This is a genomic window from Rhodococcoides fascians A44A (genome assembly GCF_000760735.1).
Lineage (GTDB): Bacteria > Actinomycetota > Actinomycetes > Mycobacteriales > Mycobacteriaceae > Rhodococcoides > Rhodococcoides fascians_E.
Genome location: NZ_JMEX01000008.1, coordinates 1,155,154 through 1,212,824, shown reverse-complemented (window position 1 = coordinate 1,212,824; position 57,671 = coordinate 1,155,154). Strand labels below are relative to the sequence as shown.

The following is a 57,671-nucleotide window of genomic DNA, read 5'->3' as shown; positions in this document are numbered from 1 at the left end:
TTTCACGTTCACCGAGCAACAGCAGGACTTTCGATCCGCACTGCGAAAGTTCGTCGACAAGGAAATCATCCCGGTTGCAAGCGAATACGAGCGCAGCGGCCGATACCCGACGGAAATCGTCGAACATCTCAAAGCGATGGGCCTGTTCGGAATCACCACTCCCGAGGAGTTCGGCGGACTGGACCTGGACAAGGTGTCCTTCACGCTGGTCTACGAGGAACTCGCACGTGGGTGGATGGGTGTGGCGGGCATCCTCGGCAGTCACAACCTGTCCTGCTGGATGATCGCCAAGCACGGTACCCAGGAGCAGAAGGAACAGTTGCTTCCCAAACTCGCGGCAGGTGTGTATCGCACCGGCGTCGGCCTCACCGAGCCCGGTGCCGGTACCGACCTGCAGGGAATTCGGACGACCGCCAAGCGCGACGGTGACCACTACATCGTCAACGGGACCAAGACGTGGATCACCAACGCCCGCTACGCCAACGTCCTGCCGACGCTGGTGAAAACCGACAACACCGCCGATCCAGCGCACAAAGGCATGAGTCTGTTGCTGATCGACACGGAGACCGAGGGATTCGAAGTACAGCGCGATCTCGGCAAGCTCGGTTACAAGGGCACCGAGTCGTGCGAAATCCACCTCCAGGACGTCCGCGTTCCAGCGTCCGCCCTCCTCGGTGGTGTCGAGGGTCGCGGGTTGCAGCAGGCGCTGTCCGGGCTGGAGATCGGGCGACTCAACATCGCGGGCCGCAGCGTCGGAATCGCCCAGGCTGCCTACGATGCCGCACTGAAGTACGCGAAGGAACGCACCGCATTCGGCCAATCCATCGCGGACTTCCAGGCCATCCAACTGAAGATCGCCGACATCGCGACACGGTTGCAAGCCGCGCGGCTGATGACGTACTGGGCTGCATCGCAGGCCGATTCGGGAAAACGCGTCGACATGGAAGCCGGGATGGCCAAGTACTTCGCCTCCGAAACCGCGATCGAAGCCAGTCTGGAATCGATGCGCATCCACGGCGGCTACGGATACTCCACGGAATTCGTGGTCGAGCGGTTGTACCGAGATGCCCCACTGATGGCGATCGGTGAAGGAACCAACGACATCATGCGCACCGTCATCGCCAAGGCACTCGTGGCAGGCCACGGAGTGATCGGATGACCGCACTGACGTTCCTGTACGTCCCGGGCGACGTACCTGCTCGGTTCGACAAGGCGTCGAGATCCGGAGCCGATGCCGTGGTCCTGGACCTGGAAGACGCAGTCGTCGCGTCGAACAAGGACGAGGCGCGCAGTACCGTCGCCGCGTGGTTGGCCGCCTGCGAACCGGGGCAGGTCGAGATCTGGGTGCGGGTGAATCCGGGTGCTCTGCAGGATGCAGACATCCGTGCGGTTGCAGGCCCGAACCTCACCGGCATCTGGCTACCCAAGGTCGAATCGCTCGAGGAGATCGAAGCAGCCGCGCGCATTCTGGATACGGTCGCACCGCACGCGGAACTCTCGGCGCTGATCGAGACGGGAAAGGGGCTACTCGCCCTACCGGCGATCGCGACGGGCCCGAGGCTGCGGTTCCTGCAGATCGGCGAGGTCGACCTCGCCGCCGACCTGTCCATCGAGCCCGGCGACGACGGTCGCGCGTTGCTGTTCGCACGCAGTCAGGTCGTTGTCGCGAGCGCGGCAGCGGGGCTCGAGCCGCCCCTCGCCGCGGTCTCGGTCGAGTTCCGCGACACCGACGCGTTCGCTGCCGACACCGTGGAACTGCGCAGGCTGGGGTTCCGCGGCCGAGCGTGCATCCACCCGGCCCAGGTGGCCCCGGCACGGGACGCCTTCGTACCGACGTCGGAGGCGGTGCAGGAGGCCGAGGAGATCCTGGAGGCCCTTGCGCAGGCGACATCCGGCGTCGGCGTCGACAAGAACGGACGTCTGATCGACGAGGCCGTCGCACGATCGGCACGCCGAGTTGTCCAGTACGCCCAGAGCCGAACCTAGCGTCGGCGTCAGATCGTCGGCTTGGCGTCGCCTGCCCAGGCGATGCGTTTGGGGTCGCCGTGGCATTCGACGATGGCAGCGTGGTCGCTGTCGAAATAGTCCCACGCCCAGGACAGGAAAGCGTCGACCTTGCTGTGCGCGCCGCTGAGCAGGGCGGCGTGCACACCCAACCAGGCCGCGAACGCGAGGGGACCCTCCACCTGGTGACGGTGCGCTCCCACCTCGGCGACGGCGGCGCCGCGTCCGATCATCGCCATGATTCCCTTGTCCTTGTAGGCGAACGGCTTTCGAGGTTCACCCGCGATGGACAACAGAATGTTGCGGGCGGTCCACGCTCCTGCCTGCTGCGCAACGGATCCCAACTGAGGCAATGTCTTTCCGTCGGAACCGGGGATGTTGGCCACGTCGCCGACGGCGTACACGTCGTCGAACGTCGGTACCGTCAGATCGGCGAGTACGTCGATGCGGCCGCCGTGGCCGGGCGTCACCGACGCCGTGGACGCGATGGGTGACGCGGACTCCCCGCCTGCCCAGACGACAGTGCGGGAGGCCAGGCGAGAGCCGTCGGACAGCTGCACACCGTCGGTGTCGACAGACGCCACACCGACGCCGAGCCGCACCTTCGCGCCGTGCTGAACGAGCTTGTCGTGGGCGTACTCGTGGGAGCGTTCGCTGTACGGCGCGAGCAGCGCGGGCCCGTGGTTGATCAACCACGCCTCGCCGCGGCCGCCCGGGTGGTTCATCTTGCGCAGCGCCGTGAACAGCTCGGCGAACGCGCCCGCGGTTTCGACTCCGGTAGGACCGCCTCCGACGATCACCACGTCCAGCGGGTCGTGTTCGCCCCCGAGGAGGTCGCTGACGTGGTGACGCAGCTTCTCGGCGTCGGCGACGGAGTAGAGCGGAAACGAGTGTTCTTCGGCGCCCGGGGTGCCGAAGAAGTTGGCCGTCGCACCCGCAGCCACCACCAGGTAGTCGCCGGACACCCGCTCGCCACCCGCTACGAGGGAGCGTTCGGAGAAGTTCAGATCGGTGATCTCGGCCTGGACGACGCGCACCGACTTCATCGACTCGAAGATCGACGCCAACGGCCGGGCGATGTCCTCGGCGGGCAGCTGCGACGTCGCCACCTGGTACAGCAGGGGCTGGAACTGGTGATAGTCGTTGCGGTCGACGAGGGTGACGTCGACGCCCTTTCGGCCTAGATCGTGCGCACATGCAATTCCGGCAAGACCGGCACCTGCTACCACCACGTGAGTCATGGGATCCACAGTAGTTCCGCCGCGTGCCGCCCGGCGGGTTTACGCTCTGTCGCATGGTGCGTCTGCGCTCGTGGTTCCTCGGTGAGGTGACCGAGAACCCATCCGGGCATCTGGGTCCGTACCGCAAGCCCACCGAAACCGAACACACCCACCCGTGGTGGAAAGTGATGTGCCTGACGGGCGTCGACTACTTCTCGACGCTCGGGTATCAGCCGGGAATCGCGGCCCTCGCCGCGGGCACTCTTGCACCGCTCGCCACCGTCGTGCTGATCGTGTTGACGCTGTTCGGGGCTCTCCCGGTCTATCGGCGCGTCGCCCGAGAGAGCCCGACGGGTGAAGGTTCCATCGCGATGCTCGAGAAGCTGCTGCCGAAGTGGGGCGGCAAGGTGTTGGTGCTCGTTCTGTTGGGCTTCGCGGCTACCGACTTTCTGATCACCATGACGCTGTCCGCGGCCGACGCATCGGCGCACGTGATCGAAAACCCATTCGCGCCAGCAGGTCTGGACAGCGCACAGGTGATCGTCACCCTCGTGCTGCTTGCGTTGCTCACCGCGGTCTTCCTGAAAGGGTTCACCGAGGCGATCGGAATAGCCGTCGTTCTCGTCGGGACGTTCCTCGCGCTGAACCTCGTCGTCGTCTTCGTCGGATTCTGGGAGATCGCGAAGAATCCGTCGCTGCTGTCCGACTGGCAGCACGCCATGACCGCGCAGCACGGAAACCCGCTCATGATGATCGCCGTCGCCCTCATCGTCTTTCCCAAACTGGCACTGGGCCTGTCCGGTTTCGAAACCGGCGTCGCCGTCATGCCGCAGATCGCCGCCGACGGTGACGACGCGCTTCCCAACCGGATTCGCGACGCCAGAAGGCTCATCACCACGGCCGCTCTCATCATGAGTGGCTTCCTGCTGACGTCGAGCATCATCACCACGGTCCTCATTCCGCAGAACGAGTTCCAGAGCGGCGGCGGAGCCAACGGACGCGCGTTGTCCTATCTCTCGCACGAATACCTCGGCGAAGTGTTCGGCACCGTCTACGACGTCAGCACCATCGCAATTCTGTGGTTCGCCGGGGCGTCGGCGATGGCGGGACTGCTCAACCTGGTTCCTCGCTACCTGCCGAAGTACGGCATGGCGCCGGAGTGGGCTCGCGCGGTTCGACCACTGGTGCTTGTGTTCTCGTTGATCGCGGTCGCCGTCACGCTCTACTTCGACGCGAGTGTCGACGCGCAGAGTTCTGCCTATGCGACGGGTGTTCTGGTACTCATCACCTCCGCGTCGGCTGCGGTCGCGATCTCCGCCGCGCGGAACCGTCAGCGTGTGCAGATGTGGGTCTTCTCGGTCATCGCCGTCGTCTTCGTCTACACCACCGTCACCAACATCTTCGAGCGTCCCGACGGCGTCAAGGTGGCGTCGTTCTTCATTCTGGTGATCATGGCCGTGTCGTTCTGGTCGAGGGTCACGAGGTCCTTCGAACTGCGCACCGATTCGGTCGAATTCGACGAGGAGTCGCTGCAGTACATCGAAGAAGCAGCCGCTCGCGGACGGATACGCATCGTCTGCCACGACGCCCGGCATCTGGACCCCGCGGAGTACGCCGCGAAGGAAGAGCAGCAGCGCCGCGACAGCAACATTCCCGCGGACGAGCCGATCCTGTTCCTGGAGGCCAATATCCGGGATGCCTCGGACTTCAGCTCGGACCTCCTCGTCCACGGAGAGCAGAAGGGCGACTATCGGGTGCTGTGGGTCGACGCCTCGGCCGTACCCAATTCCATTGCCGCAGTGCTGCTGCAGATCAGGAACGTCACCGATGTACGCCCCGATGTCTACTTCGAATGGTCCGAGGGCAATCCGCTGGTGAACCTACTGCGTTTCCTGTTCATCGGCGTCGGCGAAGTCGCTCCGGTGACCCGAGAAGTGTTGCGCCGGGCGGAACCCGACCGAGACCGAAGGCCGAACGTGCACGTCGGGTAGGTCTAGAAGAACTGCCCGACGACGAAGCCGGCAACCAGTACCCCGGTCCCTCCGATTTCGGCGACGGCAAGGGTCCACATGAAGGCGTGGGTGCCGTGGACTGGGTTCTCGAATTGGTTGTCCGTGTCTCGCAACAGCCCGTGGACCATGTAGCTCGCGATGGCTGCGACGAAGAAGACGGTGACGACCAGTCCGGCGATCAGATTCACGGCCGTCGGGAAACCGGAGAACTCTGCCAGGGCTGCGAGGATCAGGGTCGCGAAGGAGTACATCAGAGCAGCGCGGTGTGCGATGTCGACGTAAGGGTGGGCCAGAGCCGTCGGCGACGTCGCCATCTGGCGGTACTTCCACACGCCGAGGCCCAGTGCCCACAGCAGGATCAGCCCGGCGAGCAGCAGCAGTATCTTGGTGTCGATCCCCAGCATCGTGTCGTACCCCCCGTTCGTGGACGTTGCGTCAGGCGATGTCGCCTATGCAGTACCCGTTGGCCCCGATGGCCAGTGTGAACACTTGGTTCTGTTCGAATCCCGACACGTTGGTCACGTCGGCGTACACCGTCTTGTAGTCCCCGTTGGTGAAGGCCACGTAGACGCTCGCCGGGTTGTAGGACGCCGACCCCGTGAGCCTGCCCGGGTTGTTCGCCAGCGGCGCGGGCGTGGGAACGCCTGTTCCCTGCGGATCCCACGTCGGGCGGGTGTCGCAGACGAGGGGGTAGTCGCCTTCGAGGTCGGCGGGGTCGACCGGCGCTCCCGTGAATCGCCCGAGGTATCGCTCGACGGTGTACGTCGCGTCGAGGTCGGTGAACACCGGTGCGGTGCCGGTCGGGTAGACGCTCGGGCAGGCATAACCGGAGGCGATCTCGCTGCGCTTGATCGACACCGTCGACACCGGGCCGGTCCACGTCACCGCGTACTGACCGTCGACGCCCGGCTGACCGGCCGCGTCGACGATCGAGGCGACGTCGGAGTATCGCACCGGAATGTCCGTCGGCGGCACGGTCCAACACGTCGGCGTCACAGCCGGCGGCCCTCCGGCTTCCAGGTCGGCCAGGAACGCCCCCAGTGCGGACGCGGCCTGCGGATTGCCCGGAACGTCGCCGACGGCGGGTCCTGGAGGCGGTCCGGGAGTGGTCGTCGTCGCTGACGTCGTCGGGGTCGTCGCTGTGGTCGTCTCTTCCGTCGTGGGTGCCGACGGTGGATCGGTGGGGATGCCCTGCTGGCCGTCACCCTCGCACGCGGTGAGTACCAGGACTGCCCCCAGCAGCCCTGCACCGGCACGAGCGATTCTGCTAAGCGAACTCATGTTCAGCTGACCTTCCCCGTTCACGGCTTCTCCCCAGAGCGTTCTTCTCGCGACCGCCCGATACGACTACGCTAGCCGACTGTGGAACCCGTCTACCGAACTGTCATCGGCATCGCCCGCGTCGTCTTCGCGTCCCAAGGCCTGAAGTTCGAGGTGGAGGGCGAGGAGAACATCCCTGCCAGTGGCGGCGCGGTCATCGCCGTCAACCACACCGGTTACCTGGACTTCACCTATGCCGGGCTGCCGCCTCGGCGGGTGAAGCGCTACATCCGCTTCATGGCCAAGAAGGAAGTGTTCGACAACAAGATTTCCGGTCCCATCATGCGGTCGCTCAAGCACATTCCCGTCGATCGCGGCGCGGGCGCGGAGTCCTACAAGGCCGCGGTCGCGGATCTACGCAGAGGCGAGCTGGTCGGGGTGTACCCGGAAGCGACCATCAGCCGCAGCTTCGAGATCAAGGAATTCAAATCGGGTGCGGCACGCATGGCCATCGAAGCAGGTGTTCCCATCATCCCGACGGTCATCTGGGGTGCGCAGCGCGTCTGGACCAAGGGATTCCCCAAGAGGCTGGGCCGCACCAACACTCCCATCCGCATTGCCGTCGGCGCGCCGTTGGAGCCCGTCGGACCGGCGAACGAGCTGACCGAGAAGCTGCATTCCACGATGAAAGAGATGCTGCTGAAACTGCAGGACGGATATCCGCACGAGCAGGGTGCGTACTGGGTGCCGGCACGCCTCGGCGGCAGCGCTCCGACCCTCGAGGAAGCGGACAAGCTCGACGCCGCGGACGCGGCAGCGAGAAAGGCAAAAAGGGAGGGCTGACGCCATGTCGCGCGAACCGGTGTATGCCGCGTTGACCGGGTTGGTTCGTGCGATCACCGCCGTGCAAGGCCTACGCATCACCTATCGGGGAACCGAGAACATTCCGCGCCGCGGCGGCGTCGTACTCGCCGTGAACCACACCGGGTATCTCGACTTCATGCAGGTCGGACTCGTTGCGCGCCAGGGCAAGCGGCGGGTTCGCTACATGATGAAGAAAGAACTCGAGCGCAATCCCGTCGTCGGGTTCCTGATGCGACACTGCAAGGCCATCGGCGTGGACCGCGCAGCCGGAGCCGAGTCGTATGCCGCTGCTGTGCAGGCGCTTCGGGACGGTGAACTGGTCTGTGTGTATCCGGAGGCCACCATCAGCAGAAGCTTCGAGCTGAAGGCGTTCAAATCCGGTGCCGCACGGATGGCACTGGAAGCGGGCGTTCCGATCGTTCCGGTCGCCATCTGGGGTCGCAGCGAATCATGACCAAGGACATGCCGAAAGCATTGGGTAGACACAACTTTCCCGTGCACATCGCCGTCGGACAAGCAATTCCTCCGCACGGAACCCCCGACGAACTCACCACAGCTCTACGCAGTGGATTGGAAAGCGCCCTCGGCGTGGCGCAGCAAGGTTACGAACACCCGGCAGGCGCCCGGTGGGTACCGGCACGATTGGGCGGCAGCGCACCCACCCTCGACGAAGCAGCAGTCATCGAAGCGGACGAGAAAGCCCGGAGGGCAAAGGGATAGTCGGCTGTCCCTCGACTGCTCAGCTGGTCGAGGCGTGCCAGACCAGTGCGGCGGCGAGGGCGCCGAGGCCGTTGAGGGACCAGTGCAAAGCGATGGGAGCGATGAGGCTGCCGCTTCGGTTGCGAAGCCAGGTGAACACGAATCCCGCCGCGGCCGTCGCGATGACTGCGCCGACGATGCCCACGACCTGGCCGAACAGTCCGCCGCCCAGGAAGTTGCTGAATCCGGTGTTGTTGGCGGTGAGGCCGAGCGACGAAGCGATGTGCCAGAGGCCGAACAGCAGGGAGCCGGCCGCGAACACTCCGCGCGCCCCGTAGATCCGACCCAGGGTGCCGTGCAGGACGCCGCGGAACGCGAGTTCCTCCGGGATGACGGTCTGCAGCGGGATGACGATCATCGACGCGACCAGCGCCGCCGAGATGGTTGCGTATCGATCGGCCATGAAGAACGGCCGAGTGATCGGCAGCAGTGCGCCGATCGCGATGACCGCGAGGACCAGCCCCACGGCTGCGAGAGCATAGATCGAACCGGTCTTCCACTGCTTGGGTGACAAACCGAGCTCGGACCAGCCCAGACCCCGGCGTCGGGTCAAGGCGACGAGAACGACGGCAGCGATGGGGACCGTCGCGATGCTGGCCCACACCGTCGTGAAATGCGCGATGAGGTTCGTTGCGATCAACACGAGCACGACGACGGCCACGTCGAGGTAGGCGTGGAAGCCGCGCCAGCGAGCGGCCCGCGCAGCATCTTGCGTCATGAGCATCCCGCCGAGTGTACGGATCGATGCTGAGAAACTCAGCCGTTCTCGGGCTGGGACTGGGTCGTCGTGGTCGCGGGAGCGTTCGGCGTGGTCGTGGTGGGTTCGGTCGTCGTGACGGGTGGATCGGTGGTCGTCACCGGTGGGGCAGTCGTCGTCGGCACGACGGCGGCGGTGGTGGTGACGGGTGCCGGTGCGGGAGGTACGACGGCGGGAGCAGGCGATTCCGGGACCACCGTGGCGACCTCGGCGGTGGAGGTCGTCGGCGCCGCGGGCGACGGGGACGGCGGTTCGGTCGTCGTGGTGGGCATGGTCCTCGGGACGGGGCCGGGTGCGACGTCGACCTGCGCCGGCGCCGTCGGGCGGCTCGCGGGCTCTGCCACCAGGAATCCGATACCCGCGGCGATCAGCAGAGCAACGCCGGCGACTGCCGCCCACACGACCTTCCCGGAGGCCGGACCGTGCGTCGGGAAGCCGAGTCGGTCGGTCCGATCGAGAGTGGTGGTGTTCACGACGACCCCCATCTCGGAGTCGGTCAGAATCTTCTCCCGCAGCCCGAACGGCGCGGTTGCCAGCGGAAACAGCCGAAGAATCGCGGCAGCTCCGGCGACACGCTCCTGCCCGGCTCCGGCCGAACGCTCGAGCTCCTCTCGCGCCCGGGAGATCAGCGTCGACGCCCGACGTGTACCGATCCCCAGCACCGCGGCGACGTCGGCGTCGGCGAGTCCGTGTCGAATACTCAGGTCGAGAACCTCACGGTGCTCGGCGCTCGAGGCAGTTGCCGCCGTCGCGACGAACTCCTGAACGGACCGTTCCTCGTCGCTGGCATCTGGAGCGATCGTCGATGTGAAGTCGCACCGGTCGCGGCGTGGGCGGGGCAGGCACTCGGCCCGAGCGATCGCGTACAGCCAGGCCCGGAATCGTTCCGGATCGCGAAGCACAGCACTCCGCCGTGCGGCGATGAGCATCGTGTCGTGGACGACGTCGGCAGCGGCGTCCTCGTCGGCCAGCATTGCCTTCGCGTAGCTGAACAGGTGGCCGGAATGCCTGTCGTACGCGTCGCCGAGGCCCGAAAGTTGGCCTGCGACCAGCGCGGCAACGATCCGGGCGTCGGGCGAATCCTCGGACACCCCGGGCATCGTCGGCTCCCTCCCTCGTCGGTTCGCAAGTCTAAGGGACCCAGCGGCGGGCACTGCCGGAGCCACCTCAGGCACAATGACCTCGATGCCTACCACCAGCCGCGCACCCCGCCTCGTCGCCAGTGATGTCGACGGAACGCTCCTCGACCACCGCGAGAAGGTCACCGAGCGCACCCGACGCGCTGTACTGGCGATGGTCGGCGACGGCACACCGTTCGTGCTGTCGACGGGTCGTCCGCCGCGCTGGATTTCCCCTGTCGTCGACCAGCTGGGCTTCGCGCCCATGTGCGTCTGCGCCAACGGCGCCGTCATCTACGACGCCGGCACCGACCGGATCCTCGACGCCGAGGTTCTGACCGGGGAGACGCTGCACTGGCTCGCCGACCTCGCATACCAAGCCCTGCCGGGCTGCGGGCTGGCCGCGGAACGCGTCGGCGAAACAGCGCACGACGCCGCCACACCGCAGTTCGTCAGCTCGCCCGGCTACGAACACGCATGGCTCAACCCCGACAACACCGAAGTGTCGTTGGCCGAGGTCATCGACGTCCCCGCCGTGAAATTGTTGATCCGGCTCTCCAGCGCGTCCAGCGGAGACATGGTGGCCGCCCTGGCACCCCTCGTCGACGGCCGGGCCGACATCACCTTCTCCACCGACAACGGACTGATCGAACTCTCCGCACCCGGCGTGACCAAAGCATCGGGCCTCGCCCTCGTCGCCGAACGCCTCAACGTCCAGGCCGCCGACATCGCAGCATTCGGCGACATGCCCAACGACGTCCCCATGCTGCACATGGCAGGCCTCGGCGTCGCAATGGGCAACGCACACCCCGCAGCAGTCGCCGCAGCCGACGAAATCACCACAACCAACGCCGACGACGGCGTGGCCAGAGTCCTCGAACGCTGGTGGTGAGCTCCGTCTCCGGACCGAACGTGCCGTTCAGTCACTTGAAGTGACCGAACGGCACATTCGCTCACTCACCCGGTCCCCTTTGGCGGCGCCGGTCGGTGCGACTGGGTGGGACGGAGTGCCCGATACTTTCGAAATCGGCGGACTTCCGCTGTTCGTCGAAGTATCGGGCAATCCATTGCATCGGGCGTGCACGAATGCGGGTTTCGCCCCCCCTGACGGAAGCGAACGTGACGTTCGGTCACTCCAAGTGACCGAACGGTTCATTCGGTCGCCCTCGCCTTGACGGTTGGCTGGTGCGCGGACGGAGCGGAACGCGGCGCATCAGGAGGTCACAAGCCGAGGTCGGACAGGCTCGGATGCTCCGCCGGTCGCGGTGCATTCCGGTCCCAGAAGAACTTGCGCTCGCTTTCGTCGATCGGCACGTCGTTGATGCTTGCGTGGCGGTGCGTCATCAGGCCGTCCTCGTCGAAGAGCCAATTCTCGTTGCCGTAGGCTCGAAACCATTGACGCGAATCATCCTGATACTCATAGGCGAAGCGGACGGCAATACGGTCGTCACTGTGCGCCCACAGTTCCTTGATGAGGCGGTACTCGTGCTCGTGGTTCCATTTACCGCTCAGGAATTCGACGATCTGCGCACGGCCGGTCACGAAAACGGACCGATTCCGCCAGACGCTGTCGATCGAGTAGGCCAGCGCAACCACCTCGGGATCACGGCTGTTCCAGGCATTTTCGGCCAGCCTGACTTTCTGTACCGCTGATTCGTCGCTGAACGGCGGAACCGGTGGCTTCGTGGTGGTTTCCACATTTGCAGTCATTGATCGTCCTTCGCTTCGAGGGTTGGTCGAGGTGCTCTGCCCATGTAGACAATGCTGTCTACATGGCAAGAACGTACGCCATGTAGACAGACTTGTCCACATGCATGTGGCGCCGGTGGACAGATTTGTCTACTCTTGCGACGTGAGCATCTCCCAGACTCTTGATCCGCAGGTCGACGTGTCGGCCCTCCCCGCTCGGGAGCGGATACTGGCCACCGCGTATCGGCTGTTCTACCGCGAAGGAATTCGAGCAACCGGTGTGGACAAAGTGATCGCGGAGGCAGGCGTCACAAAGGTGACCTTCTATCGCCACTTCCCAAGCAAAGACACGCTGATCCTGGCGTTCCTGGACCTACGGCATCGGCGTTGGATGGAGTGGTTCGTCGACGCGTTGGACCGCTACGCTGCGGGCAACCGTCGCAGGCCCGTGGTGGTCTCGGCAGTCGAGGAGTGGCTGACCTCGGATACCTTCCGAGGATGCGCCTTCATCAACAGTGTCAACGAGATCGGGGCTGAACTGCCGGAGGTGTACGAGATCGCCACTCGCCACAAGGCCGATATGGTCGGGGCTATCAAAGCGACACTTCCGCCGGGCCCCAACCGAACCCGCGCGGCACAAGCGCTCGCAGTGGCGATCGATGGCGCTGTTGTACAAGCTCAGTGCCAGCTCGACGCCACATCGGCAGTCAAGGCTCTGACGACGATCGCGTCGATGCTGCTGCCGGTAGGCAGGTAGCTGAGCGGCGCCGGTACATGCGCAGTGAGATGAATTGCCCGATACTTTCGAAATCGGCGGACTTTCGCTGATCGTCGAAGTATCGGGCAATCCATTGCATCGGGCGCGTACGCATGCGGGTTTCGCCCCCCCGACCGGAGCGAACGTGGCGTTCGGTCACTCCAAGTGACCGAACGGTTCATTCGGTCATCGGTGGGGTCGGTCATCGGTGGGGTCGGTGGGGGAGGGAGCGGAGATGGGTCGAGCGGCGATTCGGTGGATTCGAATCGCCGCTCGACTGAGGGTGGTGATTTACGGTGCCGGTGCGGGCTCCGGGGCCGGGGCCGGCTCGATCGGGGCTGCGACGGGGTTCTGCATCTGCTGCTCGTAGGTGTCGTTGTAGGTCTTGATGACCGTGGTGACGATGCCGGTGAGCTCGTTGAAGATCAGTGAACCGTTTTCGAAGTCGGTGCGCAGACCCTCGGGGACGCGGTATTCGTCGGTGGTCGGCAAGCCGAGTTCGCCGTTCTCTCCGCCGAGTGCCATGAACTGTTCGAAGATTTTTCCGATCACGGCAACGGCTTGGCCGGCAAGGGAAGTGAAGATGGAGCCGTTGGCGAACTGTGCGGCTTCGCCTCCGCCCTTGACCTGGACGAGGCCGCTGACGGGGGTGCCGAGAGTGCCGGTTTCGCCGCCGGAGGCCAGCCACTTCTGGGCGATGGGGTTGGAACTGGCGAGGCGAACCAACTCGTCGACGAGTCCTGGAATGTTTTCTCCCAGAGTGCTGCTCGCGTCGGAGGTCGGCAGGGACGAATCCGTGGTTGTGTCGGATTCCGTGTCGGACGGTGCCGGAGCGGTGTCGACGCTTCCTCCGCCGCCGAGGTTCGCGGCGGCGATGTCGCGAATTTCGTCCATCTTGGCGTAGGCGCCGTCACCGGGGCATGCGGTGTTGCCGACGTCGCGGTGCGCGAAGATGACCGGCAGGTCGACGCTCTGGCCCTTGCCGACGAAGGTGAAGTTGGTGCCTTCGCTCGTCATCGTCGTCTCACCGTGTGGGTCGAGACCTGCTTTGCCCAAACGCCATCCGAGGAACTTGCCCACCGAGTCGAGGGTTTCGGTCGACGGCGCTTCGCTGGAGTAGTCGCCCATCATTGCGATGCCCATGGTGTTCTCGTTGAAGCCACCGGCGTGTGCGCCCTGGACGGGACGGTCGAGTCCGCCTGCGCGGCCTTCGAAGATCTGACCGTACTTGTCGACGAGCACGTTGTAGCCGATGTCGCACCAGCCGAGCGTCTGTGCGTGGTAGGCGTAGATCGCCCGCACGATCTCGGCCGATTCGTTCTTGGAGTACTCGTTGCTGCCGGCGGTGTGGTGCACCGTCGCACCGCCGAGGAAGTCGTCGTACGTCGGTGTGGCGCAACGGATCGACTCGTCGGCGCCCCACTGCGACCGCGAGATGACCTTCGGTCCTGCGTTGCCCGCGACCGGAGTCGCGATGTCGGCGAGCGCTGAATCGGCGGGGGAGCTGCCTGGCTGGATCAACACTGCGCTGATGTCGGCCAGTGCGTCCGCCACCGGGGTGTCCTGCTGACGCAGCGGCTTCGAAACCGATGCCGGGGTGTATCCCAGCTCCTGTTCCGGTGCTGGTGCCGCCGCGGGTGCGGGGGCAGGTGCAGCGTCGGGTGCCGGCGCAGCGGGAGTGGCAGGCGGTGTCAGAAGAAGCTGAACGGCTTTCGTGGCTCCGACGAAGATGGGCTCGGTGCCCTTCTTGTCCGGCTCGGCCGCGACGTCGCTGGCTGCGGTGTCGATCGGCTCGGTTGCGATCCACGGACCCCAGGACCCGTCGTCGAGCTGGCGACGAACCTGCGCGACGGCACCGTCCACGGCGGTCGACGTCAACGCGACCATGCTGAACGGATCGTCCTGACGCAGTTCCTTCACGACCGCTCCGAGCGGGGCGCCCGGGTCGTCGCCGGCCGGGAGTTCAGCAGGCGGGGCGATCGGGGCCGCGACGTCGTTGCGGCCCGGCACCGGCGCCTGGGCCGACGGGCTCGTCGGGGACGGCACGGTGATGCCGGGGATTTCGGGAATCTGGATCGGCGGGATGGTGATGTTGTCCGGAAGCGGCAGGTACTTCAGATCGGACAGGCGCAGGTCGGGCAACGGCAGACCCGTCAGTTCCTGCAGAGGAACGACGATGTCCGGTGCCGCAGTCAGTGCTGTTTCGACGATCTTGGTCGGCACGGTCACAGGGGTGGTCTCGTTTGCCGATCGAACATCGGTGGACGCGGAGTCGCCGGAAATGCTGTAGACCGCCACGGGACTCGCGACGGCCAGCAAGGCGACAGCGCCGAGAACGATCGACGGCTTCGTTCGACGGTGCAAGGCGGTACTCCCTGGTTGTTGGTGCGTGCCTGTCCGACACGATTCGAACAGGCTTGCGAATTGCTTCGAGGTTGACTACTCTTCTGTCACAGGAGTCACATCAACCTCATCCGACACAAGGCTAAACCTTAGCTTGAGAGTTAGCCACCTCATGGATTGACCGGCCCACGGCGCGTCGGCATAGGTTTGTTCCGTGACTGTTCACTTCATCGGCGCAGGACCGGGCGCGGCAGATCTGCTGACGCTGCGAGCCGTCGAGCATCTACGCACCAGCCCGGTATGCGTTTATGCAGGTACCTACGTAGACGACGCGATTCTGGACCACTGCCCTCCGGGCGCGCGGAAAGTCGATACCGCGAAGCTCGACCTGGACCGGATCACCGCGGAACTCGTCGGTGCGCACGAGCGCGGCCAAGACGTCGCACGGCTGTGCTCGGGTGATCCATCTCTCTACTCGGCGCTCGCCGAGCAGTCCGCGCGTCTCGACGAAGCGGGTGTTCCGTGGGACGTCACGCCTGGCGTGCCCGCGTACGCGGCTGCTGCGGCCGAGTTGCGCGTCGAGCTCACGGTCCCGGAAGTAGCCCAGTCGGTGGTGTTGACGCGAGCTCATGCCCGTTCGACGGCGATGCCCGACGGCGAGAAGCTGGCCGCGTTCGCCGCGACCGGGTCGACGCTCGTGCTGCATCTGGGGATCACTCGCACGAGGCAGCTCGCCGACGAGTTGACGGGGTACTACGGTGCCGACTGCCCGGCCGTCGTCGTCTTCCACGCCAGCAAGCCGGACCAGCTGACGTTGACGGGCACCCTCGCGGACATCGCGGATCAGGTCGACGCAGCCGGATTGAGACAAGCAGCGGTGATTCTGGTCGGCCCGGCCCTCGGCCGCACGCCCGGACGGGAACGACCCGAAAGGCCAGGAGTGGAGCCTGCGGAACGACCCGAGAGGCTTGCTGTGGAGTCTCATTTGTACGACGCGAATCGAGCCAGGACATGAAGGCCCATCTCGTCGGTGTCGGTGGAGGGCATCCGAATCAGGTGACGGTGCAGGCGATCGAGAAGCTCCAGCAGGTGGATGTCTTTCTCGTTGCCGACAAGGGCGACGGCGTCGGCGATCTGGCCGAGGCGCGGACGGAGATTCTGCGGCGCCATGTGACGGGGGACTACCGCGTCGTTCAGGTGCCGGACCCGGCGCGGGATCGGAAGCCGAGTGACTACGGCACGGCGGTGACCGACTGGCACGAGGCCCGGGCGCGCGCGTACCGGGAGGTCCTGGACGGCCTGCCGTCGGACACTGTCGTGGGTTTTCTGGTGTGGGGTGACCCGTCGCTCTACGACAGCACCATTCGTGTCGCCGAGCAGTTGGGCGTGGAGTTCGACGTCACGCCGGGTGTGAGCAGTGTGTCGATGCTGGCGGCGTCGCATCGGATCGTGCTGAACCGCATCGGTGGACCGATCGTGATCACCACGGGCCGGGCTTTGCAGAAGGACGTCGCGGCGGGTGCGGACAATCTCGTCGTGATGCTCGACGGCGGCTTGGCCTGCCGGGAGTTGGTCGGATCGCGGCCATGGGACATCTACTGGGGTGCCAACCTGGGAACGGAAGATGAAAAGTTGGTGGCGGGCGTTCTCGACGACGTCATCGACGAGATCGCGTCGATCCGGGCCGAGCTGAAGGCTAGACACGGCTGGGTGATGGATATCTACGTACTGCGTGCTCGGCGCTGACGAGTACCTGCGGAGCCTGCAGGAGTGACCATGGGGGGCCGGGAGCGGAGCCTGCAGGAGTGACCATGGGAGGCCGGGAGCGGAGCCTGCAGGAGTGACCATGGGAAGTCGGGAGCGGAGCCTGCAGGAGTGACCATGGGAAGTGAATGCTCGGCTGTCGGATACCCTGGTTGCCCGTGACTGCTGTAAGCCCTGAGCCCACCTCATCCGATGCATCCGTGACCGGCCGATTCGACCTGATCGTCGTCGGATCGGGGTTCTTCGGCCTGACCGTGGCGGAGCGTGCAGCGTCCCAGTTGGGCAAGCGCGTGCTCGTGTTGGATCGTCGCCACCACCTGGGCGGTAATGCCTATTCGGAGGCGGAGCCGGAGACGGGTATCGAGATCCACAAGTACGGTGCCCACTTGTTCCACACGTCGAACAAGCGTGTGTGGGAGTACGTGAACGAATTCACGGAGTTCACGAGCTATCAGCACCGTGTGTTCGCGATGCACAAGGGCCAGTCGTACCAGTTCCCGATGGGGCTGGGCCTTATTTCTCAGTTCTTCGGCAAGTACTACTCGCCGGCGGAGGCTCGCGCTCTCATCGAGGAGCAGTCCAGCGAGTTCGACGCGAAGGATGCGCAGAACCTCGAGGAGAAGGCGATCTCGCTGATCGGTCGCCCCCTGTACGAGGCGTTCATCCGCGATTACACGGCCAAGCAGTGGCAGACCGACCCGAAGAATTTGCCGGCAGGCAACATCACGCGTTTGCCGGTGCGCTACAACTTCGACAATCGCTACTTCAACGACACCTACGAGGGTCTTCCCGTCGACGGTTACACCGCGTGGCTCGAGAACATGGCGGCCAGTGACCTCATCGAGGTTCGCTTGAACACCGATTGGTTCGATGTCCGCGAGGAACTGACGAAGGAAAGCCCGGACGCGCCGATCGTCTACACCGGCCCGCTGGATGCGTACTTCGACTACTCCGAAGGTGAACTCGGCTGGCGCACACTCGATTTCGAGACCGAGGTGCTGCCGACGGGTGACTTCCAGGGAACGCCGGTGATGAACTACAACGACGGCGACGTCGGCTACACCCGTATCCACGAGTTCCGTCACTTCCACCCCGAGCGGGAGTACCCGGCCGACAAGACGGTCATCATGCGCGAGTTCTCTCGGTTCGCCGAGAGCGGCGACGAGCCGTACTACCCCATCAACACCCCCGACGACCGGCAAAAGCTCGAGGCGTACCGGAACCGCGCCAAGGCGGAAACCGCGTCGAACAAGGTGCTGTTCGGTGGCCGGCTCGGCACCTACCAGTACCTGGACATGCACATGGCCATCGCCAGTGCGCTGAACCTGTACGACAACACGCTCGCACCGCATTTCGAGACCGGTGCGTCGCTGGCGGGGGACAAATGACGGCCAAACATCTGCTCGACGACGGAATCGCCGACGTAGCACCTGTTCTCGGCAAATCACTGCTGCAGCGGATTCTGCTGCCGCGGTCCGGGGAGCCGCTCGACGTACGCACCCTGTACCTCGAAGAAGCCAAAACCAATGCCCGACGGGCACACTCGGTCTCGCGTACGTCCGTCGCCATCGGTGCGGAGTCCGAGGTGTCCTTCGCGACGTACTTCAACGCGTTCCCGGCGAGCTACTGGCGTCGCTACAGCATCCTGAAGTCCGTCGTGCTGCGTGTCGAGGTTTCCGGGCACTGCCGAGTCGACGTCTACCGGTCCAAAGCCGATGCGTCTCGCATTCACGTCGAAGGTCGCGAAGTGACCCCGAGTGATGCGGCGCAGGAATTCGAGATCGACCTCGGTCCGTTCGAGGACGGTGGCTGGATCTGGTTCGACATCACCTCCGACTCCGAGGTCGTTCTCGAGAGCGCCGGCTGGTACGCGCCGATCGACGCACCGGGTGAGGCGAGCGTCGCCGTCGGCATCCCGACGTTCAACCGTCCCACCGACGCCGTGAAAGCCCTTGTCGCGCTTGGCTCGGACCCGCTGGTTCTCGACGTCGTCGAGGCCGTCATCATGCCGGATCAGGGCACCCGCAAGGCCAAGGACGAGCCCGGGTTCGACGAGGCCGCAGCCGGTCTCGGCGGCAAGTTGGCGGTCCACGATCAAGCGAACCTCGGTGGCTCCGGCGGATACAGCCGCATCATGTACGAGGCGTTGAAGAACACGTCGGCGCAGCACATCCTGTTCATGGACGACGACATCGAGATCGAGCCGGACTCGATTCTGCGTGCGCTCGCGATGTCGCGGTTCGCCAAGGTCCCCACCCTGGTCGGCGGTCAGATGCTGAACCTGCAGGCGCGCAGTCACCTGCACGTCATGGGTGAAGTGATCAACCGCGGCAACTTCATGTGGACCGGCGCTCAGAACGTGGAGTACGACCACGATTTCTCCGAGGACCCGCTGCGCTCGTCGAAGCTGCTGCATCGCCGCATCGACGTCGACTACAACGGCTGGTGGATGTGCATGATCCCCCGCGTCGTCGCCGAGGAGATCGGCCAGCCGCTGCCGCTGTTCATCAAGTGGGACGACGCTGAATACGGTTTGCGCGCACGGGAAGCCGGATATCCGACGGTCACCTTGCCGGGTGCCGCGATCTGGCACATGGCGTGGAGCGACAAGGACGACGCCATCGACTGGCAGGCGTACTTCCACCTCCGCAACCGCCTGGTGGTCGCCGCGCTGCACGCTCCGGGCAACGGACGCGGCATCGTGGTCGACACCGTCAAGGCGACCGTCAAGCACCTGCTGTGCCTGGAGTACTCCACCGTCGCGATCCAGAACAAGGCGATCCGCGACTTCCTCGCCGGACCCGAGCACATCCTCGACATCCTCCCCACGTCGCTCGGCGAGGTGCACGCACTGCGCAAGACCTATCCCGACGCCGTCGTCGTCGGATCCTCGACGGAACTGCCGCACGCATCCGGTGAGGAAGTCGGAGCCGTCGGCGAGCCGAAGAACCCGCTCGCGAAGGTCAAGCGCCTCGCGTCGGGACTGCTGCACAATGTCCGGCCCGCACACGAGCGGCACCACGAGCGCCCGCAGCTCAATGTCCCGACACTCGACGCTCGCTGGTTCCTGCTGTCGCAGGTGGACGGCGTCACCGTCACCACCGCCGACGGGCGAGGGGTCGTCTACCGCCAGCGCGACCGAGACAAGGCAGCAGCGCTGCTGAAGGAAGCGATGTCGCTGCGAGCCGAACTGTCGCGCCGGTTCCCCGAACTGAAGGGTCGCTACCGCGACGCCGTCCCTCACCTCACCAGTAAGGAAACCTGGGAACGTGTCTTTCGTTACGAGGCGTAAGAACCAGACCGAATCCGCCGCCGAGGTACGCATCCTGTCGGCGATCCAGTCGACGATCGGTGCACAGCCCGGCGTGGTGTCGGTCGCGAGGGGCATGTCCCACTTCGGCGAGCACGCCCTCGGCTGGGTGGCTGTTGCCGGCATCGGTGCCGTCGCCGACCCGGGCCGGCGCAGGCAGTGGGCCGGAGTGGCCGTCGGAGCAGTCGGCGCGCACGCCGCGTCGATAGTCGTCAAGCGTGTCATCAGGCGCCCTCGTCCCAACGATCCGTCGGTGAAGATCAACGTGTCGACACCGAGCAAGCTCAGCTTCCCGTCCTCGCACGCCACGTCGACCACAGCAGCCGCCGTGTTGCTCGGTCGGTTGACGGGGCTACCCTTGCCTGCGGTCCTGGTACCGCCGATGTTGCTGTCGCGGCTGGTGCTCGGCGTGCATTACCCCACAGATGTTCTTGCAGGATCTGCGCTCGGCGCTTTGTCTGCAGCCGCAGTGTGCAAGTTCGAAGGAGACAAATGAGCGAGGAAGCCACCGCCGTCGGAGCGCCACCGAAGAATCTGCTCGACGGTGTGATCAAGGCGCTTCGTCCACGTCAGTGGGTCAAGAACGTTCTCGTTCTCGCGGCGCCGCTCGCCGCTGGTTCGGTGACGCAGGCCGACGTGCTGCTGCCGGTCGCGCTGGCGTTCGTCGTGTTCTGCCTCGCGGCGTCGGGTGTCTACCTCGTCAACGATGCGATGGACGTCGAGGCCGACCGGGCCCACCCCACCAAGCGTTTCCGTCCGATCGCCGCGGGTGTCCTTCCGGTCAACCTCGCGTACGCGATGGCTGTGGTGTGCCTGGGCGGTGCGATCGGCCTGTCGTTCATCGCCAACTGGAAGCTCGCGCTGGTCATCGGCGTCTACATCGCGATCCAGCTGGCGTACTGCTTCGGCCTCAAGCATCAGGCCGTGCTGGACATCTGCATCGTGTCGTCCGGCTTCCTGCTGCGCGCGATCGCCGGTGGCGTCGCCGCGTCGATTCCGCTGTCGCAGTGGTTCCTGTTGATCATGGCGTTCGGTTCGCTGTTCATGGCGGCAGGCAAGCGCTACGCCGAGCTTCAGCTCGCCGAGAGCACCGGCGCGAAGATCCGCAAATCCCTCGAGAACTACACCACCACCTACCTTCGCTTCGTCTGGACGCTCTCCGCCACGGCAGTCGTGATTTGCTATGGATTGTGGGCCTTCGAACAAGACGCCGAGACGAACTCGAACTGGTTCGCCATCTCGATGATTCCGTTCACGATCGCGATCCTGCGCTACGCCGTGGACGTCGACGGTGGGCAGGCCGGTGAGCCCGAAGAGATCGCGCTCGGCGACAGGGTGCTGCAGGTGCTGGCTCTTGCGTGGATCGGAGTAGTCGGTGTCGCTGTATACGTCGCCGGCTGAGGTAGATCAGCAGGCTTCACGCGGGGGCCTGACGAGCAAGGCGATTTTCGCCGTCGGCGTCGTCGTGACGTCGGTGCTCTTCTTCATCGGTGCCTGGGAACGGCGCTGGATCGCCGACGACGGGTTGATCGTCCTCCGCACGGTGCGCAACCTGTTGGCGGGCAACGGGCCTGTGTTCAACGCAGGCGAACGCGTCGAGACGAACACGAGCACCATCTGGACCTACCTGGTGTACGCGGGCAGTTGGCTCAGCGAGGTGCGCCTCGAGTACGTCGTGCTCACGATCGCACTCGTCCTGTCGACTGCCGCCGTCGCGGTGGCCATGATCGGAACGTTCACGCTGCATCGCGCCGGTCGGTGGACCGCCGGCATCACCGCGTTCCTTCCGGCCGGGGTGCTCGTCTACATCGCGGTTCCTCCGGCACGCGATTTCGCGACGTCCGGGCTCGAGACCTGCCTGGTGATCTTCTGGATCGCCGTGCTGTGGTTGCTGATGGTGCGCTGGGCGACCAGGGACACGAGCACCGTGGGCGTGCTGTTCCTGGCGTTCTGGGCCGGCCTCGGCCCGCTGGTGCGTCCGGAGCTGGTGATCCTGTCCGGTCTGTCGCTCGTCATGATCTTCCTGGCTCGACAGAGCTGGCCGAGTCGCATCCTCGTCTTCGCCGTCGCGGGTGCGACGCCTGTGCTGTACCAGATCTGGCGGATGGGCTACTACGGTCTGCCGTATCCCAACACCGCGGTGTCCAAGGATGCAGGCGGAGCCAAGTGGGCGCAGGGGTTCGACTACCTGTGGAACCTGCTCGGCCCGTACATGCTGTGGCTCCCACTGATCCTTCTCCTGCTCGCGGGTGTGGTGTCCTCGTCGCGCCCGACGGTTCCGCGCACCATCCGTGACGCGCAGGGTTGGCTCCGCAGCCCGACGGCCGTCGTCGTGTTCGTTCTGGTGGGTGGCGTGCTGTCGCTGGTCTACGCGGTGCGCGTCGGCGGCGACTTCATGCACGGACGGACCCTGTTGCCCGCCCTCTTCACCCTTCTGCTGCCGGTGGCGGTCGTACCGCTCCGAGTCCCGACGAGCATGTCCGACGTCCGTCAGGTGGTCGTCTTCGCCGTCGGAGGTCTCGTGTGGGTCACGACGGTCGTGTGGGCGTTCTTCGCGGCGAACACGACGGGTATGCCCGAGGGCTCGATCGTCGGAAGATCCGGCATCGTCGACGAGCGTGCGTTCTACGCGCTCAACACCGGTCATGCGCATCCGATCCTGGCGTCGGACTACCTGGACTATCCGCGCATGCGCGCCATGGTGGAAGCCATCGACAACACCCCGGACGGTGGCCTGCTGCTGCCGAGCGCCCAATTCACCTACTGGGACGTCGTGCCGCCACCGCTGCCGATTCCTCCCGGCGGCGCCGGCCATACGGTGTTCTTCCTCAACCTGGGCATGACCAGCATGAACGTCGGCCTCGACGTGCGCGTGATCGATCAGATGGGTCTTGCATACCCGCTGGCGTCGCACACCGAAAGGTTGGAGAACGGCCGCATCGGCCACGACAAGAACTTGTACCCGGATTGGGTCGTCGCGGATCTCGGGATGGTCGGCGAGCACCCTTACCTGCCGTGGTACATGGACGAGGACTGGGTGACGCAGGCGCGAGTCGCACTGTCCTGCGCGGATACGCAGGAGCTGATCGCGTCGTACCGGGCCCCGCTGACGAAGGAATTGTTCGTTCGTAACATCAAGCGGTCGCTGTTCTACGCCGGATATCGGTTCGATCGCGTTCCCGAGTACGAAATACAACGATGTGGTTTGGAGCCTCCGATTCTGGAAGGTCACAATTAGTCGATCGGGTCGCGTCGCAATCCGTTCGTCGCCAAGATGGGATATCTCATTTCGGTAACGGACAGCGCCTCACGGACGATGTATGCGAAAGATGTGTGTGACTGCCCCTGGTCTGTCGGCCGGGTCGGCGCTCTCGATGAGCGTCGAAGGAGGGGCATGACCGCCGAAACGGGTGTTGCGTGCAGAGACTGCACGGTTCACCGACACTGCTGAGAGGTCGAATTGCATGCTGGGTAGAACGAAGAAGGGTGCCGGGGGGCGCCTCCGCCGGATAGCTACATCTCTGGTGATGGCTGTTGCACTGCCGCTCGGTCTGGCCGTGGTCGGAACAGGTGCGACCGCCAGTGCCGCGTTCGATCCCGGTGCCCAGGATTTCTGGACCGATTCGAGCATGGGCCCGATCAAGAGCAGGATCTGGCGTGCGGCCGACGGCAACACCGACCGCGTCGTCTACTTGCTGGACGGACTCCGCGCCACCAGCGACATCTCCGGTTGGGAGCACGAGACCGACGCAGGTGCCTACCTTGCGTCGTGGAACATCAACGTCGTTCAGCCTGTCGGTGGACAGTCCAGCTTCTACTCGGACTGGTACGCGCCGTCGAACTTCAACGGTCAGAAGTCCACGTACAAGTGGGAGACCTTCCTGACGCAGAACCTGCGCAACAACCTGCGGGACCGTCTCGGGTTCAATCCCAACCGCAACGGCGTCGTCGGCATCTCCATGGGCGGAAGCGCGGCGTTGACGCTGGCGGCGTACCACCCGGATCAGTTCTCCTACGCGGGTTCGCTGTCCGGTTACCTGAACATCTCGGCACCCGGAATGCGCGAGGCCATGCGAGTGGCGCTGCTGGATTCCGGTCGCTACAACATCGACGCCATGTGGGGACCTCCGTGGGATCCGGCGTGGCTGCGCAACGACCCGTTCGTCTTCGCTCCGCGTCTGCGTGACAACGGCACCCGAGTGTGGGTCTTCGCAGGTAGTGGTCTGCCCGGTGGTCTCGACCGCCCGCGCAGCTTCATCGACTACTACAACACCGGCAATGCAATGGGCCTCGAGGCGATCGCACTGGCGAACAGCCGCGCGTTCCAGATTCGCATGGCGAGCATCGGTGCGAACAATGTCACATATGCGTTCCCTGCCGTCGGCACCCACCAGTGGGGCTACTGGCAGGAGCAGGCGCACATCATGGCACCGGATCTCAGCGCGAACATCGGCTGATTCAGCCCGCTCGACACCCGCAGGCCACCTTGTTTTGTGAGAAATCACTGGTTTGACAGGGTGGCCTGCGGCGGTCGCGCGGGATAGTGTCACAGTCTGATACCGCCCTCGAAGCAAGCACGAGATGCAGATCACAGTTTTGCTTCGGGGCGAAGGAGTGGAATAACCTCCCTTCGGTGCGTATGTCCACTGGACGTGTGCGCTTCACAACTTCATACCCAGTACTACGGCCCGACGGGGCCGAAGACAGCCCTGTTGGAATGCCGGGGGCCGCAGATCGCGGAGACCGCAGCAGAACGAGAGAGAGCACGATCCATGCGATTTTCCGGCCCCTCGAACAAACCGAGTGTGACCAAACGATGGCGGCAGCGACTGCTCGGACTCGGCGCAGCAGCGCTGGTCCTTCCCCTCGCAGCCGGTGTCGTCGGTGGAGCAGCAGCAGTTGCAGCGCCCACCGCGGTCGTGCACAAGGCTCCTGCCGGTGGACGTGAAGATCTCTGGGTACCGTCCGAAATGGGCCCGATCAAGGTCCAGGTCCAGTGGGCCGCTCGCGGTGGCAACGCCGCCCTCTACTTGCTCGACGGCCTCCGCGCCCGCGACGATCGCAACGCGTGGACCTTCGAGACCAACGCCCAGGATCAGTTCGCAGGCGACGACGTCACCCTCGTCATGCCGGTCGGTGGCCAGGCCAGCTTCTACAGCGACTGGTACGCGGCGTCGAACCTCAACGGCCAGGAAGTCACCTACAAGTGGGAGACGTTCCTGACGCAGGATCTGCCTGCCTTCCTCGAGGGCTACGGAGTTTCGCGCTCCAACAACGCCGTTCTGGGAATCTCCATGGGCGGCTCGGCTGCACTGACGCTGGCCGCGTACCACCGCGATCAGTTCAAGTTCGCCGGCTCGTTCTCCGGTTACCTCAACATCTCCGCTCCCGGCATGCGTGAAGCCATTCGTGTCGCGATGCTGAGCCAGTCCTGGTTCAACGTCGACTCCATGTGGGGACCTCCGTGGAGCCCGGCATGGCTGCGCAACGATCCGTTCGTGTTCGCTCCCGAGCTTCGTGGACTGTCGCTGTACGTCTCCGCCGCATCGGGTCTGCCCGGTGAGTTCGACAAGCCGCGCGCCCCGATCGACTTCTACAACACCGCGAACGGCATGGCCCTGGAAGCTCTCGCACTGGCCAACAGCCGCGCATTCCAGGTCCGCCTGGCAACGCTCGGAATCCCGGCTACCTTCAGCTTCCCGAGCAACGGCATTCACAGCTGGCCCTACTGGTCCGCCGAGCTGTTCAAGGCTCGTGGCCAGATCCTCGAGGCTCTGAACGCCTGACCTGTGCTTCTCTCGCCGATGCCGTCCTGCCGTGCGCAGGGCGGCATCGGTGCGTTTCCGGCCTCGATCAGCAGTGTCGTCGGGATCTCGACGATTCCTGATTCACAATTGCACCATCAGTCACAGCGAGCCTCGGCCTGACCGACGCACTTCGCGTGTAGAAAGACTTGAGAACTACAAGTCTGCGACTCATGCGTTCGGTGCGGACTTGATCAGGTAAGAGAAAGAGAGTCACCACCATGCGTACTGGGTCCAACAGGTTCGGCCGGGGTCGAACGGCCGGAACGGCGGCCTGGCAAGCAAAATCCACGAAAGCAGGAGCTCGCCGGATGGCGACGGCTGCAGTCGTCGCTGCTGCGCTGATCTCCCCGTTCGGAGCCGCAGGCATCGCTCAGGCCGCGCCGACGGCCCTGACCGCGCCGTCGCAGACTCAGGCCCCGTCCGGTGCGAGCGTCACGGCCGTCGACTGGCTGTCCGACCGCCGCGTGGCCCTCTGGATCGACTCCCCGTCGATGGGAACGCCCATCCAGGTTCAGCTCCTGCTCGCTCGTGACTGGAACATCAACCCCCAGGCGACGTTCCCGTCGGTGTGGATGCTCGACGGTCTGCGTGCCACCGACATGGAGAACGGCTGGACCGCCGAGACCGACGCGGAGTCCTACTTCGCGGACAAGAATGTCAACGTCGTCCTGCCGGTCGGTGGGCAGTCGAGTTTCTACTCGGACTGGGTGGACCAGGACAACGGCAAGAACTACCAGTGGGAGACGTTCCTGACCAAGGAACTCCCGCCGATTCTCGAAAGCAGCTGGCGCACCAACCAGACCCGCGGCGTCGTGGGCCTGTCGATGGGCGGCACCGCTGCGATGTTCCTCGCTGCTCGTAACGAAGGCTTCTTCAAGTTCGCCGGGTCGCTCTCCGGAATGCTGACGACCACGACCCTCGGAATGCCGCAGGCAATCCAGTACGCGATGGCGGACGCCGGTGGTTTCGACTCCAAGGCGATGTGGGGCGCACCGTCGAACGACCTGTGGGCACAACATGATCCGTACCTTCTCGCGGAGAAGCTGAAGGGCGTGAGCCTGTACGTCTCGAGCGGCAACGGCGTTGCCGGACCGTACGATCCGCCGTCGGGCATCCCCGGCGTCAGCTCCAACTACGCCGGCATGGGCCTCGAGATCCTGTCCCGCCTGACGTCGCAGACGTTCGCGACCAAGCTCAACAAACTCGGCATCCCCGCTCAGGTGGTCTACCGCCCGTCGGGACTGCACACCTGGGAGTACTGGGAGTTCGAGCTCAAGCAACTGTGGCCGCAGCTCGCGAGCGCGCTCGACGTCGAGGCGGACAAGCCGTCGTGCAGCGTCGCCGGAGCAATCGGAAACGCCGCGGGAGCGAACTCCTGGCTGGGCGACTGCCTGACGGCGGAGTACAACGTCGCGGGTGGCCGTGCACAGGACTTCCGGTTCGGTCGCGTGTTCTTCAGCCAGGACACCGGCGCTCAGGTCGTTGCCGGAGCAATCGGCGGTAACTACCAGGGTTCGGGTGGGCCTGCGGGTCCCCTCGGCTTCCCGAAGACCGGTGAGTTCGGAACCCCCGACGGCCGCGGACGAGCCAATGCTTTCCAGAACGGCATGGTCTACTTCACGCCGCAGACCGGCGCGCACGCCGTACGAGGAGCCATCCTCGACGAATGGGCGCGCCAGGGCTACGAGGCCGGGCCGCTCGGCTACCCGGTGCTCGACGAGGTCGCCACACCGTCGAAGCCCGGCGCGGTCCAGGGATTCGAGATCGGTGCGATGTACTGGAACCCTGATCTCGGTACGCATTCCGTGCAGGGCATGATCCTCGGAAAGTACGGTCAGATCGGGTGGGAGAACGGGCCACTCGGCTTCCCGAAGACCAGCGAGCTCGGCCCGATCAGGGACGGCGGCAGGTTCAACGAGTTCGAGGGCGGCAACATCTACTGGAGCCCCCTGACCGGCGCCTGGGCGATCCGCAACGGCGAGATTTTCGACGCGTGGAAGAGCGTCGGCTACGAAGCCGGCCGGCTGGGCTACGTCACGAGCGATCAGTTCGAGATGGACGGCGGCGGAATCCAGCAGAACTTCCAGTTCGGCATCATCACCGTCAAGGACGGCAAGGTGACCATCGCGCCGTGACGTCGCGGCACGTCGGCTCCTGCAGGGTCCCTCAGAGTTCTCTCAGTGGCCGTCGGTAGCGTCTCGGTTTGTCGTCGTCCGTCCGGCCGCCCGGTCGTGAACCCATCGACCTCCGGGTCATGGTCCCAACGAAACGTCGAAGGACTCTCCATCATGCGCACTTCTCTTTCCCGGACACTGTCCCTGGCGGTACTGAGCGTCGCCGCGGGCGGCCTGCTCGTCGCCTGCGGTAGCGACGACTCCACCGCGACCGGGTCACCGTCCACGTCGTCGACCACCACGGCGGCGGAGACGACCAGCGCGGAGGCAACCTCGTCGCAGGAGACGTCGAGTGCGGCTCCGACGACCAGCCCCGGCGATGCGGCGACCGCACCGCCGGAGCAGCCGCAGCCGGTGCCCGAGGGATTCCCCGGGCCGACGGAGGCACCCGTCGACGCGCGGGGCCAGGCGTTCCTCGACGAGCTCGAGAAGCAGGGCGTCACAGTTGCGGGCAACGGTGAGATCGCCATCTCGACGGCGTCGTACATCTGCTCCGCCCAGTCCCAGGGCGTGCCCGCCGACGAGATCGCGACGTTCGTGACCGCCAACGTCGGTGTGGAGGCGAGTGCCGCCGGCACCCAGGTGTCCGCGGAGCAGGCAGGTGAGACCGCGCAGGTCTACATCGCGTCCGCTCAGAACACCATCTGCAAGGCCTGACGGACACGTCGATGGCCAATCGAACGAAGCGCAAGAGAAGGCTGCTGCCGAAGCTGCTCGCAGGGGTGGTCGTTCTCGGGCTGATCGTCGTAGCCCTGTGGTACCTGCTGGCCGGACGTCTCCCGAAGGAGATCCCGTCGCCTCTGCCGGGGCCAGGGCCCGATCAGCCGCAGTCGCAGCCCGCCGATTGCGCCGACGTCGCGGTCATCGCGATTCCGGGAACGTGGGAGTCGGCCGTCGGCGACGATCCGTACAACCCGACGGCCAACCCGGCGTCGCTGATGCTGAACGTGACCCGCCCGCTGCAGGAACAGTTCGATCCGTCGCGGGCGAGCGTGTACACGGTTCCGTACGTCGCTCAGTTCTCCAACCCGATCGCGTTCCCACCGGACGGGCAACAGTCCTACAACAACAGCAGGACCGAAGGCACCGCCGCGGCCAGAGCCGAACTGGCTCGCGTCAGCGATCGCTGCCCGTTGACGAGCTACGTTCTCGCCGGCTTCTCCCAGGGTGCGGTCATCGCCGGGGACATCGCCGCCGACATCGGTGCGGGCAACGGCCCCGTCGCCGCGGACAAGGTCCTCGGTGTCACGTTGATCGCCGACGGTAGGCGCGACGGCACGTCGGGAACAGATATCGGACCGCCCGTCGACGGCGTCGGTGCCGAGGTCGCGCTCGGTGGTCTCGACCTTCCGGGAATCACGATGACGGGTGCGCGTCCGGACGGTTTCGGAGCGTTGAACGACCGCGTGAATCAGATCTGCGCGGCGGGCGACCTCATCTGTGCGGCACCCTCGGAAGGGTTGTCGCTGCGCAACATTCCGCAGAGCATCGGCATCCTCGCGGGTGCGGCAGGCAACCCGGTCCACGCGTCGTACAACTCGTTCGTCGTCGACGATGCAGGCACGACGTCGACGCAGTGGACGGCGGGCTGGGCGGCCGGGTTGATCTCGTCGGCGCCGGAGATTCCGCACTCCTGATGCACCCCGTGTAGTTCTCACAAGGTCGCCTCGGGGCACCTGAGGAATACGCACAAAGGTGGTCCCGGCGTACCCCGCGAAGTGTATTCCCATGTCGTGAGCAGATAGAGTGGCGCCTTGGACCAGCTGGCGATTGGCGCTGGGCACCGAAGATGACCGCACGAGGAGACCTATACATGTGTTCTGCCCAGGCCCCCGATCTGCCCGCAGAAGGGCACGTCACGGCACTGCGCAAGTTCCGATTCGCGGCAGGCGGAGAAGGCAACGCGGAGGAGGGCGGGGCGCGTAAGTTCGTCAAGCTGGCTCAGCAGGCGGAGGAGCTCGGGTACGACAGCTTCATGATCCCCGATCACCTGGGCAACCAGGTCGGGCCGATCGCTGCGCTGGGCGCCCTGGCCGTCGCGACCGACAAGATCAGGCTCGGTACGGCTGTCCTCGCCAACGGCTTCCGGCATCCGGCGATTCTCGCCAAGGACGCCGCCACCATCGACGTGCTGTCCGGCGGTCGCCTCGAGCTCGGTCTCGGCGCGGGCTGGATGCGCGACGAGTACGACAAGGCGGGCATCCAGTACGACAAGCCCGGTATCCGCATCGAGAAGCTGGAGGAGAGCCTCGAGATCCTCGACACCTTGCTGCGCGGCAAGGAGTGCAACTTCGAGGGCAAGCACTTCCAGATCTCCGGACTCAAGGGCAGCCCTCGTCCGCGGCAGGGACCTCGTCCTCCCATCTGTGTCGGTGGCGGCGGCCCTCGCATGCTCGCGCTCGCGGCCAAGTACGCGGACATCATCTCGGTGGTTCCGGCCAGCACGAAGGAAGGCAAGCTCAAGCTCTCCGGTATGACGCTCGAGCAAACCCTCGAACGCGTCGAGCTCATTCGCGCAGCAGCCGGGGATCGCTTCGACGAGATCGAACTGAACTGGGCCATCACGACCATCGTCGTCACCGACGATCGCGAGCAGATGGCGGAGATGGCGCTCGCCGCATTGGACAACGGATATCCGCCCAACGTCGACGTGGACGTGAAGCTGAGCGTCGAGGACATCCTGACGTCGCCGTACCTCGCATTCGGGACATACGAGGAGATCGCAGATCAAATCCGTAACGTTCGCGCGAAAACGACGATGTCCTATGTCGGGGTTTTCCCCACTCAGATGGAAGCGTTCGCTCCGGTCATCGACCTGTTGAAAGGCGAGTGACCGAAGGACGTGTCTTCCGGGCATGCGCCGCCGTTTCGGAGGAGCATGACGAAGACAGCAAGTATTTGCCGTGAGGCAAGCTACCAGCTAGTAATATTCACGCAGTTCGGGTGCGAGTCGTGAGTGAAAAGGAAGTCGGGGCGCGGGCCGAAAGAGCTCCGGGGCGCCAGCTTCGGGAAGCGCAATCGCAGCGGACACCGTCGGAGGAGAAACGAACACCATGAGCCACACATTCGATGACTACATCGATGAGAACGGCCACATCACCATCGCCGAAGGCAAGACGCTCGTCCGCCACGTCGAGGTGAACGTCGCCGAGAACGCCGACACTCTTGCCTATCGGTTCATGGATTACTCCCGCGAACGTGACGGTGAAGCACACGAGCTCACCTGGGTCGAGTTCGGCAAGCGTCTTCGCGCGGTGGCAGCACGGCTGCAGCAGGTCACCCAGCCCGGTGATCGCGTCGCAATTCTTGCTCCGCAGGGCCTCGACTACGTCGTCGCATTCTTCGGCGCCATCTACGCAGGCACCATCGCCGTGCCGCTGTTCGACCCCGACGAGCCCGGTCACACCGACCGTCTGCACGCGGTCCTCGGCGACTGCAGCCCTACCGCGATCCTGACGGCCACCAACTCCGCGGCCGGTGTCCGCGCCTTCTTCCGTGCACTCCCCGCCAAGGAGCGCCCCCGCGTCATCGCTGTCGACGCCATCCCGGACAGCGTCGGCGAGACCTGGGTCGAGCCCGCCGCCAAGCTCGACGACATCGCGTACCTGCAGTACACCTCCGGCTCCACCCGCGTCCCCGCAGGCGTGGAGATCACGCACCGCGCGGTCGGCGTCAATGCGCTGCAGATGGTCGACAGCATGGAGATCAACGAGGACTCGCGCGGCGTCACGTGGCTGCCGATGTTCCACGACATGGGCCTGCTGACGGTCATCCTGCCCGCGCTGGGCGGCAAGTACATCACCATCATGAGCCCCCGCGCGTTCGTGCAGCGGCCGTGGCGCTGGATCAAGGAACTCGCCGCGGTCTCCGACGGTGCAGGCACCTTCGCCGCCGCCCCGAACTTCGCGTTCGAGCACGCTGCGCAGCGCGGGTTGCCGAAGAACGGCGAGAAACTCGACCTCTCCAACGTCATCGGCCTCATCAACGGCAGCGAGCCGGTCACCACCACGTCGATGAAGAAGTTCAACGACGCGTTCGGCCCGTACGGCCTGCCGAAGTCGGCCATCAAGCCGTCCTACGGCATGGCCGAGGCGACGCTGTTCGTCTCCACCAGCAAGCATGCCGACGAGGCCAAGGTCGTCTACGTCGACCGCACCGAGCTCAACGCAGGCAACTTCGTCGTCGTCGACGCCGACGCCCCGGGCGCGATTCCGCAGGTCTCGACCGGCACCGTCGCTCGTAGTCAGTGGGCAGCGATCGTCGACTCGGACTCCGCGACCGAACAGGCCGACGACCACGTCGGCGAGATCTGGCTTCACGGCGAGAACATCGGTCAGGGCTACTGGGGTCGCGACACCGAGACCACGGAGACGTTCCACAACAAGCTCGTCAGCCGCATCGCGACCGGCTCGCACGCCGACGGTGCCCCGGACGGCGCCAACTGGATGCGCACCGGAGACTTCGGCGTCTACCACGACGGCGAGCTGTACATCACCGGCCGCGTCAAGGACCTCGTCATCGTCGACGGCCGCAATCACTACCCGCAGGACCTCGAATTCTCGGCGCAGGAATCCAGCAAGGCACTGCGCCCCGGTTTCGTCGCCGCCTTCTCGGTCCCGCTCAACCAGCTCCCGGACATCGTCTTCGACTTCAGCGGCTCCGCGCTGACGAAGGATCCCGAGGACGGCGCCGAGCAACTCGTCATCGTCGCCGAGCGCGCCCCGGGCGCGGGCAAGGCAGATCCGCAGCCCATCGCCGACGAGGTCCGCGCCGCCATCTCGGCACGGCACGGCGTCACCGTCCGCGACGTACTGCTCGTCCCGGCCGGATCCATCCCCCGCACCTCCAGCGGCAAGATCGCCCGCCGCGCCTGCAAGGCCGCCTACATCGAGGGCACCCTGCGCGGCGGCTACCAGCAGCAGGCCTTCCCCGACGCGGAACTGCCGGACTGACGTCTTCGGATCGGGTCCCGTTTCCTTCTACACGTAACTTGGTGAGTGATGGCTGAACAAGAAACCGACAAGATCCAGCGTGCGTCAGAAGCGTCCGGTCATTCCGCAGGCTCCACTCCTGTGAACGGCGACTTGACTGTCGCTCAGCTTCGCGAGTGGCTACGGAACTGGGTCGCCGAGGCAACCAACCAGTCACCGGACCAGATCTCCGACGACCGGCCGATGGAAGAGTTCGGCCTGTCCTCGCGTGACGCGGTCGCACTGAGCGGTGAGATCGAGGAGCTCGTCGGAGTCACGCTGACCGCGACGGTGGTCTACCAGCACCCGACGATCGCGTCGCTCGCGAAGATCATCATCGAGGGCGAACCCGAGGTACCCGCGGGCGATGTCGACGACTCCTTCTACACCCGCGGCATCGTCGCCGGAGACTCGCACGACATCGCCATCGTCGGCGTCTCCACCCGTTTCCCCGGAGCAGGCACCACCCCCGAGGAGATGTGGGCCCTGCTCAGCGAGGGCCGCGACGGCATCACCGATCTGCCCGACGGCCGCTGGGAGGAGTTCACCTCCGACCCGGCCATCAAGGCAGCCGTCGACGCCACCGTCACCAAGGGCGGCTACCTGGACGACGTCAAGACGTTCGACGCCGAGTTCTTCGCGATGTCGCCCAACGAAGTCGTCAACGTCGACCCGCAGCAGCGGCTGGCTCTGGAGCTCACCTGGGAGGCGCTCGAGCACGCGCGCATCCCCGCCAGCTCGGTCAAGGGCTCGCAGGTCGGTGTCTTCATCGGCAGCTCGTCCAACGACTATCAGCTCCTCGCCGTCAGCGACCCGAAGGCGCACCCGTACGCCCTGACCGGAACGTCGACGGCCATCGTCGCCAACCGCGTCTCGTACTTCTACGACTTCCGTGGCCCGTCCATCGCAGTCGACACCGCGTGCTCGTCCTCGCTCGTCGCCGTCCACCAGGCCGTGCGCAGCCTGCGTACCGGTGAGTCGGACCTCGCCGTCGCCGGTGGCGTCAACATGTTGCTCGCACCGCCCATCACCGTCGGCTTCGGTCAGACCGGTGTGCTCGCGCCCGACGGCAAGATCAAGGCGTTCTCCTCCGACGCCAACGGCATGATTCGCTCCGAGGGTGGTGGCCTCGTCGTACTCAAGCGGCTCGAGGACGCCAAGCGCGACGGCGACAACATTCTCGCAGTGGTCGCAGGCTCGGCCGTCAATCAGGACGGACGCTCCAACGGGCTGCTCGCACCGAGCCCGGATGCTCAGGCCGACGCGCTGCGCTTCGCCTATCGCGATGCAGGTATCGCACCGTCCGGCGTCGACTACATCGAGGCGCACGGCACGGGAACCATCCTCGGTGACCCCATCGAGGCCGACGCTCTCGGACGTGTCGTCGGACGTGGCCGCGACGCAGACAAGCCGGCACTGCTCGGATCGGCCAAGACCAACTTCGGTCACCTCGAATCTGCCGCCGGTGCAGCAGGTTTGATCAAGGTCGTGCTGGCCATGCAGCAGAACCGTCTGCCTGCCTCGCTCAACTACGCGGGACCGAACCCGTACATCGACTTCGACAAGGCACACCTGAAGGTCATTCCTGAGGGTTCCGAATGGCCGCGCTACACCGGCAAGGCCGTCGCGGGTATCTCCGGCTTCGGCTTCGGCGGCACCAACGCCCACGTCGTGGTGAAGGAGTATGTCGCCGACGAAGTTTCGGAGGGTTTCGATCCGGAAGCGGTTGATCCGGAAGCTGTCTTGGTAGAGGGTGTTTCGCCGGTCTCGGAGATCGAGACCACCGATCCCGTCGCCGAGGCCGAAGAAATTCTGGAGCAGTCCGTTTCGGTCGACGAGACGGTCGTCCTCGCGGTGTCCGCTGCTCTGCCATCGCGCCGTAAGCGCGCCGCATCGGATCTCGCCGACTGGCTCGAGACCGAAGAAGGCAGCACGACGCCTCTTGCGGACGTCGGCCGTGCGTTGGCCAAGCGTAACCACGGGCGTTCGCGTGCAGTGGTTCTCGCGAAGACCCGAGCGGAAGCGATCACGGGGCTTCGTGCCATCGCGGCCGGTAAGCCCGGGCAGGGTGTTTTTTCCGCTGATTCGCCGGCCTCCAACGGTGCTGTGTGGGTGTTCTCCGGCTTCGGCTCGCAGCATCGCAAGATGGCATCGACGCTGTACCGCACCAACCCGATCTTCGCGGCGGCACTCGACGAGGTCGACGAACTGCTGATCGACGAGGCCGGCTACTCCATCAAGGAGATCATCCTCGACGATTCGCAGACGTACGAGTTCGAGAACTCGCAGGTCGGTATCTTCGTCATCCAGATCGCTTTGGCTGCAACGCTTCGTGCGCACGGCGCCGAGCCCGCCGCCGTCATCGGGCACTCGATGGGTGAGGTCGCCGCCGCATACGTCGCAGGCGGGCTCAACCTGGAAGACGCCGTGCGGATCATCTACGCCCGCTCGCGACTGCTCGCCGAGGGCCAGGACGGTCTGGGAGCCGCGTCGCAGGGCGCAATGGCATTGGTGGAGTACACCGCCGACGAGGTCACTGCCCTGACCGATCAGTTCCCGGACGTGGAGCCCTGCGTGTACGCCGCGCCGACGCACACCACCGTCGGTGGGCCTCGTGCGCAGGTGGAAGAACTTGTCACCGTCGCCGAAGCAGCCGGAAAGATGGCTCGCCTTCTCGACGTCAAGGGCGCGGGCCACACGTCCGCCGTCGATCCGCTGCTCGGCGAACTCGCCGCCGAACTTGCAGGCATCGAGCCCAGCACGCTGACGGCCGGGGTCTACTCGTCCGTCGATCTCGAGGCGCACTACCGCGTCGGACACGAGGCCATCCACGGCGTCGACTACTGGGTCAAGGGCATGCGGCACCCGGTGAACTTCACCCAGGCCGTCAATGTTGCTGTCGGAGACGGCCACACGACGTTCGTCGAACTGGCTCCCAATCCTGTCGCGCTGATGTCCGTGGCGGCGACGGCATGGGCTGCCGGTGTTGCGGACTCGACGCTGATTCCCACCTTGAAGCGCAAGGAAGACGAGTCCGAGACGTTCCTCGCTGCCCTGGCGCAGCTGTACGTCCACGGCCACGCCCTGGATCTGCCGACTCTCTTCGCCGAAGGTGGCTACGCTCCCATCCCGCGTACGGCCTACCTCCGCAAGGAGTTCTGGCTGAACACTCGCGTCAATTCCAGTGGTAGCGGCCGTATTCCGGGATCGCACGTCGCCCTCCCGGACGGCAGGCACGTCTGGGAGGTCGAGGCGCCGAGCGTCGAGTCTCTGGGAACTCTGGTCGAAGCCGCGGCAGCGCAGGTCTTCTCGGGCGTTGCGCTCGGTGCATCGGTGTCGCACGCCGCCATCCCGACCGCAGGAACCTTGGTGACCACGCTGACCCCGCACCTCGGGGGAGCGTCCGTCCAGGTGCACGCGCACGCGGGCTCGTCGTTCACGTTGCTGCACGACGCCGTCGTGACGTCGGGCGAGGCGCTGCCGGAACCTGTTGTCGCCGAGCCATCCACGGGTGTCGTGGACCGTGGCCGGCCCGGAGTGGAGGAGTTGCCGGAGGTTGTCGAGGACTTCGGTGATCGTTGGGATCCCAACGGCAACCAGAAGCTCGAAGACCGCCTGGCCATCATCGTCGCCGAGTCCATGGGGTACGCACCCGAGGACCTGCCTCCCGAGATCCCGCTCATCGAGCTCGGTCTCGATTCCCTGAGCGCCGTCCGTATCAAGAACCGCGTGGAGTACGAGTTCGACATCCCCACTGTTCAATTGCAGGCCGTCCGGGACGCAAACCTCCTCGAGGTGGAGAAGTACCTGCGGTACGCGATCGAGAACCGTGAGGAAGTTCAGGCTCTCGCAGACAAGCAGGCGGCCGAGAAGGAAGCGGAAAAGGAAGCCGAGAAGGCTGCCGAGGCCGGAGCGGGGGCACGGGACGCCGCAGTCGACACCGCCGTCGCGTCGGACGAGGTTGCGACGCCGAGTGCGGAGTACCAGCCGGCGCCGTCCGCGCAGACCGATCTCGGTGGCAAGGAAGCTTTCGCGGAAGCAGCGGGATCCGATGTTCCGCCACGTGACAACGCCGAGCGCATGACGTTCGCGACGTGGGCCGTGGTGACGAAGGAATCCGCCAAGGGCATCTTCAACACGCTCCCGATTCTCGACGACGAGACCGCGGAGAAGTTGGCGGCGCGCCTCACCGAGCGGGCCGGCGGCGAGATCACCTTCGACGACGTGCTGGATTCGGAGACGATCGAGCAGCTCGCGGACAAGGTGCGTCCGCACCTCGAGGGCGGAGAGATCGACGGTCTCGTCCGCAATCTGCGTCCACGTCCGGAAGGATCCACCGCGACACCGGTGTTCGCGTTCCACTCGGCCGGCAGCTCGACGGTCGCGTACGAACCACTGCTGCGCAAGCTCCCTGCGGGTACTCCGATGTACGGGTTGGAGCGCGTCGAGGGGCCGATTTCAGTCCGTGCGGCGGAGTACGTTCCGCTGATCAAGGCGATCCAGCCGGAGGGCCCGTACGTCTTCGTCGGATGGTCCCTCGGCGGCATCCTGGCCTACGAGGTCGCCCGTCAGATGGAGGAAGAGGGCATCGAGGTCGCGTACGTCGGACTCCTCGACACCGTCATGCCGGGTGCGAAGATTCCCGACACCAAGGACGAGGTTCGTCGTCGGTGGGAGCGGTACGCGAAGTTCGCGAAGAAGACGTACGACGTCGACTACCCGATTCCGTACGACAAGCTCGTCGAAGCCGACGACGAAGGCCAGATCCGGATCATCACCGATCTGGTCAAGCTCAGCGGCGCCAAGATCCCGGGCGGAATCATCGAGCACCAACGCACGTCGTGGCTGGACAACCGCGCGATCGAAACAGCGGAGCTCAAGCCGTACGGCGGCCCGGTGACGCTGTACATGGCGGACAAGTACCACGACGACGCCATCGCGCTCGAGCCTGCCTACGCCACTCGTGAGGATCACGGCGGCTGGGGACCGGTCGTGAAGGATCTCGAGATCGTGCAAATCGGAGGCGACCATCTCGCCGTCGTCGATGAGCCGTACATTGGACGAATTGCGGCACACATGACGAAGAAGCTCGATGAGATCGAGTCGCTGAGAACCGGAGACTAAATCTTGACTGGTACTACCGCCGAAAAGTTGGCCGACCTGCGGGCCAACCTCGAACTTGCCAAGGAACCGGCAGGTGAGATCGGTATCGCCAAGCGCGCGAAGAAGGGCATCCCCAGTGCCCGGCAACGCATCGACATGCTGCTCGATCCCGGCAGCTTCGTCGAGATCGGCGCCTTGGTGAAAGCGCCCAACGACCCGTCGGCTCTCTACAGCGACGGTGTCGTCACCGGTCACGGAACAGTCGACGGTCGCCCCGTCGCCGTCTTCTCGCACGACCAGACGGTGTTCGGCGGAACTGTCGGCGAGATGTTCGGCCGCAAGGTCGCCGGCGTGATGGACTTCGCCATCAGGGTCGGATGCCCGGTCATCGGCATCAACGACTCCGGTGGCGCTCGCGTGCAGGACGCCGTGACGTCCCTGGCCTGGTACGCCGAACTGGGGCGTCGCCACGAGCCGCTGTCCGGAATGTGCCCGCAGATCTCGGTCATCCTCGGCAAGTGCGCAGGCGGTGCCGTCTACGCGCCCATCAACACCGACGTCGTGGTCGCCACCGAAGAGGCGTACATGTTCGTCACCGGACCGGACATCATCAAGTCCGTGACCGGCGAGGACGTCAGCCTCGACGACCTCGGAAGTGCACGCAAGCAGGCGCAGTACGGCAACGTGCACCACGTCGCGCCCGACGAGAAGGCCGCGTTCGACTGGGTTCGCAACTATCTCAGCTACATGCCGTCGAGCTGCCAGGAAGACCCACCCGTCGTCAACCCGGGTCTCGAACCCGAGGTGACGGACTCCGACCTGTCGCTCGACAAGATCATGCCCGACGCCGACAACGCCGGTTACGACATGCACGACATCATCCTTCGGCTGTTCGACGACGGTGAATTCCTGGAGATGTCGTCGGAGATCGCACCCAACGTCATCACCGGTCTGACCCGTGTCGACGGCCGGTCCGTCGGTGTCGTCGCCAACCAGCCGATGTACCTCTCCGGTGCACTCGACGCCGACAGTGCCGACAAGGCAGCACGTTTCGTGCGCATCTGCGACGCCTACAACATTCCGCTGGTCTTCCTCGTCGACACACCCGGCTTCCTCCCCGGCGTCGACCAGGAGAAGGTCGGCGTCATCAAACGCGGTGGCCGATTCCTGTTCTCCTACATCGAAGCATCGGTACCCAAGGTCACCGTCGTCGTCCGCAAGGCCTACGGCGGCGGTTACGCCGTCATGGGTTGCAAGCAGCTCGGTGCCGACATCAACTTCGCTTGGCCCACAGCGCGTATCGCCGTCATGGGTGCCGAAGGTGCCGTCAACATCATCGGCCGCAAGCAGATGGCCGCCGCGGGAGAGAACGCTCCCGCCGTGCGTCAGCAGCTCATCAACTTCTACAACGAGCACGTGGCCACTCCCTGGGTCGCCGCGGAGCGTGGCTACATCGACGCCGTCATCGAGCCCTCGAGCACCCGCCTCGAGCTCCGCAAGGCGCTGAAATTGCTGAAGGACAAGGAAGTCTTCAAGAACCCACGGAAGCACCACCTGTTCCCGATCTGACTGTTGCTGGGTGGCTGCCCCCTGCCGCATGCTGAGCAAGGACCGCCGTCGCTCCCTCGGTCCACGTTTCCGGTGCCTGATGTGTCGGTGGAGAGTTCGAGGTGGTCTGGCATGCTGTCCGAATGACTGCGGGGCGTGAAACGACGGCATTGGTGAAGGTGGTCTTCGAGCTGCCCAGGACCGAGGACAACTGGCCACCTGTGGGTTCCGAGCGTATGTGGGCGATACCCCGTGGTGACGATCTCGTCGAGCTCAACAACACGCCGTTCTTCGTTCGGGGCGCTGCCGAAGGCGACATCGTCCGTGTCGAGGAGAACGCGGACGGCGAACTCGTCGTCCAGGACACCGTCGAACCGTCGGACAACTGCACGGTCAGAGTCATCCCGTTGCGGGACGGCGGGGAGACCCTTCAGTCGGTGATGGACGTGTTCGGGGAACTGGGTGCCGAAGGCGAAGGCGCCGAACAGTTCAACTTGCTCGCTTTGAATCTTCCGTCGTCGGTCGACCATGGTGCCATCAAGCAACTGCTGATGGCAGGCGCGGCCGACGGCCGATGGGACTGGGAAGGTGGCGCGCTCACCCAGGAATTTCGCGACGCCTGATCGCGTGCCTGGGCCCGTCACGTGATCAGGAACGACCATCCCGACGGTCGAGGATTCTGCTCGAGCCGACAATTGCCACAGCAGAGAGAAATATGGTCGCGCCGACTACGGACAGGGTGGATCCCGCGGTGAGCGAGCCACCGTCTCCGAAGGTGCCGGTGGCGAGTTGTGTTGCACGCGAGACCAAGGCATGCGGCAGTACGACGATGGCGGCACCGACGTCGGCGGTGAGCAGGAATGCCGAGACGCCTGCGCCGACCAGCGCAAGGGCAATCGGTACGGCGAAGGATCCGACGAGCATCGACAGTGCGGACTGCACTGCGGCCAGTGGAACCGCCGCGAAGATGGTCAACCCGGCGGCGATCCACAACGGCGCGGGCAGTGGTCCGTCCAGTCCGAACACCAGTTTGCCGACGACGAGGACTGTCGCGACCATCGACACCTGCATGGCAGCGGTGAGGAGTGCCACGACCGAGGTCTTGGCGACGACGATTCGTAGCGAGGGGGCCCGGCCGCTCATCAGGAAATTCCAGTTCCCTCTGTCGTGCTCGGGTTTCCAGATCAGCGATGCCAGGAGGGCGACTCCCAGTGCGAGCGGGAAGAGGCCGTGGAACACCACCGTTCGCAACCAGAGTGTGTGCCAACCGTTCTGAAGTTGTTCTCCGGACAGAACTGTATTGAATGTTCCGACTCCGACTATCAGGATGGGCAGCAGGATCACGACGGTCAGGCTCTGGGATCGTTTGAGTTTGATCAGTTCGGCGGCAACGGTGTTCATGCCAGAAACTCCTGTCGATCGAGCCGAGCCGTGACGAACAGAAACAGTGCGACGCCGACGACGGCGAGCCCGGCCACACTGGTGTAGGACGGGGACAGTGTCATGACGTGGTCGCCTCGGTAGTCCGCGGCGGACGCGAGTGCGTAGTACCCCCACGGTGTGAGATGTGCCAGCCACGAGGGAAATCCGGATGCGCAGATCGCGACGACGGTGCCCAGGACGCCGATTCCCAGCGAGATCAGCTGGTTGACCGCGAGTGTCGAAACCGTCAGGTGCAGCGTCAGGACCGCGAGATTGACGACGACCATCGCGCCTGCGTAACCGAGCCATGTCCACAGCGGCTTCGTTCCGCCGAGTAGCGCCCCGAGGGAGACGGCCGCGACGGTCGCTGTGGTGACGACGAGTCCAGCGGATACCACCTTGGCACGTAGGAGTTCACCGAGGGCCACTCCGGTGGCGCGACTGAGAAGCCATCCGTTGCCGTGGTGTTCGATGTCGATGGTTCGGCTTGCGACTACGGCGATCATGAGCGGCGAGACGAGGGGAAACGCGAGGGACAGTCCGGCGAGGGACAGTACCGAGGCGTGCTGTGCGGCATCCCCTGTCATCGTTCCGACGACGGTCAGCGCGACGATGCCGGCGGTCATCGACGCAGCAAGGGCCACGAGGTGCAGATGCCGCAGTTTGGCGAACTCGTTGCGCAGTATGTTCACAGTCTTCCGCCGCTCGTGAGGTTCATGAAGACGTCGTCGAGTGACTGCTCGTCTCGCCGGACTCCGTAGACCCCGGCTCCGGATGCGACGAGTTCGCCGACGACGTGGGCGGTGTGAAGGTCGTCGACGGATGGGATACGCAGCGTCTCTCGATCCCGAAGCTGTTGTTCAGCAGTGGAATTGGGGTTGTCTGAACCGAGGATGTCGATGACGACGTCGGGAGTGGAGGCGGCAAGAAGTTGGTCGCGGCTGCCTTGGAAGATCAGTCGCCCCTCGCTGAGAATTCCAAGTACGTTCGCCGTCTTGTCGATCTCGCCGAGGAGGTGCGACGACACCATGACGGTCACTCCGTGCTCGGCGAGATGCTTCAGCAGGGCTCGAATTTCCTCGATTCCCGCGGGATCCAGTCCGTTGGTGGGCTCGTCGAGCACGAGAAGTCGGGGTTCGCGGGCCAGTGCCATGGCGATTCCGAGTCTCTGCTTCATTCCGAGTGAGTAGTTCTTCACCTTCTTGTTCAGTTGGTCCTGCAGTCGAACGGTGGCGACGGCGCGAGTGATCTGGTCGTCGGTCGAGCCCAGGTATCGTTGCACGATCTTCATGTTCTCTGCGCCCGTGAGGTGACCGTAGCCGGGTGGTGATTCGATCAACGAACCTATCTCGGTGAGCAATTCGCGTCGGGTGTCAGAGTTCATCGGTCGACCGAACACTTCCACTTCACCGGAAGTCGGCCGGATCAGAGACAGCAGCAGTTTCATCGTCGTCGACTTGCCCGATCCGTTGGGACCGAGGAAACCGTAGACGCAGCCCTCGGGAATGGCGAGGTTCACGTCGTCGACGACGGTGTGGTTGTCGTATCGCTTGACGAGGCTGTGAGTTCTGACGATGTCCATGCCTCGACCCTGCCGCGGATCGAGGATGGAATCATCCGTCCAGAGGATCAATCACGAGTACTACCGCGGTATGACCCGGTGAAGGGCAACGAGCTCTACCGATCGAACACCCTCAAGTTCCCTGGCGTCCAGAAGCCGGACCTGGTGACTTCGTTGGTGTCGAGTGTTGCCGGTACAGCGCCGGGGTAGTACTGCTCGTACCGTTCGAGCGAGCCCCAGTCACGAGCCCAGTCGCGGTCGAGGTACGTCGGGACGGTGACGGGACGGGCGAGGAGTTCGCTCCAGCCGAGTGGTCCGCCGTTGTCGCCGGACTGCCAGGTGTCGGTGGAGCTGACGGCCAATGGGCGGTCCGGGAGGATGCGGTATCCGGGTACTTCGGCGACGCCGTATTCGTGGTCGAACGGGCGCTGGCAGGGGAACTGCAGTCCGACGGCCCAGTCGAGCAGTACGGGCTGTTCGCTACCGATGAGGTCGTTCAGCTTCTCCAGCTGAGGTACTCGCGGTGGTGTGAATGCGAACCACTGGTCGCCGGTGAGGTTGGGGTCGTTGGCGACGATGCGCACGGCGTCGGCGTCGGCGGGCAGGTCCGCGATGGGGATGCGGAGGTTGCGCCACGACGGTGCGGGTCCGATGTCGCGGGGCAGGTAGGTGCCCTTGACGTCGACGGTTCCGTTGGGCTGACGCGTGCCGTACTCGACGAGGAGCGACTGGCCGTATGTCATGGCGCCCGTGTCGTCGTAGGACAGGATGCGGCCTGCGGCGGACACGACGATCAGCGGTGCGCTGTCGGAGCGCTCGGGCAGCGAGTACCAGCTCGAGGTCGCCGACGCGGGTTCCTGGATGCCTGGCTGGTAGGAGCCGAGGACGGGGGTGGTGGCCGGGTCCAGTCCGAAGGGCAGGGCTGCGGTGGAGCCGTTGACGCCGAGGGCGCCGATGCCGCCGCCGGTGCCCGAGCTCTGGCCTTCTTCGAATGCGGGTCCGACGCTCTGCTGGTCGGTGTTGCCCTGTCCGGGTTTCACCTCGACGGCGTCGGCGCTGAGGTCGGTGGGAATTCCGTTGGGGGTGAAGCCCGACGGGGTTTCACCTCCGAGTGGGCCGGTCTGTGGGTCGAAGGCCGACGGGATGGGGTTCAGGATGCCGGCGTTGGGGTTCGATTCCACCAGTACGTCGTTCGCGAGGCCGCACGAGTTGCCGGTGAGGGCCTGGACGTTCGAGCGTGCGAGCGAGTAGGCGGGGTACTGGGACACTGCTCCCTTGACGAGGGAGAGGACTTCGAACAGCACCATGAGCCCGGCGATCACCGTCAGCGGTGCGGCGGCGAATTTCTTGATGCGCCTGCCTCGTTCGCTACCGGCACGGGGTTGTGGCGGTGCGTAACCCTCACGGAGGTACTGCCATCCCGCCAACGCGAGTGCGGCGGCGAAAAGCACGAGGAACAGGGTGTTGGATTCGTTTCCGCCGAGCGAGACGGTCTTGTCGAACCACGGCACGCCGTAGCTCGACACGTACCAGTACCCGTTGATTCCCGAGAACGCCAGTGCCAGCACGAACATCAGGCCGGCGAGGAATATCGTTCGGTTTCGGCGAGACCTCAACGCGCTGGCGGAGATCGCGACGGCGGTCAGCGCGGCGAGGCTGCCCGCGATGCCTGCGTACGACCCGAAGTGGTGGGTCCACTTGGTCGGGTTGAACATCATGAAGAAGATCGTTCCGAACACGACGCCGATGAGACGCCAGGCCGGTCCGTTGGAGATTCCGGGAACTCGCCTGCGTCGCAGCAGGATGAACAGCGTCGAGAACAGGCACAGCAGCATCACGAGGAATGCGAAGCGGCGAGCGACGGAACCGTCGACCGTTTGGACGAACAGATAGTAGTAGCGCAGGAAGTCCTGGTACCACTGCTCGTTGGGGCCGATTGCCGTGCGCACACGCGTCGACTCCATGACCGTCGCGTAGGTCTGATCGGCGAAGACGACGACGAGGACCAGGAAGCCGGCGGCAGCGAGCGGTGCGAGAAGCGGCAGGGTGCCGACCAGGCGGTGGCGTCGAACGACGATGCGCGCCATGGGCCGCGCTCCGGCCAACAGGGCAGCGACACACATCAGGCCCGTCGGCGCCGAGGCGAGGGTGAACGCGCCGATCAGGAACGCCGTCGCAGCAGGAAGCAGTCGGCCGGTGGCGATGGCCCGTTCGATGGAGCACCACGTCAGGAGGGCGCCGAGCGCGACGATGGGCTCGGGGCGGAGGCCGTTGTTGTAGGGCAGCCAGAACGCGAGGAACACGAGTCCGCCGGTCCACAGCGCCACGTTGGACTTGCGTACTGCACGGCCGAGACGCGGGACGACCTCGCGGCTGATGACCATCCAGCAGAGAACGCCGGCGATCAGGGCTGGCAGGCGCATCCAGGGGCTGGCGGTGGAGATCTTCGCGAAGACGGCGAGGACGTCGTAGTACCACCCGAACGGGGCCTCGGGGACTCCGAACCAACGGAAGTAGTTGGCCATGTAGCCCGACTGGTCCGCGGCCCGAGCCATGGTCAGCAGGTAGCCGTCGTCCGAGGTGTTGGCGCCGACGAAGTGCCAGCCGACGAGGACTCCGACGACGGTGACGTCGACTCCGGTGAACTTCCACCAATGCGACGGGAAGAACCGTCGGTGACCGCGTCCGTCGATGCCGTCGAGGCGACCGAGGGCGGTGACGGCGATGATCGTGCAGACCACCGCGAGAATCATCGCCAGCAGCTTCAGGATCGTCGGGCTGGAGGAGAAGCGCGAGTCGACGTCGATGGTGACGTTCAGTCCGGCGGGTGCGGCGCCGTCGAGGTCGGTGAAGACGCCGACGACCTGGGGCCTCAGGTCACCGTCGAGACGTCCGGTGCGTTCGAGGCCTTCGTCGTCGACGAGGCCGGTGAACGATGCCGAGGTGTAGTCGATGTTCGAGGTGATCTCGATGGAGCTGCAGGCTGCGCCCTGTACGTCCTCGCGCGGTGCCGACGCGACGACGACGTTGCGGTCCAGTACGTCGACCGAACCTTCGTTCACTCGCACGAACAGGCTGTTGAGCGCGGCACCCTCGCCCTGAGGCGGCGCGGTGGCGAGCAGCAGCCCGCCCTGCGGGGGTAGTGCGGCCACCGCGGAACACGGGATGGTCGCGGTCAGGGAGATCGGCGCCTGCGAGACGAGCGGGGCGTCGATGTCCTGGATCGAGCCCGATTCCGGCCACGAGATGGTCGACGTCGTCTGCACGACGGGCAGGAACGGCGTCAGGAGAGCCAGGACGGCACCGAGAAGACCCGTGACGATCGCGACCAGACGCGTCGTACGCACCGTGGATCGCAGATCGGTCCCGGTGCCCTTCGACACCGAACCCTTCGGCTGGGGGGCGTCGGGCACGGCGGGAGAATCATTCACGGCGTCGGGCACGGTTGTCGATGTTATTCGAACGTGATCGGTTCACCGCACCCGCATCGCGATGAAACCGGCTGTATGCCGGTTTCATCCGACCCTTATCGGACCTTCGGTCTCCCACCCGCTGCGGGTGACGGTTCCGACCGTCAATTCTGCCGGCGTCGCCGACGTGTCCAGTGGGATGAATCTCTCGAGCGAGCCCCAGTCGCGATCGAGATCATTGTTCAGATAGGTCGGGACAACCTGGGCGGACAGCACGAGTTGTTGCCAGCCGAGCGGCCCACCGCCGAAGGCGTCCATCACCGGACTGTGTGCGGCGGCACCGCTGCGGTCCGGCAGGATGCGGTACTCCGGCAGTTCCGCGACGCCGTCCTTGTGGTCGAACGGGCGCTGGCACGGGAAGCCCAGTGCGACGGTCCAGTCCAGCATGACGGGCACGTCGGGTCCGATGACGTCGACGAGTGGGGTCGTGCGGGGGATCCGCGGCGGCGTCACGGCGAGCCATTGATCCGGTGAGATGTCGCCGTCGGTTGCGACGAGGCGGATGCGGTCGGCTTCACGTGGGATGTCCGACAGGGGCACGCGCAGGTTGCGCCACGACGGCTGGGGCCCGATGTCGATCGGGGTGACGCGGCCGAGGACCTGATCGCCCGCGGCGTACTCCACCTCGAGCGGCTGGCCGGAGGCCACGATGCCGTCGGAGTCGACGGATCGGATGCGCCCGGCGGCGCTGATAGCGATGAAGTCGTTGCCAGGAGTGGAGCCCGTGGATCGACCCGATCGGTCCGCATCCGACGGTAGGGCGAACCATTCGGTTTCGAGGGTTGCGGGTTCCGCGGTGTCGGCGCCGTAGCTACCGAGGACGGGCGTGCGCGACGGGTCGAGTCCGAACGGCAGTGCGACGGAGCTTCCGTTGATGCCGGTGGCTTCGGTGGTGCCGCCTTGGGTGCCGGAGGAACCTGCGGAGGTGGGTCCCTGAGTGTCGGAGTCGGTGCCGCTGTCGGGGTCGTTGCTGAATCCGCGGGTGCTCTCCTGGGAGACGTCTTCTTCGTCGGCGGTGAGATCGTCGGGGATTCCGTCGGGGGTGAAGCCGACGGTGTTCGGTCCGGCCAGTGCATTCTGGACGGTGGATTCGATCGGTGTCAGCATCGAGCTGTTCGGATCTTGTTCGACGAGAACGTCGTTCGCGAGGGAGCAGGAGTTGCCTGCGAGCGCGTTCAGGTTGGAGCGGGCCACCGAGTACGCCGGGTACTGCGCGACGATGCCTTTGGCGAAGGACGCGAGCTCGAACAGTACGACGAATGCGGCCATCACCGTCAGCGCGGAGACTCCGAAGCGTGCGGAGCGGGTGCTGGTTCGGTACGGCGCGCGGAGGTGTTGCCAGCCTGCGTACAGCAACGCGAGCACGGTCAGTCCGAGGAAAATGGTGGAGAAGCCTTTGCCGAGGATCATCGGAGGCTTGTCGAACCAGGGGATTCCGTAGCTCGAGACGTACCACCAGCCGTTGGAGCCGGTGAACGCGAGCGCGGCCAGGAACAGCACGGCAGCGGTGAACAGAGTGCGGTTGCGTGCGTTGTCCCGGGTGGCCGACGCGACGGCGACCGCCGCGACGGCAGCGAGCGATGCGGCCAGGCCCGCGTAGACACCGAAGTGGTGGGTCCACTTGGTGGGAGTGAACATCATCAGGGCGAGGGCGCCGATCACGATGCCGACGATGCGCCTGGACGGTCCGATCGCGACGCCGGGGATGCGGCCGCCTCGTCGGAGCATGACGACGATGGTGACGATCACGCACAGGATCATCGCGAAGACGGCGAAGCGCCGCGCGAGGGAGCCGTCGGGGGTGATCTCCATGAGGGAGTCCCAGCGTGCGCGCTCGTTGAACCAGGCGACGTTCGGTCCGACGGCGGCGCGGGCGCGGGTGGCTTCGAGGACTGTCGAGACGGTCTGGTCGGCGAACACGGCGGCGACGATGACGACTCCCGACGCCAGGATCGGGGCCAGGACGGGTGCGTAGCCGACGATGCGGGCGCGGGCGATGACGATGCGCACGAGGGGGCGTCCGCCGGCGAGGAGCGCGGCAACGCAGATCAGACCCGTCGGGCCTGCGGCGAGCGAGAACGCGGCGATGAGGACTGCGACGGCCGCGGGCAACAGTCGGCCGGTCGCGACGGCGCGTTCGATGGAGCACCACGTCAGCAGGGCGCCGAGAGCGATGATCGGCTCGGGTCGCAGGCCGTTGTTGTAGGGCAGCCAGAAGGCGAGGAACACCAGGCCAGCGGTCCAGATCGCGACCTTGTTGGAGCGGACGGCGCGACCGAGACGCGGGATGACCTCGCGGCTGATCACGGCCCAGCACACAAGCGCGGCGATCAGCGCCGGCAACCGCATCCACGGGCTGGCTGTGGAGATCTTCGCGAACGCGGCGAGCATGTCGTAGTACGGCATCCCGAACGGTGCTTCGGGGACGCCGAACCAGCGGTAGTAGTTGGCCATGTACCCGGCGTGCTCGGATACGCGTGCCATGGTCAGCAGGTAGCCGTCGTCGGAGGTGTTGGCGCCGATGAAGTGCCACACGGCCAGTACTGCGATGACGACCCCGTCGACGACGGTGATGCGGAGCCACCGTGCCGGGAAGAAGCGGCGGCTGCTGCGTCCGTCGAGCAGATCGAGTCGGTGCAACGCGACGAGCGAGATGATCGTGAAGATCACCGCGGCGGCCATCGCGAGTTTCTTCAGAACGGTGGGGGTCGAGGAGAAGCGGGAGTCGATCTGGACGTCGACGTTCAGGTCCGCCGGTGCGGCACCCTGCAGTTCGGTGAAGATTCCCACAGTTTGGGGACGTGCGTCGCCGTCGATCGTTCCGGCGACGTCGGTGCCCGTCACCGACGCGGACGTCGACGTATCCGTCGAACTGATGGTCACCGACGAGCACGACGCGAGTTCGGCGTCGGTCAGCGACAGCAGAACCTTCTCGCGCAGGACGGCCTGCAGGCCGGAATCGGTGCGGGAGACGACGAGGCCGACGCCTTGGGCGTCCGGTGCGCCGGGAGCGGTGGTCGAGAGTACGAGCGTGCCGGGCGCTGCGGAGGCGATGATGTTGCACGGAATCGCGGCATCGAGCGACAACGGCGAGTACGAGACGAGCGGAGCCTCGACCGAGTTCAGCGTTCCGTTCTGCGGCCAGCTGATCGACGCCGAGTCCTGGGTCACCGGCAGCAGCGGCGTCAGAATCGCGGCGAGGACTGCGATGACACCGGAGACGACGGCAACGACTCCCGCCGACATACGCGTCGACGACGATGCTTCAGGGGGCTTCGGTGCGGTGGCTGCAGCGGTGGACACGATTGTCGATGCTAGGGCACAGCCCCGACCCACCCCTTTTCCTGCAGGTCAGCGGGCGAAGTCCCGCACGTCCCAGATCCACACACCGTCGTGGTACTCGGCATCGAAGCCGAGGAGTTCGTCGACGGTGTCGCGTAGCTGGGTGCTGTTGCGGCCGGGTTGGAGGACGACGACGTCGGCGCCCCAGAATCGAAGATCGGCCCGAGCGTCGGCCTGCTGCTGTGGTGTGACGTCCGGGACGGTGCCGGAGTTCCGCACGGACCCGAGCAGCAGGGCCGTCGGCCGATCCACGGCGCCGTACTTGGCTTTGCGTTCGACGTTGTCACCCGGCCCGACGAAGTATCCACCCGCGAGCGGGAAGCCCATGTCGGCTTCGATCTGCCAGTGCAGGGGACGAGCGTCCTCGGGACGGGGGAGGGGCACGGTGACGACGGATCCGTCGTCGACGTAGTTCTTCCATTCACCGCTGGCGAAGAAGGACGGCGTCGACGCGCGTTCGACGGTGTCGAGTGGCGTCGGAAGCAGTGGCACCAGCGCGAGTGCGAGAGCGATCGACCACAGTGCCGGAATCGGCCGCAGTCCGGCCTTGAAGGCCTTGTCGGTGGCCAGTACCAGCAGAAGCGCCAGTGCCGGAACGGCGGCGAGCGCGAAGCGCGTTTCCAGGATCGACTCGACCAGTGGGGTGTCGGCGAGCCATTCCCACGGCAGTGCGATCTCGGTGTTGTTCTTGCCGATGATCAGCTCGGACCCGAGGGACAGCACGGCGACAGCGACGGCGGTGGCCGCGGCCGCTCGGGCGCAGGCGACCCGCCACAGCCAGACCGCGGCGACCCCCGCGAGCACCAGGAGGGGCCACCCGAAGTAGGCGTTCTCTTCCGTCGCGTTGATCCGGACGTTCTGACCGGGGGTCGCGACGCCGCCGATGGATTGCGTCGGGAACTGGGTGAGGGCTTTGGCGTCGTTGCCCATCGCGCCGTGTTCGAGGAACGAGTAGCTCTGCGGGCCGAAGAACTGCCAGTACAGAGGGAACGCGACGAGGGCGATCGCGAGCGCAGCCGCCAACGGCAGGCTTGTCGCCGAGTTCTTCACGGCCGGCCACAGGCTGCGCGGCTTACCGACGTAGTAGACGACGGCGAACAGTCCGAACGCGATCGCGAAGATCAGCAGGGGTTCTTCGCCGAGCATGATCTGCAGCGCGACGACGAGTCCGAGCGCGATGGTTCGTTTCGCCGTCGGGCCGTCCTGGGCGGTGCGGACGACGAGAGCCGCGATGACCGGCAGCAGGAAGAGTACGACGAAGTTGGGGTGGCCGTTGGCGTGGGAGATCATGCCAGGCGCGAAGCCGCACAGTGCTCCACCGAGCGCCGACGACGGTCGCGACGCCCCGAGCGTGCGTGAGAACAGCCAGTACCAGGCGTATGCAGTGCCTGCGAGACCGATGGTCAACGCGATGGCCCAGGTGACAGTCGGGCCGAACAGCAACGTCACGGGTGCGAACGGAATCGACAACCCGAACATGGCCGTGTTGGCCATCAGGTTCACCCCGAGCGGGAAGTTCTGCAGATCGCTCGACATCGGGTTCTCGAGGTGCGCGACGGAATGCGCAGCCACCGCGAAGAACCATTCCCACATGGCCTGGTCCTGGCCACTGTTGTAGAGATAGCCACTACCGAGGTTCCGCCACTGTCCCTGCAGCACGAAGAGAGCGACGACGGTGAAGGCCGACGCAGCCGCGACATCGGCTCGATCGGCACGCCGAAGACGGGTGGAGAGCGCCCCGATTCGCCGTGCCGGGGCGGTCCGCGGCTGCTCGAGAACAGTCTGGTCCGAGGTAGGCATCGGTTGAACGTTACGTGAACGTTATGTCATTTGCCTATGTAGCGCGGGTGACCAGCGCGAACGGCCCGATATCGGTGACCTGGAACCGCGGATCCTCGAACAACGACTCGTCGAACGTGACCGTGTAGCGACGAACGTTCGGATCGTTCGGATAGACGTCCTCCGCCAACCGCAAGGTGTAGCCGTCGGCGCCGCGGCGGAACAGGAAGGCGTCGGGCGCCTGCCACCGGCTCTCGTCGAGCTTGGTGACCAACTCGTCCGGGGTCTCGGCCGTCGTCCAGTCCTCGATGGCCGCGGCGCGCTGGTCGAACTGAGCGAGCGGGTTGGCGTAGTGCGACGTCAGCCCCTGGAAGCCGAAGTACGGGTAGTAGCTGAGGAACGAGGTGTCGGCCGTCAGGACGATCGTCTCGTCTCGGGGCCTGCCGACCTGCTCGGTGATCGCTCGGTCGACCTCGGAGTAGTAGGACACCGCACTCGGTGGGCGCTTGTCGGCGCGGTTGCCGTCGCCGTCGGTGTCCGAATACGCGACGGTGATCTCCGACTGCAGAACCTGAGGGATGTTCTGTGCGAACGCAAGTGCACCGATCGTCCCCACCGTCACCGCGGCGACCTTGAACCGCGACGGTTCACCGACTGCCTGGTAGATGGCCTTCGCGCCTTCGACGAAGCCGAAAACGCCTGCCGCTCCCAGCAATACGATCAGTACGGCTTCCAGGCGGAAGCTGAGCAGTGTCGTGCCGGCAACGGTCGCCGCCATGGACAGCAGCGTCCACAGATACACGGAGACGACGCCGATGCTCAACGCCTGTGCTCGACGCGACGTCGCTGTCCTGACGGCGAGCCACAGGGTCCCGGCCATGGTCAGCGCACCGAGCAGGGAGAACTCGAACATCGGGAACGGCAGCTCGGCACCGGCCTCCGGAAGGTAGTGCAGCGCAGTACCCGACGTCGCAGGTGCTCCGGTCAGTGCATCGACAAGATAGGGAGCCCAGACCGTCAGTGCGACAAGTCCTGAAATCGCGGCGATCACAACGAGGCGAACAGCAACCGGAATTGCTGCACGCCAAGTTTTGTGAGCGCGAACATTCAGAAACGCCGATACAACGGCCATGAGCGTCACCGCAAACGCCGCCACACCCAGATACAAGGTGTAGAACGTTGCCGCGAGGCCGAGAAACAGACCCGTCCCGACGACAGCTCCCCAGCCCCAGTTACTCGATCGCTCGGGCTCGTCGGGAACCGGCCGATTCAGCGCGCCCCACGCGAGTAGGAGTGCAGGCGCGACAAGCAGCGCGATGACGGCACTGTAGGCCTCCGGGGAGGCGTAGGCGACGACGAGAGCGGTGGTGACGGCCGAGACGGCTACCGCGAGGTCGGCGCGGACCAGTTGGCGCCAGAGCGTGTAGGCGACGACGGCTGTGACGGCGAGAAATCCGATTGCGAACGGCTTGAACACTTCCCAGCCGTCCATGCCGAGCAGGTTCCCGACGCGTCCGCCGATCCAGAACCATCCGGCCGGGTAGAACGGTGGGATGTCCGGGTACGTCATGTCGCGCAGCGCAGGCGAATCGGTGAGGCGCGTCAGGTACTCGGTTCGAAACTCCTGGTCGACGGATATGCCGAACAGATAGAGCTTGGTCGCCGCCAGAGGCATGCCGAGCGTGACCGTCACGAACCCCGAAAGCCCGCCCCACGTCAACACTTTCGCGAGCCACGCAAGGGTGCCGCGTCGGTACAGCACGATCGCCGTGGCCAACAGGGCGACGCAGAGCACCTGCCCGAGCGTCGTCAGCGCACGGGTGACGTTGGACGAGTTGAACGCAGGCCACTCGACGAGTGAGAACGCGAACAACCCGACCGCCGCCACCACAGCTGCGACTAGAGCGGCCAGTACACCGTCGACGGCTGTGCCGAGCGCTCGTTTCATCTAGATGGGGAGTTTGCGGAAGATCGGACGCGGCACGTGCCGCAGAGCGATCATGACGAAGCGGAAGGGACCCGGTGCCCAGACCAGATCCTTGCCCTTCTGCGACGCTGCGACGGCGAGCTTCGCGATGTCTTCCTTGTCCACCGTCAGAGGTGCTTCCTTGACGTGGGCGCTGAACTTGGTGCGCACCATGCCCGGGCGGATGACGGTGACGCGAGGGCCGAACTCGCGCAACGCTTCTCCGAGCCCGAGGTAGAACCCGTCGAGACCCGCCTTGGTGGAACCGTAGACGAAGTTGGATCGGCGCACGCGCTCGCCCGCCACCGAGGACATGACGATGATGCGTCCGTATGCCTGGGCCTTGAACTTCTCGGCCAGCAGAACACCGACCGACACCGACGCGGTGTAGTTGATGTTCGCCGTCAGGACGGCCTTGCGCTGGTTCTGCCACAGCTCTTCGGCGTCGAAGTCCACCGCGAACGCGACGATCGCCACGTCGACGTCACCTTTGGACCACGCCTCCTCGATGACCTTGGGGTGCGACTCGGTGTCGAGTGCGTCGAAATCGATGACGTCGACATCCTTGGCGCCCTTGGCTTTCAACTGAGCAACCGACGCATCCCGGAGCGGGTCGTTCGGCAAGGCCGCGAGGATCACGCGCGCCGGCGACTTGGACAGGTACTCCTCGGTGATGGCGAGACCGATCTCGCTCGTTCCACCGAGTACGAGAATGGTCTGCGGATTGCCCACAGCGTCGATCGTCACAGCAGTTCCAACCTTCTGGCCATATCGGAGGCGAAAACGCCCGTGGGGTCAACGGATCGGCGGACCTTGATCCACTCGTCGATCCGCGGGTACATCGAATGGAACGTCTCCGCATCGGTGCGCGAGTCCTTGGCGGTGTACAGCCGGCCGCCGAACTCGAGCACGCGCTTGTCGAGTTCGCGCACGAACTCGTTCAGGCCCGGCTTGATGGGGAAGTCGACGCAGATGTTCCAGCCGGGGATCGGGAAGCTCAGTGGCGCTTTGTTTCCGGGGCCGAACAGCTTGAAGACATTGAGGAAGGAGTAGTGCCCCGACTTCTGGATGTCGACGATGATCTTCTTGAACTCACCGACGGCCTCGGGCGGCACCACGAACTGGTACTGCAGGAAGCCGTTCGAGCCGTAGGCACGGTTCCACTCACCGAACATGTCGAGCGGATGGTAGAACGCGGTGAGGTTCTGCACCTTGTTCCGGTAGTTGCCTGCCTTGAGGTACCAGGCCTGACCCACTGCACTCAGCGTGAACTTGTTGGCGAGTCCGTTCGGGAACACGTCCGGGAACGTGACGAGTGGCTTTGCGTTGAACCGCAGCGGATCCTTCTGCAGCTTCGTCGGCAGCTGATCGAGCTTCGCCAACGATCCACGTGAAACAGCGGCGCGACCGAGCTTGGGCGGCGCGGCGATGGCGTCGAACCAGGCGCTCGAGTAGTCGTAGTTGTTCTCGCTGCCGTCGCTGTGCAGGGCGATGGTCTCGTCGAGCGTCTGCGTGACGTCACCGTCGGCGATGAAGTAGGCCGTCTCGGTCGGCGTCATCTCGATGGTTGCCCGCAGGATGATGCCGGTCAGACCGTTACCGCCGACCGTCGCCCAGAAGAGCTTCGAGTTCTTTCCCGACGGCGTGAGGTGACGAATCTGGCCGTCCGCGGTCAGCAGCTCCATCGAACGCACGTGGTTGCCGAAGCTACCGGCACTGTGATGGTTCTTACCGTGGATGTCCGTGCCGATTGCGCCGCCGATGGTGACCTGACGCGTGCCCGGCAGCACCGGAACCCACAGCCCGAACGGCAGAGCGGCGCGCATCAACTGATCGAGGTTGACGCCGCCGTCGACGTCGACGATCCTTGTCGTCGCATCGATGCTGTGAATACCGTTCAGCGCATTCATGTCGACGACGAGGCCGCCGGAGTTCTGCGCGTTGTCGCCGTACGACCGACCGAGGCCGCGGGCGATGACGCCGCGACGCAGGTGGGCGGGCTTGCTGTCGTTCTGCTCCGCGACCTGCTTCACAGCGCTCGCGATGAGCTCTGGATCGGAGGTCGAGAGCACCTCACTCGTCGAGGGCGCGGTGCGTCCCCAACCTGTGAGTGTGCGGGTCTGCGTGGGTAGCGGCGCAGTGTTCCCGGCCTGTGGTTCCAGGGGGAAGAGTGCGTCGTCGGCTGTCGTGGACATCGTCGTTGAGGGTACCTGTTCGATCGGGTCGCTCCGCAGGCTGCGCTCCCTGCTCGTCATGACAGCTAGTCTCAGTGATCGTGTCCACCCCGCAGAACGACGACTGGCCCGCCGAAGCGTCGGAGCCGCAGCATCACGTGCCGCTGCCCGTCGAACTCCCACTGACGGAGAACATCGCCGACGAGGCCCTCGACCTCAAGACCCAGATCGTCCGGTTCCTGGCAACGGGTGTGCTCTCTGCCGTCGTCGACCAGGGCGTCAACCTTCTGCTTCACTTCGTGTTCGGTGTCGGTGTGACGCTGGCGAAGGCAATCGGCTTCGTCCTGGGCACCACGACGGCATACCTCATCAACCGGCGCTGGACATTCAACGCAGCACCGTCGCGCGCCCGCTTCTTCGCGGTCGTGGTGCTGTACGCCGTCACCTTCGCCGTCCAGGTCGGTATCTACACCTGGCTTTACCAGGCATTTCCCGACGGTTTCTGGTTCGCGAACCTCGCCTTCGTCGTCGCCCAGGGCACCGCAACGGTCATCAACTTCATCGTCCAGCGGGCCGTGATCTTCAAAATCCGCTGACGCTCCCGGGGACCGAACGGCACATTCGCTCCGCGTGTCCGTGAGCGCGCAGGTTGCAGCGGGTGCGCGGGTTGCAACCTGCGCGGGGGATGAAAGGTGCGCGTGCGGCACCTCTCGGTGACCGAATGAGCCGTTCGGTTCCGACGCTCCTGTATCGAGGAGGTCAGCCTCGGTAGGTGGGGAGGTAGCCGTCGGCGATGGCTTGGGCGAGGGAGGGTGCGGCGCGGTCTTTGTCGGAGAGTTGGTACTCGAGTACCGATCCGTCGCGGGCGTGGGTGGGCCAGTCGATACCCAGGTCCGGATCGAGCGGGTTCAGATCGCGGTCCAGCGACGGGGTGTACTCGATCGAGCACAGGTACATCACGGTCGAGCCGTCTTCGAGGGACAGGATGGCGTGCCCGAGACCTGCCGGCAGGAACACTGCGCGGCGGTCGACGTCGTCGATGAGCACGCTGTCCCACTGCCCGAAGGTCGGCGAACCCACCCGCAGGTCGACGATCACATCCAAGAATGCGCCTTTGACACAGGTGACGTACTTAGCCTGCCCGGGCGGGGTGTCGGTGAAGTGGATGCCGCGCAGCACCCCGGCCGCGGAGACCGAGCAGTTCGCCTGCTGCAGTTCCAACGGCCCGCCCACTGCGTTCTCGAAGGCGGAGGATTTGAACCATTCGAAGAACACGCCGCGATCGTCGCCGAACTGTCGTGGGGTGAATTCGTAGGCGCCGGGGATGGTCAGTTCACGAAAACTCATCACTTGCCTCGCGCCAGTAGATCGAGCAGGTACTGTCCGTATCCGGATTTGACGAGTTTCTCGGCTCGTACTCGTAGTTCGTCGTCGGTGATGAAGCCGCGTCGCCAGGACACTTCCTCGGGTGCCCCGATCTTCATGCCCTGACGTTGTTCGATGGTGCGGACGTAGTTGGAGGCATCGAGCAACGAGTCGAAGGTGCCGGTGTCGAGCCAGGCGGTACCACGCGGAAGCACTTCGACAGCCAACTTGCCTGCCTCGAGGTAGTGGCGGTTGACGTCGGTGATCTCGTATTCCCCGCGCGCCGACGGCTCGAGATCGCGGGCGATCGCCAGGACGTCGTTGTCGTAGAAGTACAGGCCGGGGACGGAGAAGTTCGATTTCGGTGCGGCGGGTTTTTCCTCGAGGGAGATGGCCTTGCCGTCGGCGTCGAATTCGATGACGCCGTAGGCGCTGGGGTCCTTGACTTCGTAGGCGAAGACAGCGCCGCCGTCGATGCCTTCGAATCGCGAGAGCTGGGAGCCCAGTCCGGTGCCGTAGAAGATGTTGTCGCCCAATACGAGTGCGGCGCTGTCGGTGCCGATGTGGTCGGCGCCGAGGACGAAGGCCTGGGCGAGGCCGTTGGGCTCGTGCTGGACCTGGTAGGTGAGGTTGATTCCGAATTGTGAGCCGTCGCCGAGGAGTCGTTGGAACTGATCGGCGTCCTGTGGGGTGGTGATGACGAGGATGTCGCGGATGTTGGCGAGCATCAGGGTCGAGAGGGGGTAGTAGATCATCGGTTTGTCGTAGACGGGGACAAGCTGCTTGCTGATGCCGACCGTGATCGGATGAAGACGCGAGCCCGTGCCGCCCGCCAGAATGATTCCCCGCATACCGGGAAGTCTCCCAGATGGCACCTGGTCGTGCGCGCTCACTGCCAGGGGATGCTGTACGGCTCGTCCTCCTGTGGCAACGGCCAGTGGCGGGGCCAAACAATTCTGGGGTCGGCCTTCATCTGTTCGACTTCCGGTGGGATCGGTACGGCATCGAACTCGATCCGGTCCCATGTGGAGCTGCCCGACGCCACCCTCACGCCGTACGTCCGGAGTTCCGGGCTCGCTGTTCTTGCCTGTGAAATGCGTTCGAGCAATGCCTCATCGACGACGACAGGGCCC

The 57,671-nt window shown here is 65.2% G+C and carries 43 protein-coding genes and 1 pseudogene (2 of these 44 only partly in view); 25 read left to right on the top strand and 19 right to left on the bottom strand.

Going from position 1 to position 57,671, the window contains the following annotated elements; translation table 11 throughout:
* Window positions 1-1,159 carry the 3' portion of an acyl-CoA dehydrogenase family protein gene (locus tag BH95_RS18035; protein WP_037183380.1) on the top strand. 5 nt of this gene lie to the left of the window's left edge, so only the last 1,159 of its 1,164 coding nucleotides appear in the window; the start codon falls outside the window, past its left edge; the stop codon is at window positions 1,157-1,159.
* Window positions 1,156-1,986 (top strand): HpcH/HpaI aldolase/citrate lyase family protein, encoded by an 831-nt coding sequence (locus BH95_RS18030; RefSeq protein WP_019667106.1) that lies wholly within the window; start codon window positions 1,156-1,158, stop codon window positions 1,984-1,986. The genes BH95_RS18035 and BH95_RS18030 overlap by 4 nt, the downstream gene beginning before the upstream one ends.
* 8 nt (window positions 1,987-1,994) lie before the next feature.
* On the opposite strand, the gene BH95_RS18025 is transcribed toward BH95_RS18030, so the two are convergent.
* Window positions 1,995-3,245, bottom strand: coding sequence for an NAD(P)/FAD-dependent oxidoreductase (locus BH95_RS18025; protein ID WP_019667107.1), 1,251 nt, complete (start codon window positions 3,243-3,245; stop codon window positions 1,995-1,997).
* A 53-nt stretch (window positions 3,246-3,298) separates the two neighbouring features.
* On the opposite strand from BH95_RS18025, the gene BH95_RS18020 reads away from it, so the two are divergent.
* Window positions 3,299-5,215 (top strand): amino acid transporter, encoded by a 1,917-nt coding sequence (locus BH95_RS18020; RefSeq protein ID WP_037183378.1) that lies wholly within the window; start codon window positions 3,299-3,301, stop codon window positions 5,213-5,215.
* A 2-nt stretch (window positions 5,216-5,217) separates the two neighbouring features.
* Here BH95_RS18020 and BH95_RS18015 read toward each other — a convergent pair whose 3' ends face one another.
* On the bottom strand, window positions 5,218-5,640 hold the full coding sequence (locus BH95_RS18015; protein ID WP_033189352.1) for a hypothetical protein: 423 nt from the start codon (window positions 5,638-5,640) through the stop codon (window positions 5,218-5,220).
* 31 nt (window positions 5,641-5,671) lie between these two features.
* Complete coding sequence (locus BH95_RS18010) at window positions 5,672-6,517, bottom strand: hypothetical protein (RefSeq protein ID WP_244165028.1); 846 nt, start codon at window positions 6,515-6,517, stop codon at window positions 5,672-5,674.
* A gap of 81 nt (window positions 6,518-6,598) precedes the next feature.
* Between BH95_RS18010 and BH95_RS18005 the strand changes: the two genes are divergently transcribed.
* Complete coding sequence (locus BH95_RS18005; RefSeq protein WP_033189350.1) at window positions 6,599-7,339, top strand: lysophospholipid acyltransferase family protein; 741 nt, start codon at window positions 6,599-6,601, stop codon at window positions 7,337-7,339.
* A gap of 4 nt (window positions 7,340-7,343) precedes the next feature.
* A pseudogene (locus BH95_RS18000) lies at window positions 7,344-8,080 on the top strand (lysophospholipid acyltransferase family protein).
* A gap of 19 nt (window positions 8,081-8,099) precedes the next feature.
* On the opposite strand, the gene BH95_RS17995 reads toward BH95_RS18000, so the two are convergent.
* Together BH95_RS17995 and BH95_RS17990 are read right to left on the bottom strand one after the other, a co-directional pair.
* The gene (locus BH95_RS17995) at window positions 8,100-8,843 is read right to left on the bottom strand and encodes a CPBP family intramembrane glutamic endopeptidase (RefSeq protein ID WP_019667113.1); all 744 of its coding nucleotides are present in this window, start codon (window positions 8,841-8,843) and stop codon (window positions 8,100-8,102) included.
* Between the two features lie 32 nt (window positions 8,844-8,875).
* Window positions 8,876-9,976, bottom strand: coding sequence for an RNA polymerase sigma factor (locus BH95_RS17990; protein WP_037183374.1), 1,101 nt, complete (start codon window positions 9,974-9,976; stop codon window positions 8,876-8,878).
* A 76-nt stretch (window positions 9,977-10,052) separates the two neighbouring features.
* Here BH95_RS17990 and BH95_RS17985 point away from each other — a divergent pair, with 76 nt between their 5' ends.
* Complete coding sequence (locus BH95_RS17985; RefSeq protein WP_037183372.1) at window positions 10,053-10,886, top strand: Cof-type HAD-IIB family hydrolase; 834 nt, start codon at window positions 10,053-10,055, stop codon at window positions 10,884-10,886.
* A 329-nt stretch (window positions 10,887-11,215) separates the two neighbouring features.
* Here BH95_RS17985 and BH95_RS17980 read toward each other — a convergent pair whose 3' ends face one another.
* Window positions 11,216-11,704, bottom strand: a complete 489-nt coding sequence (locus BH95_RS17980) for a nuclear transport factor 2 family protein (protein ID WP_037183370.1) — start codon at window positions 11,702-11,704, stop codon at window positions 11,216-11,218.
* Between the two features lie 142 nt (window positions 11,705-11,846).
* On the opposite strand from BH95_RS17980, the gene BH95_RS17975 reads away from it, so the two are divergent.
* Complete coding sequence (locus BH95_RS17975) at window positions 11,847-12,440, top strand: TetR/AcrR family transcriptional regulator (RefSeq protein WP_037183369.1); 594 nt, start codon at window positions 11,847-11,849, stop codon at window positions 12,438-12,440.
* Between the two features lie 291 nt (window positions 12,441-12,731).
* Here BH95_RS17975 and BH95_RS17970 read toward each other — a convergent pair whose 3' ends face one another.
* The gene (locus tag BH95_RS17970; RefSeq protein ID WP_020111797.1) at window positions 12,732-14,804 is read right to left on the bottom strand and encodes an N-acetylmuramoyl-L-alanine amidase; all 2,073 of its coding nucleotides are present in this window, start codon (window positions 14,802-14,804) and stop codon (window positions 12,732-12,734) included.
* Window positions 14,805-14,997: 193 nt separating this feature from the next.
* Here BH95_RS17970 and BH95_RS17965 point away from each other — a divergent pair, with 193 nt between their 5' ends.
* The 17 genes from BH95_RS17965 to BH95_RS17885 all read left to right on the top strand — a co-directional run bounded on the left by BH95_RS17965 (window position 14,998) and on the right by BH95_RS17885 (window position 40,082).
* Window positions 14,998-15,798 carry a cobalt-precorrin-4/precorrin-4 C(11)-methyltransferase gene (locus BH95_RS17965; protein WP_033189345.1) on the top strand — a complete coding sequence of 267 codons (801 nt, stop codon included), beginning with the start codon at window positions 14,998-15,000 and terminating at the stop codon, window positions 15,796-15,798.
* Complete coding sequence (gene cobF / locus BH95_RS17960; protein WP_033189344.1) at window positions 15,795-16,529, top strand: precorrin-6A synthase (deacetylating); 735 nt, start codon at window positions 15,795-15,797, stop codon at window positions 16,527-16,529. Before BH95_RS17965 ends, cobF begins: the two co-directional genes overlap by 4 nt.
* A gap of 146 nt (window positions 16,530-16,675) precedes the next feature.
* Window positions 16,676-17,935, top strand: coding sequence for a UDP-galactopyranose mutase (glf, locus tag BH95_RS17955; RefSeq protein WP_371828324.1), 1,260 nt, complete (start codon window positions 16,676-16,678; stop codon window positions 17,933-17,935).
* Window positions 17,932-19,839, top strand: coding sequence for a glycosyltransferase (locus BH95_RS17950; protein ID WP_037140687.1), 1,908 nt, complete (start codon window positions 17,932-17,934; stop codon window positions 19,837-19,839). The genes glf and BH95_RS17950 overlap by 4 nt, the downstream gene beginning before the upstream one ends.
* Window positions 19,817-20,353, top strand: a complete 537-nt coding sequence (locus tag BH95_RS17945) for a phosphatase PAP2 family protein (RefSeq protein WP_052059503.1) — start codon at window positions 19,817-19,819, stop codon at window positions 20,351-20,353. Before BH95_RS17950 ends, BH95_RS17945 begins: the two co-directional genes overlap by 23 nt.
* On the top strand, window positions 20,350-21,258 hold the full coding sequence (locus BH95_RS17940) for a decaprenyl-phosphate phosphoribosyltransferase (RefSeq protein WP_037160477.1): 909 nt from the start codon (window positions 20,350-20,352) through the stop codon (window positions 21,256-21,258). The genes BH95_RS17945 and BH95_RS17940 overlap by 4 nt, the downstream gene beginning before the upstream one ends.
* Window positions 21,233-23,095 (top strand): flagellar motor control protein ZomB, encoded by a 1,863-nt coding sequence (gene zomB, locus BH95_RS17935; protein WP_037160475.1) that lies wholly within the window; start codon window positions 21,233-21,235, stop codon window positions 23,093-23,095. The genes BH95_RS17940 and zomB overlap by 26 nt, the downstream gene beginning before the upstream one ends.
* 226 nt (window positions 23,096-23,321) lie before the next feature.
* A complete protein-coding gene (locus BH95_RS17930) occupies window positions 23,322-24,314 on the top strand; it encodes an alpha/beta hydrolase (protein WP_170949283.1) in 993 nt (330 codons plus the stop codon).
* Between the two features lie 315 nt (window positions 24,315-24,629).
* A complete protein-coding gene (locus BH95_RS17925) occupies window positions 24,630-25,643 on the top strand; it encodes an alpha/beta hydrolase (RefSeq protein WP_026348134.1) in 1,014 nt (337 codons plus the stop codon).
* A 329-nt stretch (window positions 25,644-25,972) separates the two neighbouring features.
* Window positions 25,973-27,799, top strand: coding sequence for an alpha/beta hydrolase-fold protein (locus tag BH95_RS17920; protein WP_019667129.1), 1,827 nt, complete (start codon window positions 25,973-25,975; stop codon window positions 27,797-27,799).
* Between the two features lie 153 nt (window positions 27,800-27,952).
* The gene (locus BH95_RS17915) at window positions 27,953-28,495 is read left to right on the top strand and encodes a DUF732 domain-containing protein (RefSeq protein ID WP_033189339.1); all 543 of its coding nucleotides are present in this window, start codon (window positions 27,953-27,955) and stop codon (window positions 28,493-28,495) included.
* 11 nt (window positions 28,496-28,506) lie between these two features.
* The gene (locus tag BH95_RS17910) at window positions 28,507-29,475 is read left to right on the top strand and encodes a cutinase family protein (protein WP_037160472.1); all 969 of its coding nucleotides are present in this window, start codon (window positions 28,507-28,509) and stop codon (window positions 29,473-29,475) included.
* 176 nt (window positions 29,476-29,651) lie between these two features.
* Window positions 29,652-30,671, top strand: coding sequence for an LLM class F420-dependent oxidoreductase (locus tag BH95_RS17905; protein WP_019667132.1), 1,020 nt, complete (start codon window positions 29,652-29,654; stop codon window positions 30,669-30,671).
* 220 nt (window positions 30,672-30,891) lie between these two features.
* Complete coding sequence (gene fadD32, locus BH95_RS17900; protein ID WP_019667133.1) at window positions 30,892-32,790, top strand: long-chain-fatty-acid--AMP ligase FadD32; 1,899 nt, start codon at window positions 30,892-30,894, stop codon at window positions 32,788-32,790.
* 48 nt (window positions 32,791-32,838) lie between these two features.
* Complete coding sequence (gene pks13, locus BH95_RS17895) at window positions 32,839-37,932, top strand: polyketide synthase Pks13 (protein WP_037183363.1); 5,094 nt, start codon at window positions 32,839-32,841, stop codon at window positions 37,930-37,932.
* A gap of 3 nt (window positions 37,933-37,935) precedes the next feature.
* Window positions 37,936-39,480 carry an acyl-CoA carboxylase subunit beta gene (locus BH95_RS17890; protein WP_027498815.1) on the top strand — a complete coding sequence of 515 codons (1,545 nt, stop codon included), beginning with the start codon at window positions 37,936-37,938 and terminating at the stop codon, window positions 39,478-39,480.
* Between the two features lie 122 nt (window positions 39,481-39,602).
* Complete coding sequence (locus tag BH95_RS17885) at window positions 39,603-40,082, top strand: DUF4265 domain-containing protein (protein WP_033189336.1); 480 nt, start codon at window positions 39,603-39,605, stop codon at window positions 40,080-40,082.
* Window positions 40,083-40,107: 25 nt separating this feature from the next.
* Here the strand turns inward: BH95_RS17885 and BH95_RS17880 are convergent, their stop codons facing one another.
* The 9 genes from BH95_RS17880 to BH95_RS17840 all read right to left on the bottom strand — a co-directional run bounded on the left by BH95_RS17880 (window position 40,108) and on the right by BH95_RS17840 (window position 55,194).
* Window positions 40,108-40,860 (bottom strand): ABC transporter permease, encoded by a 753-nt coding sequence (locus tag BH95_RS17880; protein ID WP_037183361.1) that lies wholly within the window; start codon window positions 40,858-40,860, stop codon window positions 40,108-40,110.
* Window positions 40,857-41,573, bottom strand: coding sequence for an ABC transporter permease (locus BH95_RS17875; RefSeq protein WP_037183359.1), 717 nt, complete (start codon window positions 41,571-41,573; stop codon window positions 40,857-40,859). The genes BH95_RS17880 and BH95_RS17875 overlap by 4 nt, the downstream gene beginning before the upstream one ends.
* Complete coding sequence (locus BH95_RS17870; RefSeq protein WP_037183357.1) at window positions 41,570-42,463, bottom strand: ABC transporter ATP-binding protein; 894 nt, start codon at window positions 42,461-42,463, stop codon at window positions 41,570-41,572. The genes BH95_RS17875 and BH95_RS17870 overlap by 4 nt, the downstream gene beginning before the upstream one ends.
* 95 nt (window positions 42,464-42,558) lie before the next feature.
* The gene (locus tag BH95_RS17865; protein ID WP_020111808.1) at window positions 42,559-45,885 is read right to left on the bottom strand and encodes an arabinosyltransferase domain-containing protein; all 3,327 of its coding nucleotides are present in this window, start codon (window positions 45,883-45,885) and stop codon (window positions 42,559-42,561) included.
* A gap of 72 nt (window positions 45,886-45,957) precedes the next feature.
* Window positions 45,958-49,158: an arabinosyltransferase domain-containing protein gene (locus BH95_RS17860; RefSeq protein WP_052060195.1), complete on the bottom strand. Its 3,201-nt coding sequence runs from the start codon at window positions 49,156-49,158 to the stop codon at window positions 45,958-45,960.
* 105 nt (window positions 49,159-49,263) lie between these two features.
* On the bottom strand, window positions 49,264-51,054 hold the full coding sequence (locus BH95_RS17855) for a hypothetical protein (RefSeq protein ID WP_037183353.1): 1,791 nt from the start codon (window positions 51,052-51,054) through the stop codon (window positions 49,264-49,266).
* Window positions 51,055-51,088: 34 nt separating this feature from the next.
* On the bottom strand, window positions 51,089-52,981 hold the full coding sequence (locus tag BH95_RS17850) for a galactan 5-O-arabinofuranosyltransferase (protein ID WP_037183351.1): 1,893 nt from the start codon (window positions 52,979-52,981) through the stop codon (window positions 51,089-51,091).
* A complete protein-coding gene (locus tag BH95_RS17845; RefSeq protein ID WP_019667144.1) occupies window positions 52,982-53,746 on the bottom strand; it encodes a decaprenylphospho-beta-D-erythro-pentofuranosid-2-ulose 2-reductase in 765 nt (254 codons plus the stop codon).
* Window positions 53,743-55,194 carry an FAD-binding oxidoreductase gene (locus BH95_RS17840; RefSeq protein ID WP_019667145.1) on the bottom strand — a complete coding sequence of 484 codons (1,452 nt, stop codon included), beginning with the start codon at window positions 55,192-55,194 and terminating at the stop codon, window positions 53,743-53,745. Before BH95_RS17840 ends, BH95_RS17845 begins: the two co-directional genes overlap by 4 nt.
* Window positions 55,195-55,268: 74 nt before the next feature.
* On the opposite strand from BH95_RS17840, the gene BH95_RS17835 reads away from it, so the two are divergent.
* Complete coding sequence (locus BH95_RS17835; RefSeq protein WP_020111813.1) at window positions 55,269-55,769, top strand: GtrA family protein; 501 nt, start codon at window positions 55,269-55,271, stop codon at window positions 55,767-55,769.
* A 163-nt stretch (window positions 55,770-55,932) separates the two neighbouring features.
* Here the strand turns inward: BH95_RS17835 and BH95_RS17830 are convergent, their stop codons facing one another.
* The 3 genes from BH95_RS17830 to BH95_RS17815 form a co-directional block, all read right to left on the bottom strand.
* Window positions 55,933-56,520, bottom strand: coding sequence for a dTDP-4-dehydrorhamnose 3,5-epimerase family protein (locus BH95_RS17830; protein WP_037183350.1), 588 nt, complete (start codon window positions 56,518-56,520; stop codon window positions 55,933-55,935).
* Window positions 56,520-57,389, bottom strand: coding sequence for a glucose-1-phosphate thymidylyltransferase RfbA (gene rfbA, locus BH95_RS17825; RefSeq protein WP_037183348.1), 870 nt, complete (start codon window positions 57,387-57,389; stop codon window positions 56,520-56,522). Before rfbA ends, BH95_RS17830 begins: the two co-directional genes overlap by 1 nt.
* A 261-nt stretch (window positions 57,390-57,650) precedes the next feature.
* A protein-coding gene (locus tag BH95_RS17815; RefSeq protein WP_230594109.1) for a hypothetical protein crosses the window boundary here: on the bottom strand, window positions 57,651-57,671 show its 3' portion. 957 nt of this gene lie beyond the right edge of the window; 21 of the gene's 978 nt are visible here — the last part of the coding sequence; the start codon falls outside the window, past its right edge; its stop codon occupies window positions 57,651-57,653.

Excerpts from the sequence above, each read along its gene's own strand:
- BH95_RS18030 (WP_019667106.1), top strand. The coding sequence starts at position 1,156 with ATGACCGCACTGACGTTCCTGTACGTCCCGGGCGACGTACCTGCTCGG.
- BH95_RS18025 (WP_019667107.1), bottom strand. The coding sequence starts at position 3,245 with ATGACTCACGTGGTGGTAGCAGGTGCCGGTCTTGCCGGAATTGCATGT.
- BH95_RS18020 (WP_037183378.1), top strand. The coding sequence starts at position 3,299 with ATGGTGCGTCTGCGCTCGTGGTTCCTCGGTGAGGTGACCGAGAACCCA.
- BH95_RS18015 (WP_033189352.1), bottom strand. The coding sequence starts at position 5,640 with ATGCTGGGGATCGACACCAAGATACTGCTGCTGCTCGCCGGGCTGATC.
- BH95_RS18010 (WP_244165028.1), bottom strand. The coding sequence starts at position 6,517 with ATGAGTTCGCTTAGCAGAATCGCTCGTGCCGGTGCAGGGCTGCTGGGG.
- BH95_RS17995 (WP_019667113.1), bottom strand. The coding sequence starts at position 8,843 with ATGCTCATGACGCAAGATGCTGCGCGGGCCGCTCGCTGGCGCGGCTTC.
- BH95_RS17990 (WP_037183374.1), bottom strand. The coding sequence starts at position 9,976 with ATGCCCGGGGTGTCCGAGGATTCGCCCGACGCCCGGATCGTTGCCGCG.
- BH95_RS17985 (WP_037183372.1), top strand. The coding sequence starts at position 10,053 with ATGACCTCGATGCCTACCACCAGCCGCGCACCCCGCCTCGTCGCCAGT.
- BH95_RS17980 (WP_037183370.1), bottom strand. The coding sequence starts at position 11,704 with ATGACTGCAAATGTGGAAACCACCACGAAGCCACCGGTTCCGCCGTTC.
- cobF (WP_033189344.1), top strand. The coding sequence starts at position 15,795 with ATGAAGGCCCATCTCGTCGGTGTCGGTGGAGGGCATCCGAATCAGGTG.
- glf (WP_371828324.1), top strand. The coding sequence starts at position 16,676 with ATGCTCGGCTGTCGGATACCCTGGTTGCCCGTGACTGCTGTAAGCCCT.
- BH95_RS17950 (WP_037140687.1), top strand. The coding sequence starts at position 17,932 with ATGACGGCCAAACATCTGCTCGACGACGGAATCGCCGACGTAGCACCT.
- BH95_RS17940 (WP_037160477.1), top strand. The coding sequence starts at position 20,350 with ATGAGCGAGGAAGCCACCGCCGTCGGAGCGCCACCGAAGAATCTGCTC.
- BH95_RS17930 (WP_170949283.1), top strand. The coding sequence starts at position 23,322 with ATGCTGGGTAGAACGAAGAAGGGTGCCGGGGGGCGCCTCCGCCGGATA.
- BH95_RS17925 (WP_026348134.1), top strand. The coding sequence starts at position 24,630 with ATGCGATTTTCCGGCCCCTCGAACAAACCGAGTGTGACCAAACGATGG.
- BH95_RS17920 (WP_019667129.1), top strand. The coding sequence starts at position 25,973 with ATGGCGACGGCTGCAGTCGTCGCTGCTGCGCTGATCTCCCCGTTCGGA.
- BH95_RS17915 (WP_033189339.1), top strand. The coding sequence starts at position 27,953 with ATGCGCACTTCTCTTTCCCGGACACTGTCCCTGGCGGTACTGAGCGTC.
- BH95_RS17910 (WP_037160472.1), top strand. The coding sequence starts at position 28,507 with ATGGCCAATCGAACGAAGCGCAAGAGAAGGCTGCTGCCGAAGCTGCTC.
- BH95_RS17905 (WP_019667132.1), top strand. The coding sequence starts at position 29,652 with ATGTGTTCTGCCCAGGCCCCCGATCTGCCCGCAGAAGGGCACGTCACG.
- fadD32 (WP_019667133.1), top strand. The coding sequence starts at position 30,892 with ATGAGCCACACATTCGATGACTACATCGATGAGAACGGCCACATCACC.
- pks13 (WP_037183363.1), top strand. The coding sequence starts at position 32,839 with ATGGCTGAACAAGAAACCGACAAGATCCAGCGTGCGTCAGAAGCGTCC.
- BH95_RS17885 (WP_033189336.1), top strand. The coding sequence starts at position 39,603 with ATGACTGCGGGGCGTGAAACGACGGCATTGGTGAAGGTGGTCTTCGAG.
- BH95_RS17880 (WP_037183361.1), bottom strand. The coding sequence starts at position 40,860 with ATGAACACCGTTGCCGCCGAACTGATCAAACTCAAACGATCCCAGAGC.
- BH95_RS17870 (WP_037183357.1), bottom strand. The coding sequence starts at position 42,463 with ATGGACATCGTCAGAACTCACAGCCTCGTCAAGCGATACGACAACCAC.
- BH95_RS17860 (WP_052060195.1), bottom strand. The coding sequence starts at position 49,158 with ATGTCGGCGGGAGTCGTTGCCGTCGTCTCCGGTGTCATCGCAGTCCTC.
- BH95_RS17855 (WP_037183353.1), bottom strand. The coding sequence starts at position 51,054 with ATGCCTACCTCGGACCAGACTGTTCTCGAGCAGCCGCGGACCGCCCCG.
- BH95_RS17850 (WP_037183351.1), bottom strand. The coding sequence starts at position 52,981 with ATGAAACGAGCGCTCGGCACAGCCGTCGACGGTGTACTGGCCGCTCTA.
- BH95_RS17840 (WP_019667145.1), bottom strand. The coding sequence starts at position 55,194 with ATGTCCACGACAGCCGACGACGCACTCTTCCCCCTGGAACCACAGGCC.
- BH95_RS17830 (WP_037183350.1), bottom strand. The coding sequence starts at position 56,520 with ATGAGTTTTCGTGAACTGACCATCCCCGGCGCCTACGAATTCACCCCA.
- rfbA (WP_037183348.1), bottom strand. The coding sequence starts at position 57,389 with ATGCGGGGAATCATTCTGGCGGGCGGCACGGGCTCGCGTCTTCATCCG.